This window comes from Nocardioides sp. WG-D5, from assembly GCF_054031175.1.
The window spans coordinates 1,162,501-1,218,092 of record NZ_CM132928.1 but is presented as its reverse complement, the minus strand read 5'-3'; the positions used below and the strand labels follow the sequence as shown (position 1 = coordinate 1,218,092).

The 55,592-nt window shown below is 70.5% G+C and carries 55 protein-coding genes, 1 tRNA gene and 1 riboswitch (2 of these 57 only partly in view); of the genes, 30 read left to right on the top strand and 26 right to left on the bottom strand.

Annotation, left to right across the window (positions count from 1 at the left end; all coding sequences use genetic code 11):
- Positions 1 to 700: the 5' portion of a DeoR/GlpR family DNA-binding transcription regulator gene (locus tag ACWZJV_RS05950; RefSeq protein ID WP_231380209.1), read on the bottom strand. The gene continues 107 nt to the left of window position 1, outside the view; only the first 700 of its 807 coding nucleotides appear in the window; its start codon is at positions 698 to 700; the stop codon falls past the left edge of the window.
- Positions 701 to 782: 82 nt separating this feature from the next.
- Between ACWZJV_RS05950 and galT the strand changes: the two genes are divergently transcribed.
- From galT to ACWZJV_RS05930, 4 genes are all read left to right on the top strand, one after another.
- Positions 783 to 1,889 (top strand): galactose-1-phosphate uridylyltransferase, encoded by a 1,107-nt coding sequence (gene galT / locus ACWZJV_RS05945; protein ID WP_457180577.1) that lies wholly within the window; start codon positions 783 to 785, stop codon positions 1,887 to 1,889.
- A gap of 105 nt (positions 1,890 to 1,994) precedes the next feature.
- Complete coding sequence (locus ACWZJV_RS05940; RefSeq protein WP_196873375.1) at positions 1,995 to 2,180, top strand: hypothetical protein; 186 nt, start codon at positions 1,995 to 1,997, stop codon at positions 2,178 to 2,180.
- Positions 2,181 to 2,258: 78 nt separating this feature from the next.
- Positions 2,259 to 2,657, top strand: a complete 399-nt coding sequence (locus ACWZJV_RS05935) for a DUF5709 domain-containing protein (protein WP_008363872.1) — start codon at positions 2,259 to 2,261, stop codon at positions 2,655 to 2,657.
- Positions 2,658 to 2,724: 67 nt separating this feature from the next.
- Complete coding sequence (locus tag ACWZJV_RS05930; protein WP_008363874.1) at positions 2,725 to 3,279, top strand: hemerythrin domain-containing protein; 555 nt, start codon at positions 2,725 to 2,727, stop codon at positions 3,277 to 3,279.
- Between the two features lie 39 nt (positions 3,280 to 3,318).
- On the opposite strand, the gene ACWZJV_RS05925 is transcribed toward ACWZJV_RS05930, so the two are convergent.
- Both ACWZJV_RS05925 and ACWZJV_RS05920 read right to left on the bottom strand, forming a co-directional pair.
- Positions 3,319 to 4,113 carry a thioesterase family protein gene (locus ACWZJV_RS05925; protein ID WP_457180576.1) on the bottom strand — a complete coding sequence of 265 codons (795 nt, stop codon included), beginning with the start codon at positions 4,111 to 4,113 and terminating at the stop codon, positions 3,319 to 3,321.
- 20 nt (positions 4,114 to 4,133) lie between these two features.
- A complete protein-coding gene (locus ACWZJV_RS05920) occupies positions 4,134 to 4,829 on the bottom strand; it encodes an SDR family oxidoreductase (RefSeq protein ID WP_457180575.1) in 696 nt (231 codons plus the stop codon).
- A gap of 104 nt (positions 4,830 to 4,933) precedes the next feature.
- Between ACWZJV_RS05920 and ACWZJV_RS05915 the strand changes: the two genes are divergently transcribed.
- Positions 4,934 to 5,365 carry a winged helix-turn-helix transcriptional regulator gene (locus ACWZJV_RS05915; protein ID WP_457180574.1) on the top strand — a complete coding sequence of 144 codons (432 nt, stop codon included), beginning with the start codon at positions 4,934 to 4,936 and terminating at the stop codon, positions 5,363 to 5,365.
- Between the two features lie 25 nt (positions 5,366 to 5,390).
- On the opposite strand, the gene ACWZJV_RS05910 is transcribed toward ACWZJV_RS05915, so the two are convergent.
- A complete protein-coding gene (locus ACWZJV_RS05910) occupies positions 5,391 to 5,852 on the bottom strand; it encodes a DUF3817 domain-containing protein (RefSeq protein WP_457180573.1) in 462 nt (153 codons plus the stop codon).
- A gap of 65 nt (positions 5,853 to 5,917) precedes the next feature.
- On the opposite strand from ACWZJV_RS05910, the gene ACWZJV_RS05905 reads away from it, so the two are divergent.
- The 3 genes from ACWZJV_RS05905 (at position 5,918) to ACWZJV_RS05895 (ending at position 7,647) form a co-directional block, all read left to right on the top strand.
- Positions 5,918 to 6,472 (top strand): Dps family protein, encoded by a 555-nt coding sequence (locus tag ACWZJV_RS05905; protein WP_008363880.1) that lies wholly within the window; start codon positions 5,918 to 5,920, stop codon positions 6,470 to 6,472.
- 10 nt (positions 6,473 to 6,482) lie between these two features.
- Positions 6,483 to 6,878, top strand: a complete 396-nt coding sequence (locus ACWZJV_RS05900) for a hypothetical protein (protein WP_457180572.1) — start codon at positions 6,483 to 6,485, stop codon at positions 6,876 to 6,878.
- 94 nt (positions 6,879 to 6,972) lie between these two features.
- On the top strand, positions 6,973 to 7,647 hold the full coding sequence (locus tag ACWZJV_RS05895) for a DUF6766 family protein (protein WP_008363884.1): 675 nt from the start codon (positions 6,973 to 6,975) through the stop codon (positions 7,645 to 7,647).
- A gap of 7 nt (positions 7,648 to 7,654) precedes the next feature.
- Here ACWZJV_RS05895 and ACWZJV_RS05890 read toward each other — a convergent pair whose 3' ends face one another.
- From ACWZJV_RS05890 to ACWZJV_RS05870, 5 genes are read right to left on the bottom strand one after another with little or no spacing between them, the layout of a single operon-like run.
- A complete protein-coding gene (locus ACWZJV_RS05890) occupies positions 7,655 to 8,677 on the bottom strand; it encodes a DNA topoisomerase IB (RefSeq protein WP_457180571.1) in 1,023 nt (340 codons plus the stop codon).
- Between the two features lie 12 nt (positions 8,678 to 8,689).
- Complete coding sequence (locus tag ACWZJV_RS05885; RefSeq protein WP_008363887.1) at positions 8,690 to 8,911, bottom strand: CDGSH iron-sulfur domain-containing protein; 222 nt, start codon at positions 8,909 to 8,911, stop codon at positions 8,690 to 8,692.
- Complete coding sequence (locus ACWZJV_RS05880; RefSeq protein WP_457180570.1) at positions 8,908 to 9,837, bottom strand: iron-containing redox enzyme family protein; 930 nt, start codon at positions 9,835 to 9,837, stop codon at positions 8,908 to 8,910. Before ACWZJV_RS05880 ends, ACWZJV_RS05885 begins: the two co-directional genes overlap by 4 nt.
- A gap of 1 nt (position 9,838) precedes the next feature.
- On the bottom strand, positions 9,839 to 10,504 hold the full coding sequence (locus ACWZJV_RS05875; RefSeq protein ID WP_457180569.1) for a methyltransferase: 666 nt from the start codon (positions 10,502 to 10,504) through the stop codon (positions 9,839 to 9,841).
- Between the two features lie 30 nt (positions 10,505 to 10,534).
- Positions 10,535 to 11,668, bottom strand: coding sequence for a carboxylate-amine ligase (locus ACWZJV_RS05870; RefSeq protein ID WP_008363892.1), 1,134 nt, complete (start codon positions 11,666 to 11,668; stop codon positions 10,535 to 10,537).
- A 35-nt stretch (positions 11,669 to 11,703) separates the two neighbouring features.
- Between ACWZJV_RS05870 and ACWZJV_RS05865 the strand changes: the two genes are divergently transcribed.
- The gene (locus tag ACWZJV_RS05865) at positions 11,704 to 12,528 is read left to right on the top strand and encodes a class II glutamine amidotransferase (protein ID WP_457180568.1); all 825 of its coding nucleotides are present in this window, start codon (positions 11,704 to 11,706) and stop codon (positions 12,526 to 12,528) included.
- Positions 12,529 to 12,656: 128 nt separating this feature from the next.
- On the opposite strand, the gene ACWZJV_RS05860 is transcribed toward ACWZJV_RS05865, so the two are convergent.
- A complete protein-coding gene (locus ACWZJV_RS05860; RefSeq protein WP_457180567.1) occupies positions 12,657 to 13,331 on the bottom strand; it encodes a class E sortase in 675 nt (224 codons plus the stop codon).
- A 124-nt stretch (positions 13,332 to 13,455) separates the two neighbouring features.
- Between ACWZJV_RS05860 and ACWZJV_RS05855 the strand changes: the two genes are divergently transcribed.
- Positions 13,456 to 14,580 (top strand): S1C family serine protease, encoded by a 1,125-nt coding sequence (locus ACWZJV_RS05855; RefSeq protein WP_457180566.1) that lies wholly within the window; start codon positions 13,456 to 13,458, stop codon positions 14,578 to 14,580.
- Here ACWZJV_RS05855 and ACWZJV_RS05850 read toward each other — a convergent pair whose 3' ends face one another.
- Positions 14,581 to 16,104 (bottom strand): amino acid permease, encoded by a 1,524-nt coding sequence (locus tag ACWZJV_RS05850; RefSeq protein WP_457180565.1) that lies wholly within the window; start codon positions 16,102 to 16,104, stop codon positions 14,581 to 14,583.
- The gene (locus tag ACWZJV_RS05845) at positions 16,101 to 16,325 is read right to left on the bottom strand and encodes a hypothetical protein (RefSeq protein ID WP_008363902.1); all 225 of its coding nucleotides are present in this window, start codon (positions 16,323 to 16,325) and stop codon (positions 16,101 to 16,103) included. Before ACWZJV_RS05845 ends, ACWZJV_RS05850 begins: the two co-directional genes overlap by 4 nt.
- Positions 16,326 to 16,483: 158 nt before the next feature.
- On the opposite strand from ACWZJV_RS05845, the gene ACWZJV_RS05840 reads away from it, so the two are divergent.
- Positions 16,484 to 17,347 carry a glycoside hydrolase family 16 protein gene (locus tag ACWZJV_RS05840; protein ID WP_457180564.1) on the top strand — a complete coding sequence of 288 codons (864 nt, stop codon included), beginning with the start codon at positions 16,484 to 16,486 and terminating at the stop codon, positions 17,345 to 17,347.
- Here ACWZJV_RS05840 and ACWZJV_RS05835 read toward each other — a convergent pair.
- From ACWZJV_RS05835 to ACWZJV_RS05820, 4 genes are all read right to left on the bottom strand, one after another.
- Entirely contained in the window at positions 17,344 to 18,111 is a 768-nt protein-coding gene (locus tag ACWZJV_RS05835; RefSeq protein WP_457180563.1) for an ABC transporter ATP-binding protein, read from the bottom strand. The two genes, ACWZJV_RS05840 and ACWZJV_RS05835, sit on opposite strands and share 4 nt — an antisense overlap.
- Positions 18,108 to 19,127 (bottom strand): FecCD family ABC transporter permease, encoded by a 1,020-nt coding sequence (locus tag ACWZJV_RS05830; RefSeq protein ID WP_457180562.1) that lies wholly within the window; start codon positions 19,125 to 19,127, stop codon positions 18,108 to 18,110. The genes ACWZJV_RS05835 and ACWZJV_RS05830 overlap by 4 nt, the downstream gene beginning before the upstream one ends.
- Entirely contained in the window at positions 19,127 to 20,134 is a 1,008-nt protein-coding gene (locus ACWZJV_RS05825; RefSeq protein WP_457180561.1) for an ABC transporter substrate-binding protein, read from the bottom strand. Before ACWZJV_RS05825 ends, ACWZJV_RS05830 begins: the two co-directional genes overlap by 1 nt.
- A gap of 102 nt (positions 20,135 to 20,236) precedes the next feature.
- Positions 20,237 to 20,423, bottom strand: a riboswitch (cobalamin riboswitch).
- 10 nt (positions 20,424 to 20,433) lie between these two features.
- Positions 20,434 to 21,132 carry an NAD(P)H-dependent oxidoreductase gene (locus tag ACWZJV_RS05820; RefSeq protein WP_008363911.1) on the bottom strand — a complete coding sequence of 233 codons (699 nt, stop codon included), beginning with the start codon at positions 21,130 to 21,132 and terminating at the stop codon, positions 20,434 to 20,436.
- A gap of 178 nt (positions 21,133 to 21,310) precedes the next feature.
- Here ACWZJV_RS05820 and ACWZJV_RS05815 point away from each other — a divergent pair, with 178 nt between their 5' ends.
- The 4 genes from ACWZJV_RS05815 to rhaS are packed head-to-tail and all read left to right on the top strand — an operon-like array spanning position 21,311 to position 25,981.
- Positions 21,311 to 22,837 (top strand): sugar ABC transporter ATP-binding protein, encoded by a 1,527-nt coding sequence (locus ACWZJV_RS05815; RefSeq protein WP_457180560.1) that lies wholly within the window; start codon positions 21,311 to 21,313, stop codon positions 22,835 to 22,837.
- Entirely contained in the window at positions 22,834 to 23,877 is a 1,044-nt protein-coding gene (locus tag ACWZJV_RS05810) for an ABC transporter permease (protein ID WP_457180559.1), read from the top strand. Before ACWZJV_RS05815 ends, ACWZJV_RS05810 begins: the two co-directional genes overlap by 4 nt.
- Positions 23,874 to 24,944, top strand: a complete 1,071-nt coding sequence (locus ACWZJV_RS05805; RefSeq protein WP_457180558.1) for an ABC transporter permease — start codon at positions 23,874 to 23,876, stop codon at positions 24,942 to 24,944. Before ACWZJV_RS05810 ends, ACWZJV_RS05805 begins: the two co-directional genes overlap by 4 nt.
- A 5-nt stretch (positions 24,945 to 24,949) precedes the next feature.
- Entirely contained in the window at positions 24,950 to 25,981 is a 1,032-nt protein-coding gene (gene rhaS, locus ACWZJV_RS05800; protein WP_196873392.1) for a rhamnose ABC transporter substrate-binding protein, read from the top strand.
- Between the two features lie 78 nt (positions 25,982 to 26,059).
- Here the strand turns inward: rhaS and ACWZJV_RS05795 are convergent, their stop codons facing one another.
- The 6 genes from ACWZJV_RS05795 to ACWZJV_RS05770 form a co-directional block, all read right to left on the bottom strand.
- The gene (locus ACWZJV_RS05795) at positions 26,060 to 27,196 is read right to left on the bottom strand and encodes a glycerate kinase (protein ID WP_457180557.1); all 1,137 of its coding nucleotides are present in this window, start codon (positions 27,194 to 27,196) and stop codon (positions 26,060 to 26,062) included.
- The gene (locus ACWZJV_RS05790) at positions 27,196 to 28,047 is read right to left on the bottom strand and encodes a sugar phosphate isomerase/epimerase family protein (protein ID WP_457180556.1); all 852 of its coding nucleotides are present in this window, start codon (positions 28,045 to 28,047) and stop codon (positions 27,196 to 27,198) included. The genes ACWZJV_RS05795 and ACWZJV_RS05790 overlap by 1 nt, the downstream gene beginning before the upstream one ends.
- Positions 28,044 to 29,228 carry a dihydrodipicolinate synthase family protein gene (locus ACWZJV_RS05785; protein WP_457180555.1) on the bottom strand — a complete coding sequence of 395 codons (1,185 nt, stop codon included), beginning with the start codon at positions 29,226 to 29,228 and terminating at the stop codon, positions 28,044 to 28,046. The genes ACWZJV_RS05790 and ACWZJV_RS05785 overlap by 4 nt, the downstream gene beginning before the upstream one ends.
- Positions 29,225 to 30,376: a Gfo/Idh/MocA family protein gene (locus ACWZJV_RS05780; protein WP_457180554.1), complete on the bottom strand. Its 1,152-nt coding sequence runs from the start codon at positions 30,374 to 30,376 to the stop codon at positions 29,225 to 29,227. The genes ACWZJV_RS05785 and ACWZJV_RS05780 overlap by 4 nt, the downstream gene beginning before the upstream one ends.
- Before the next feature lie 206 nt (positions 30,377 to 30,582).
- Complete coding sequence (locus tag ACWZJV_RS05775; RefSeq protein ID WP_457180553.1) at positions 30,583 to 31,605, bottom strand: LacI family DNA-binding transcriptional regulator; 1,023 nt, start codon at positions 31,603 to 31,605, stop codon at positions 30,583 to 30,585.
- A 306-nt stretch (positions 31,606 to 31,911) separates the two neighbouring features.
- Positions 31,912 to 32,955 (bottom strand): LacI family DNA-binding transcriptional regulator, encoded by a 1,044-nt coding sequence (locus ACWZJV_RS05770; protein WP_457180552.1) that lies wholly within the window; start codon positions 32,953 to 32,955, stop codon positions 31,912 to 31,914.
- A 140-nt stretch (positions 32,956 to 33,095) separates the two neighbouring features.
- Here ACWZJV_RS05770 and ACWZJV_RS05765 point away from each other — a divergent pair, with 140 nt between their 5' ends.
- Complete coding sequence (locus tag ACWZJV_RS05765) at positions 33,096 to 33,446, top strand: L-rhamnose mutarotase (RefSeq protein WP_457180551.1); 351 nt, start codon at positions 33,096 to 33,098, stop codon at positions 33,444 to 33,446.
- Between the two features lie 16 nt (positions 33,447 to 33,462).
- Here the strand turns inward: ACWZJV_RS05765 and ACWZJV_RS05760 are convergent, their stop codons facing one another.
- On the bottom strand, positions 33,463 to 34,059 hold the full coding sequence (locus tag ACWZJV_RS05760; RefSeq protein WP_457180550.1) for a hypothetical protein: 597 nt from the start codon (positions 34,057 to 34,059) through the stop codon (positions 33,463 to 33,465).
- A 238-nt stretch (positions 34,060 to 34,297) separates the two neighbouring features.
- Here ACWZJV_RS05760 and rhaI point away from each other — a divergent pair, with 238 nt between their 5' ends.
- The 13 genes from rhaI to ACWZJV_RS05695 all read left to right on the top strand — a co-directional run bounded on the left by rhaI (position 34,298) and on the right by ACWZJV_RS05695 (position 53,143).
- Positions 34,298 to 35,467, top strand: a complete 1,170-nt coding sequence (rhaI, locus tag ACWZJV_RS05755; RefSeq protein ID WP_457180549.1) for an L-rhamnose isomerase — start codon at positions 34,298 to 34,300, stop codon at positions 35,465 to 35,467.
- A 20-nt stretch (positions 35,468 to 35,487) separates the two neighbouring features.
- Complete coding sequence (locus ACWZJV_RS05750; RefSeq protein WP_457180548.1) at positions 35,488 to 37,518, top strand: bifunctional aldolase/short-chain dehydrogenase; 2,031 nt, start codon at positions 35,488 to 35,490, stop codon at positions 37,516 to 37,518.
- Positions 37,515 to 38,990 carry a rhamnulokinase gene (locus ACWZJV_RS05745; RefSeq protein ID WP_457180547.1) on the top strand — a complete coding sequence of 492 codons (1,476 nt, stop codon included), beginning with the start codon at positions 37,515 to 37,517 and terminating at the stop codon, positions 38,988 to 38,990. Before ACWZJV_RS05750 ends, ACWZJV_RS05745 begins: the two co-directional genes overlap by 4 nt.
- 24 nt (positions 38,991 to 39,014) lie before the next feature.
- Positions 39,015 to 42,119, top strand: a complete 3,105-nt coding sequence (locus ACWZJV_RS05740) for a glycosyl hydrolase (protein WP_457180546.1) — start codon at positions 39,015 to 39,017, stop codon at positions 42,117 to 42,119.
- 3 nt (positions 42,120 to 42,122) lie between these two features.
- The gene (locus ACWZJV_RS05735; protein ID WP_196873402.1) at positions 42,123 to 42,344 is read left to right on the top strand and encodes a helix-turn-helix domain-containing protein; all 222 of its coding nucleotides are present in this window, start codon (positions 42,123 to 42,125) and stop codon (positions 42,342 to 42,344) included.
- Between the two features lie 9 nt (positions 42,345 to 42,353).
- A complete protein-coding gene (locus ACWZJV_RS05730; RefSeq protein WP_457180545.1) occupies positions 42,354 to 43,139 on the top strand; it encodes a (Fe-S)-binding protein in 786 nt (261 codons plus the stop codon).
- On the top strand, positions 43,136 to 44,569 hold the full coding sequence (locus tag ACWZJV_RS05725; protein ID WP_457180544.1) for a lactate utilization protein B: 1,434 nt from the start codon (positions 43,136 to 43,138) through the stop codon (positions 44,567 to 44,569). The genes ACWZJV_RS05730 and ACWZJV_RS05725 overlap by 4 nt, the downstream gene beginning before the upstream one ends.
- The gene (locus tag ACWZJV_RS05720) at positions 44,566 to 45,180 is read left to right on the top strand and encodes a LutC/YkgG family protein (RefSeq protein ID WP_457180543.1); all 615 of its coding nucleotides are present in this window, start codon (positions 44,566 to 44,568) and stop codon (positions 45,178 to 45,180) included. The genes ACWZJV_RS05725 and ACWZJV_RS05720 overlap by 4 nt, the downstream gene beginning before the upstream one ends.
- Positions 45,181 to 45,301: 121 nt before the next feature.
- Positions 45,302 to 48,178: a glycosyl hydrolase gene (locus ACWZJV_RS05715; RefSeq protein WP_457180542.1), complete on the top strand. Its 2,877-nt coding sequence runs from the start codon at positions 45,302 to 45,304 to the stop codon at positions 48,176 to 48,178.
- A gap of 99 nt (positions 48,179 to 48,277) precedes the next feature.
- A complete protein-coding gene (locus ACWZJV_RS05710) occupies positions 48,278 to 49,117 on the top strand; it encodes a hypothetical protein (RefSeq protein ID WP_457180541.1) in 840 nt (279 codons plus the stop codon).
- A gap of 96 nt (positions 49,118 to 49,213) precedes the next feature.
- Complete coding sequence (locus tag ACWZJV_RS05705) at positions 49,214 to 49,639, top strand: ribonuclease domain-containing protein (protein ID WP_457180540.1); 426 nt, start codon at positions 49,214 to 49,216, stop codon at positions 49,637 to 49,639.
- 240 nt (positions 49,640 to 49,879) lie between these two features.
- A complete protein-coding gene (locus ACWZJV_RS05700; protein WP_457180539.1) occupies positions 49,880 to 52,090 on the top strand; it encodes a transglycosylase domain-containing protein in 2,211 nt (736 codons plus the stop codon).
- Between the two features lie 90 nt (positions 52,091 to 52,180).
- Complete coding sequence (locus ACWZJV_RS05695) at positions 52,181 to 53,143, top strand: GNAT family N-acetyltransferase (protein WP_008364213.1); 963 nt, start codon at positions 52,181 to 52,183, stop codon at positions 53,141 to 53,143.
- Here the strand turns inward: ACWZJV_RS05695 and ACWZJV_RS05690 are convergent.
- From ACWZJV_RS05690 to ACWZJV_RS05680, 3 genes are all read right to left on the bottom strand, one after another.
- Positions 53,138 to 53,214, bottom strand: a tRNA-Ile gene (locus tag ACWZJV_RS05690). The genes ACWZJV_RS05695 and ACWZJV_RS05690 overlap by 6 nt on opposite strands.
- A 114-nt stretch (positions 53,215 to 53,328) precedes the next feature.
- The gene (locus ACWZJV_RS05685; protein ID WP_457180538.1) at positions 53,329 to 53,505 is read right to left on the bottom strand and encodes a YegP family protein; all 177 of its coding nucleotides are present in this window, start codon (positions 53,503 to 53,505) and stop codon (positions 53,329 to 53,331) included.
- A 116-nt stretch (positions 53,506 to 53,621) separates the two neighbouring features.
- Positions 53,622 to 55,085, bottom strand: coding sequence for a serine/threonine-protein kinase (locus ACWZJV_RS05680; RefSeq protein ID WP_457180537.1), 1,464 nt, complete (start codon positions 55,083 to 55,085; stop codon positions 53,622 to 53,624).
- A gap of 133 nt (positions 55,086 to 55,218) precedes the next feature.
- On the opposite strand from ACWZJV_RS05680, the gene tyrS reads away from it, so the two are divergent.
- Positions 55,219 to 55,592, top strand: the 5' portion of a protein-coding gene (gene tyrS / locus ACWZJV_RS05675; RefSeq protein WP_008364243.1) for a tyrosine--tRNA ligase. The gene runs 898 nt beyond the window's last position; the window shows 374 of its 1,272 coding nt (coding positions 1-374); the start codon lies at positions 55,219 to 55,221; its stop codon lies off the right edge, out of view.

Sequence of the window (55,592 nt, the reverse complement as noted above, 5' to 3'; positions counted from 1 at the left end):
CGATCTCGGCGACCCGGCCGAGATGGACGCGACCGAGCTTGCTGCTGTCGGCGGTGACGACGACGCGGGAGGCGGCCGCGATCATCGCCCGCTTCAGCTCCGCCTCGGGGAGGTTGATGTTGGTGATGCCGGCCTCGACGTCGACGCCGTTGCAGCCGATGAAGGCGAGGTCGGCGCGGATGCGGCCGAGGACGGTGTCGGCGAGCGGCGGGACCAGGGAGTGCTGGAGCGGGCGGAGCGTACCGCCGGTCACGATGACCTGCAGGCGGGGCAGCGCCGGCTCCAGGCTGAGTGCGATCGAGAGCCCGTTGGTGATGACCGTGACGTCGACCAGATCCGTCCGGCGGACCAGCTCGGCGGCGATGGCCGCAGTGGTGGTGCCGACGTCGAGCAGGACGCTCATACCGGAGGTGAGCTGGTCGACGGCGAGCCGGGCGATGGCCTTCTTCTGAGGAGCCGCGTCGACCTGGACCTCCTCGAACGGTCGCTCGCGCAGGCCTTCGGCCGGCATCGCGCCGCCTCGGATCCGCCGGACGGCGCCGCCGTGCTCGAGGGCCTCCAGGTCCGTACGCACCGTGACGGTGGAGACGCCGAACGTCTCGCTGAGATCGACGACCCGCATGAAGCTGCGCTCCTCGACGAGCTCGCGGATCCGGTCGCGGCGCTCCTCGGTCGGCAGATGCTCCACGGGCTCGGGCATGCCGACATGCTGCTCACGCCGTCGACATTTGTCAATGCGAAAGAGTTGATTTCGATAACGAAAGAGATCTAGCCTTCGAGCCGTGACAGGGATTCCCAAACAGGTCCATGCGCTGGCCGACGGGCGCGAGCTCATCTACTTCGACGATCCCGGCTCGACCCTGCCGGCCGAGCGCGCGGCCGACGGGCGGGAGCTGCCTCCGCGACCTCCGACCGCGCAGATGCGTCAGGACGTGCTGACCGGCGAGTGGGTCACCGTGGCGACCGCGCGTCAGACCAGGGTGATGCTGCCGCCGGCCCACCTGGACCCGTTGGCGCCGCAGACGTCCGGCAACCCTTCCGAGATCCCCTCGACGTACGACGTCGCGGTCTTCGAGAACCGGTCGCCGTCGTTCGGCCCGGACCCGGGGGAGGGGCCGGCGGACCTCTCCGGCCTCGCGCTCGGCCGCAGCGCCACCGCCGTCGGACGCTGCGAGGTGGTCTGCTTCAGCCCTGAGCACGAGGGGTCGTTCGGCTCGCTGTCGCGCGAGCGCGCCCGGACGGTGATCGAGGCCTGGGCGGATCGCACCGCCGAGCTCTCGGCCCTCCCGGGGGTCGCGCAGGTCTTCCCCTTCGAGAACCGGGGCGAGGCCATCGGGGTCACCCTCCGCCACCCACACGGCCAGATCTACGCCTACCCCTACATCACGCCGAGGACGCAGCGCCTTCTCGCCGCGATCGAGGAGTACGGGCCGAATCTGCAGGCCGACCTCCTCGCCTTCGAGCAGGCGGGGGAGCGGGTCGTCCTCTCCGGCGAGCACTGGACCGCCTTCGTGCCGTACGCCGCCCGCTGGCCCGTCGAGGTCCACCTGATGCCACACGCCCAGGTGCCGGACTTCGCGGCCACCACCGACGCCCAGCGCGAGGAGCTGAGCACGCTCTACCTGCGCCTCCTGCGGGGCGTCGACGCGCTCTACGACGACCCGACCCCCTACATCGCCGCCTGGCACCAGGCTCCGGTGCGGTCCCACCGCGACAGCGTCCGGCTCACCCTCCAGCTCACCAGCCCGCGGCGTGGGGCCGACAAGCTGAAATACCTGGCCGGCAGCGAGGCGGCGATGGGTGCCTGGGTGGCCGACATCCCGCCGGAGCACCAGGCCGAGCGGCTGCGCGACGCGATCGCCCGCGCGGACGAGGACAACCCGGTCTGACCCGCTCGACCGCATGTCCTCGACAGGGCCGGGTACCGCGTGCGGATGACTGAGATGAATCAGGATGATGCCCGCGTACAGGCACTTCGAGGTGTGGTCGAACGAGTGACCGCGTGGCAGGAGACCGCGCCCGAAGGAACCATCCGGGACGAGCTCGGCAAGGCGCTCCAGGAGGCCGGGGTGACCCTCACCGAGGAGCAGCAGGAGCTCGTCACGGAGAAGATCTCTCATCAGGAGATCGTCGACGTCGACCTGCTCGCCGCCGACACCGGCGAGGGCGGGCCTGCGTGAGGCAGGACGTGAAGCAGGACGTGAAGTAGGAACGGCCGCGGAGCATCCTCGGACCGGTCGGGGGATACCGGTCGTGCCATGAGTGGAGAACAGCTTCAGCCAGAAGACACCCTCGACGACCGCGGCGTGGACGACGTCCTGGACGAGGGCTACTCCCCGCCCGAGCGCCCGCGGGGCGTCACCGCCAAGGGGGTCACGCCCCGGGAGGAGATCGAGGGCGAGACCATCGACGAGCGCCGCGCTCAGGAGGAGCCCGAGGTCTGGGAGGAGGCGGAGGCCGAGGCCGACGCCGACATCCTGGACGGGCCGGTGACCGGGGAGGTGGGCGAGGCTCGTTCGGGTCGCCTCACCAGCCCCGACGAGGGTGTGCGCGAGGACGAGGAGGGCACGCTCATCGGGCACGACGAGGGGATCGACGGTGCCGGAGCCTCTGCCGAGGAGGCGGCGGTGCACATCGTCGACGAGCCCCCTGACTGAGGCTGATCCTGCCCCTTCGGGGGTACTGGTGGGTGCCGGATCCCTATCAGCACAGAGGAGGACGACCGTGTCCGAAGATGTGACCGACCTGATCATGCAGGACCACCGTGAGGTGGAGAGCCTGTTCGAGAAGCTGGAGCGAGAACCGGAGGTACGTGCCGGGCTGACCCCCGTTCTGGTGACCCTCCTGTCCGCACACAGCCGTGCCGAGGAGGCCGAGGTCTACCCGGTCGCCCGGGACGAGGCCGGCGAGGCGGACGACGTCGCGCACAGCCAGGAGGAGCACCTCCTGGCCGACCGCCTGCTCGCCGAGCTCAGCGAGTGCGACCCCTACTCCACGGCCTATGACAACAAGCTGGCCGAGGTGGTCGACGCCGTCTCGCACCACATCGAGGAGGAGGAGTCGACCGTGCTGCCCGGCATGCGCAGCCGTCTCGACGACACCCGGCGTACCGAGCTGGGCAAGGCCTTTCTGAAGAGCCGGCAGGAGCACCTCGGCGAGATGCCCCAGGACATCACCCGTGACGAGATGCGCCGTCAGGCGTCCAACGCGGGCATCCCCGCCGGCGACAAGGACAAGCAGGCCCTGCGCCAGGAGCTGGATCAGCACGCCGACAGCTGACCGGCATGGTGGTGCCCCGCGCGAGCGGTTGGTCGATGCTCAGCGCGGGGCAACCATCAGCGGCTGGGTGACGACGGCGAATCTGCCGTGCTCGTCGGACATGCCGCCCTGCGCGAGCCCGATGCCGTCCGGGCCGATGGTGCTGCGGGCGTCGAGCAGCATCCACTCGCTCACCGGCGGTCGCTCGACGGTGACGGTCACGGTCGGCGGGATGAAGTACCACGAGCTCATCGGCAGGGAGCCGGACAGGCCGTTGGTGGAGTCGGCCAGGGTGAGGAGACGCTGCACCGGGGAGGTCTCCTCGCCGGCGACCAGCGGAACCCGCAGGCGCGCCCAGACCGTCGCCGGGCCCGGCTCGTAGCCGCCGCTGACGAACCGCCAGTCGAGGGCGCGGCCGTAGCCCCAGTCCGGGCTGACCCCCTCGAAGAACCGCTCGGAGGAGGCCTGCGGGATGGCGGGAACTTTCCCGCCGGAGCACCAGTGCTCGCGGGTCGACCCCGGCGTGGCCCGGATCAGCCAGGCGCTCGCCTTGACGGCGAGCCGCTCGCCGGCCCACAGCGAGGCCTCGACGAGCTCGACCCGGCGACCCGGCCGAACCACGTGCGCCTCGACGCGCATCGTCCCCTGAGGGATGCCGCCGAGCATGTCGGCGGTGAACCGGGCGATGGACAGGGCCGGGTCGGAGCGTACCGACTCGATCGCCCGGGCCAGCAGGGCGGCGGGAGGGCCGCCATGCTGCAGCGAGTGGTCCCAGGGGCTGGCCGTGGCCGGGGTCGACTCGAAGATGCCGTCCTCGCCGGTCGGCTGGTAGAAGGCGTCGAACTCGAGGGTCATCAGCGTCTCCGGGCTGCCGGTCAGCGGCTCAGCTGCGGGTAGAGCGCCTCGATCGGCTGGGCGAGACCGGCCTTGACGTCGGCGCTCACCTTGTCGGCGATGATCTCGTACGCGTCGCTCTCGAGGCCTTCGTAGGCGGTGCGGATCACGTCGGCCGGATCGTTCTTCGGCTCGGTGATGCGGGCCGTCATGGGGGTGTCGGTGTAGCCCAAGTGCAGCGACGCGACGTGGATACCGTCGCCGGCCAGGGCGAGACGCTGGGTGTTGGTCGCCGACCACAGCGCTGCCTTGGTGGCGCTGTAGGCGTCGCCGATGCCGTACCAGCTCAGGACCGAGAGCACGTTGAGCACGACACCCTTGCTGGCGCGCAGCGACGGCAGGAAGGCGTTGGTGACGTCGAGCGCTCCCCAGAAGTTGGTCTCGAACAGGTCGCGGACGGCGCTGAGGTCGCCGGTCACGCTGGCGCCGTTCGAGCTGCCCGCGTTGTTGATGAGGACCGTGACGTCCCCGGCGAGGGCCGCCGCCTCCACGACCGAGTCGTGGTCGGTCACGTCGAGCTTCAGCGGCACGATGCGGGGGTCGCCCCACTCGCGAGGGCTGCGGGCGGCGGCATAGACCTTGGCGGCGCCGCGCTCCAGGGCCTGGTTGACGAAGTGGGTGCCGAGGCCGCCGTTGGCGCCGGTCACCAGGACGACCGCGTTCGCGAGAGTGGGCATGTGGTTCTCCTGTTTCGAGGGCGCGGACGCCGCTCCCTGTGGGTTGGTTTTTCCAACGTACTCGGGTTGGTTTGGTTTTCCAACTCGATTAGGATCGAACCATGATGTCGGAGGTACGTGAGTGCTCGGTCGCGCGAACGCTGGAGCTCGTCGGCTCCAAGTGGACCCTGCTCGTCGTCCGTGAGCTCTTCCTCGGAAGTCGCCGGTTCGAGGAGATCGTCCGTTTCACGGGAGGCCCGCGCGACATCCTCACCGACCGCCTGCGCCGGCTCGAGGCGCACGGACTGGTGACCCGGGTGCAGTACGAGCAGCGTCCCCCGAGGTTCGAGTACCACTTGACCGACCTCGGCCGCTCGCTCGCGCCGATCATCGCCGCGATGCGCGAGTTCGGCGACCGTCACCTGGCCGGCGACGACGGCCCGCCGCTCAGGTTCGTGCACTCCTGTGGCTCGGAGTTCCACCCCGTGATGGCCTGCAGGGCCTGCGGGGAGGTCGTACGCAGCGGCGAGGTCGAGCTCGCGGACGCCGCGAGCTGATCGAGCCGCGCGGTGCGGCCGGGGTTCAGCCGACCGGCGGCCCGGCGACGAGCGCGACCACGGTCAGCGCGGCGACGCTCGCGACGCCGGTGGCCAGGCCGCGCACGGGGTTGCGGAGCAGCCACGCCAGCGGCCGCTCGAGGGGGCGGGCCGGCGACTCCTCGATGAGCCGCCACGTCGGGGCCAGGAGGCCGCGGCGCTCGGCGTAGCGCTCGAACCAGAGCGTCAGGAACGGCGGGATCGAGGAGGCGAGGCCGGCGACCAGGCGGCCGAGCGACCAGCGCTGGTCGACCGCGATCGCGGTCGTGGTCACGCAGTAGGTGATGAAGACGATCCCGTGCAGCATCCCGAAGATGCTGACTCCCAGCTCGGTGGTCTCGGTGACGTACTTCAGGAACATGCCGCTGAGCAGCCCGGCCCAGGTCACCGCCTCGGCAGTGGCGACGATCCGGTAGATGCGGGACGGCGAGCTGAGAAGGGCGGACACGCGCCAAAGTCTATTCGCACCCGTGTACTGGTATGAATCGAGCGGCCACGGGTACCGATCGCGGCATGACGACCGACACGCTGCACTACACGATCCCGGGCATGGACGAGAGCGATGCTCGGACGACCATCGACCTGCTCCAGTCCCGCCTGCACGCCGCGAACGACCTCCAGCTCACGCTCAAGCACGTGCACTGGAACGTCGTGGGGCCGCACTTCATCGCGGTCCACGAGATGATCGACCCCCAGGTCGACGCCGTACGCGCGATGGCCGATGCGCTCGCCGAGCGCATCGCGACCCTGGGCGGTGCCCCGCGAGGCACCCCGGGCGCACTGGTCGAGGAGCGCGAGTGGAACGACTACAGCATCGGCCGGGCCACCACCCAGGAGCACCTCGCCGCGCTCGACGTCACCTATCGGGGCGTCATCGAGTCCTACCGCAAGGCCATCAAGGCCCTCGAGGAGCTCGACCTGGTGACCCAGGACATCCTGATCGGGCAGACCGAGCAGCTCGAGCTCTTCCACTGGTTCGTACGCGCCCACCTGGAGGACCAGGGCGGCCAGCTGCAGACCAGCGGCGAGGCCACGGAGGCAGGCGCGGCCCGCGCCGCCCGCGGCTGAGGGGGATCCGATGCGGTGGTGGTCGACGACGCTGGCACTGCTCCTCCCGATGATGCTCACCGGGTGCGCCTCCGGGCAGGAGGACGCGGTACGTGAGCGCGCGACCGCCTTCCAGGACTCGGTCGCCGCGCAGGACTGGGCGGGCGCGTGCGCGCTGCTCGCTCCGGAGACGCGGACCGAGCTGGAGGCGGCCGCCAAGAAACCGTGCGCGGAGGCGCTGTCCGAGGAGCAGTTGCCCGAGCCGGGCACCCTCGACCGCATCGACGTCTTCGGGACGATGGCCGAGGTCCGGTACCAGGGCGAGACGCTCTTCCTGACCCGGTTCGCCGACCGCTGGCTGCTGCACGCGGCAGGCTGCACACCGCAGCCGCCGAAGCCCTACGACTGCACGCTGCACGGAGGCTGAGATGCGGATCATGTACGTCGCCTATCTGGCGGTCATCGGCATCGGACTGCTCTACACGTTCGTGCTCGCGCTGAGGCACGGGTGAGGAGCAGCGATGCGACGATTCCTCAAGGAGAACTCGCTCAGCCTCGCCTTCGGGGCGCTCTTCCTGGGCAGCCTCGCCGGCCAGGCCATCGCCGGTTGGCACCAGCTGAACGACGAGCTGTTCGCCGACGGTCTCGACCGGATCACGCTGGGTGGCTACCTCACCTCGGCGAGCTTCGCGGTGGACGTGACGGAGAACTGGCAGAGCGAGTATCTCCAGTTCCTCCTCTACGTCATGCTGACCGTCTGGCTGGTGCAACGCGGTTCCCCGGAGTCCAAACCGCTCAAGGACGCCGGCCAGGAGTCGGACGAGAAGCAGAAGGTCGGGGCGTACGCCCAGGACGACTCGCCCAGGCTCGCCCGGGTGGGCGGCCTGCGGACCGCGCTCTACTCGCGGTCGCTCGGCATCGCCATGGGCGTCATCTTCCTGCTGTCCTGGCTGGTCCAGTCGGTGGCCGGGTGGGCCTCGTACAACGAGGTCAGGCTGCAGCAGTTGCGTGACCCGATCGCGTGGGGCTCCTACCTGGTGCACTCCGACTTCTGGGCGCGGACCCTGCAGAACTGGCAGTCGGAGTTCCTCGCGGTCGGCTCGATGGCGGTCCTGTCGATCTACCTGCGACAGCGGGGATCACCCGAGAGCAAGCCGGTCGGGTCCTCCCACGAGGCCACCGGCGTCGAGGGCTGAGAAGCGGTCAGGCGTCGCCGTCCTGCGCCAACAGGCGCAGGACGGCTCGCTCCGCCGCGGTCTGGCGGGCCTTCGGGTCCGTGCTCGACCCCTTGCGTACGTGGATCGTGCGTCCCTGCTCGTGCAGCTCGAGGACCCGCGGGTCGACGTAGGAGCTGCGGGCGACGGCCGGGGTGTTGCCGAGGTACTCCGCGACCTCCTTGACCGCGGCGACCTGCTGCTTGTGCCGGGACCTGGCGGTCGGCGTCACGCGCTCGGCCGCCTCCGGGTCGTCGGTCAGGGCGAGGGCGGCGAGCACGGTGGCGTGCCAGGTCCGGAAGTCCTTCGCCGACACCTCCAGCCCGCTCACCGCGCGCATGTAGTCGTTGACCATGGCGGGCGTCAGCCGCTGCCATCTCGGGCCCTGCTTGTAGGCGAGGATCTCCTCGAAGCCGCCGCGCCTTCGACGCAGCTGTGCGATCGCCTCGACGGAGACCGGGTCGTCGATGACGATCGTGTGGTGGACGCCGGACTTCCCGGTGAAGTCGAAGACGTACGCGTCGCCCCGCTTGCGGACGTGGCGGCGCTCCAGCGTCGTCAGGCCGAAGCCGCCGTTGTCGTCGGCGTAGGCGTCGCTGCCGATCCGGAAGCACCCGAGGTCCAGGAGTCGCAGGGCGAGGGCCGACGCCCGGGCAGCGCTCATCCCGGTCGTGGCGAGGTCGCGCTCCGTCCGCTCGCGTACGCGGGGAAGGACCCTGCCGAGCTCCAGGACCCGGTCGAACTTCTCCTGGTCGCGCTTCACCCGCCAGTCGGGGTGGTAGAGGTACTGGCGGCGGCCGGCCGCGTCCGTCCCCACCGCCTGGAGATGACCGTTCTCGTGAGGACAGATCCACACGTCCTCCCAGGCCGGCGGGATGGCGAGAGCCCGGACGCGCGCCGCCGTGTCGTCATCGAGCCGGTCGCCGGCGTCGTCGAGGTAGACGAAGCCGCGGCCCGCGCGGCGGCGGGTCCATCCCGGCTCCTCCGGCGAGGACCGGCGAAGTCGAACCACCAGGGGCCCCTCTCACCCGGTGGTCTCGTCGTTGTCGCGCGCTCGCGCGGCGAGCAGCCGGTGCGTACCGTCGCACCACGGCTTGATCGCGGAGCCGCCACACATGCACACCGCGCTGACCGGGCGCACCGTGTGGTGGACCTCGCCCTCGGCGTCCAGGACCTCGTGCTTACCGCGCAGGAGCATCGGCCCGGCCGGGCACAGCACGATCGAGGGGTGCTCGAACTCGCTCATGAGACACCCCATCGGTCGAGCATCGCCTCGGCGTAGCGGGCCTCCAGGTCGAGACAGGTGAAGGCACCGAGGAGCAGCTGGTCGCGATCGCTCGGGTTCTCCTCCAGGAACGCGCCGCACACGTCGCGCAGGGCGACCTGCTCGTGGACGGCATCGGCCTCGACGTGCTCGTCGTAGTAGGCGGCCATCTCGTCCGGGAAGTCGAGCCGCCGCAGGCCTCGGGCGAGCTGTCGCGACGGCACCGAGCTCGTCGCCTCGAACGCGGCGAAGTGACCGAGTGCCGCTCCGCGGAGCCGGCGGTGCATCCCGAACAGCGACAGCGCGTTGTTCATCGCCAGGATCTCGACCGGCGCCTCGTCGACGTAGCAGGCGTGGTCGGTCCGTAGCCCGGACGCCTCCATGCCGCGGCGGAACAGGTGGTGATGCAGGCGGTTCGGATCGCCGTCGCCGTACTCGTCGAACAGGACCTCCATCAGCGCGGCCTTGGGCCGGGTGTCGAGCCGAGGGATGACCCAGCTGGTGGGATCGGCCTCCTTGAGGTGGTAGAGCGAGCGGTGCTGCAGGAGCTCGAGCGCCTGCTCGCGGTCGGCCTTGCGCTGCACGAACCGTGCCAGCGACGGGCCGTCGTGCCCGTCGATCACGTCGGTCAGCTCGCCGGCCTGGTGGAGAGGGCTGGCCTCCCACCGCCTGCGCAGCTCGGCCTCGAACGACCTCTCCAGGTCCCGGCGCAGACGCAGCAGGTCCGCGTCCCACTCGAGCTCGGCATCCACCTCGTCGAAGCCGCGGTAGTGCAGCTCGTAGAGCGCCCACAGGGCGATCTGGGCGTCCTCCTCGGACTCCGGCGACGGCTCCAGACCGGCGGTGGCGCCGCTCTGGAGCGCGTTGAACACAGCGGCACTCAGGGTGCCACGCGACTTAGGCAGCATCTCAGCCCACCTTTCCCTCGAGCTCCTGGTACCCAGCGCCGGTGCTCGACATGCTCGGCACCGCTGCCCGGGCGATGTGCACGAGCACTCCCTCGCCCGGCGAGTCGCGGACCTCCTCGACCGCCAGATCGCTGCCCTCGAGCAGCTGCAGCACGCGGTCGGCCTGGTCGGTCGTGCCGAGCTGGAGCACGGCCGCCCCGCCGGGGGAGGGGTGGCGGGCGGTCGTGGCCAGGCACGTCCTGGCGACCTGCATCCCGTCCGCGCCGCCGTCGATGGCGAGCAGCGGGTCCTCGGGATAGCGCCCGACCTGGGCCGTCGGCACCCAGGGCGGGTCGGCGATCACCAGGTGGAAGCGCTCGTCCGGGTCGAGTGCCTGGTCCATGCTGCTGTGGCGTACCTCCACCAGGTGTGACAGCCCGGCGCGCTCGGCGTTGGCGCGGGCGAACGCGCAGGCGACCGGGTCGGCGTCGACGCACACCAGCCGGCGCCCGACCAGCGCCGCCGCGAGCAGGCCGATCTGGCCGGCGCCCGAGCACAGCTCGAGCATCGGTCCGTCCGGCAGGCCCGCCGACAGCTCGGCCGCCCACTCGGACTGCCGGGCCGTCCACGTACGCGGCGTGAGCACGCGCTCGTCGAAGTCGATGTCGAGATGACCGAATCGGATCATGACAGCACTACCTCCTCGATGTCGGGACACTCAGGTGAGCTCGGCCAGGCGGATCACGGCCCGGTCGAGCCGGCCCACCTCGGAGCGGATCCGGCGCTGGGTCGTGGAGCCGGTGCCGCGCGTGAAGACCCGGTCGATGCCCTGCTCCACGCGGGCAAGGTCTCCGGTGTCCCGCAGCGCCGGCCCGATGTGCTCGAGCAGCTGGTCCACCACGTCGCGAGCCGGCCGCGGGCGGTGCGTCCTCGGGTCCAGCAGGTCGCCGCTGACCCCGTGCCGGCCCGCCTGCCACATGGCCAGCCGGAGGACGGCCACGGACGTGGGGTCCGCGGGCTCGCCCTGGGCCCATTCCCGCGCCCCGGTCTCGACCAGCGCCCGCGCCAGCCCGGCGATCAGCACCGCGTCGCGGGGATCGAGGCAGACGTCGGCGACCCTGACCTCGAGCGTCGGGTAGTTGCGGGACGGCCGGGCGTCGAAGTACGCCATGCCCTCGTCCAGCGGCACCCCGGTGTCGATGAGGAGGCGCAGGTGGTCGGCGTACGCCTGAGCGCTGCCGAAGACCTCGGTCGGCCCGTTGGTCGGCCAACGGGTCATCGCCTGGGACCGGAAGCTCGCGTAGCCGGAGTCGTCGCCGTGCCAGAACGGCGAGTTGGCGCTGATTGCCAACAGCACCGGAAGCCAGGTGCGGATCCGGTCCAGGGCCCCGATCGCCTCGTCGTCGGAGTCGACCGAGACGTGTACGTGGCAGCCGCAGGTGAGCTGCTCGCTGGCGGTCAGCCCGAACTGCTCGGTGATCGCCGCGTAGCGCTCGTCCTCGAAGGTCTGCGGACGCACCGGCAGCGGGGTCGTGCCGCTGGCCAGGATCAGCGCGCCTGCCTCCTTCGCCGCAGCGCGTGCCTTGTCGCGCCACCGCCGAAGATCCAGCTCGAGGAGGCCGAGGTACTCCTCCGGGGGAGTGTCGGTCTCGACCTGCTGCTTCTGCATCTCCGGACCCACCGAGCCCCCCACCTCGTCGGTCTCGGTGTCGCCGTGCCGGCGCGCCACCCGGAGCACCTCGCTGGCCACCGACCGGGGTACGCCGGTCTCGGCGTCGACGAGAAGCAGCTCCTCCTCGACGCCGACTGTCCGGACCCGGTGATGGGTACTGCTCGAAAGGTCTTTGCTCACCACTTGCACCTGCTTCTGGAAGGAGCCGTCAGAGGATGTGTCGTCTGTTCGGATATGTGACCGAGTCCCCGTGCGCCGTCGCCGACCTGCTGGGGGAGGAGGGCCTGGACGCGTTCACCTCGCTCACCACCGTGCACTCGGACGGTTGGGGAATGGCCTGGCACACGGAGGAGGGCACCTCCAAGACGAGCTCGCCGCGTTCGGCGGACGTCGACGAGACCTACCGCAGGCTCGTCGAGACCCCGCTCTCGAATGCCGGCTTCGTGCATCTGCGCTGGGCGACGGGCGGGCTCGACGTACGTCCGGAGAACACCCATCCCTTCCTGACGGACGGCGCCGCGTTCGCGCACAACGGTCACATCTCTCCGATCGCGGATCTCGAGGCGCTGCTGACCCCGGAGTCGCGAGAGCGGCTGCGCGGCGACACCGACAGCGAGCGCTACTTCCACTTCGTGCACCAGAGCGTCGAGAAGTACGGCGACGAGGCGGAGGGGGTCACCCAGGCGCTGGCCACGCTCGTCCAGAAGTTCCCGAGATGCAGCCTGAACGCGCTGATGCTCACCCGGACGCACATGTTCGCGATCCACATCAACTCGCGTGCCGACTCGCCTCTGCGCGCGCTGCGCGAGCTCTTCGACGACGAGGGTGACATCCCGCCGCGTCACACCACGGAGTACTTCGCGATGGACTACCGCCGGACCGACCACGGGCTCGAGATCGTGTCCAGCGGTCTCGACCAGCCGGGGTGGACCCCGGTGCCCGCCGACACGGCGGTGATGGTCGACCTGGCCACGCGGGAGGTCACCCGATTGGATCCGGTCGCGCAGCTCGGCGTCGACTCGATGCGAGCCCGCGACTGAGGGCGGGGCGTCGCCCATCTGCTGAAAGTGGGGGTCGGTGGGTTCGGCCATGCCGAGAGGTACCCCATCCGGAGCGTTTTCATTCCGAGCCGTACGCCGCGCAGCGCCTGCCCGGGCCGACGGCCGTCCTACCTGGTCGGCTCCTCGGAGACCAGCTTTCCGAAGGCGATCATCCGGTTGTCGGTGTGGAAGAGCTCCGAGCAGGTCGTGAGGGTGATCAGGCGCTGCCCCTTCTTCTGGTCGGGCTCGACCCCGCCACGCTCGGGGTTGTCGGGAAGGGGGTCGGTGACCCAGATCGAGGTGAACGGGACGATCAGGTCCTCGCCGCCGCTGGTGAGGGCATAGACGTACGTCTTCTCCCTGGTCAGGACACGGATCTCGTCCCCTGGCCGGAGCTCGGGGAGGTCGTGCAGCGGTTCGCCGTGGGTGACCCGGTGGCCGGCGAGCGCGAAGTTGCCGACCTCGCCGGGGCCGGCGGTGCCGTCGAAGTGGCCGAAGCCGGCGCCCAGGGCCCGGTCGGAGGTGCCTTCGAGGACGGGGACTCGATAGTCCTCACCGAAGCGGGGGATCTCGATCAGGGCCTCGGCCGACCCGAACTCGGTGGTCACCGTGGTCTCGCCCGAGCCCCACGCCCTCTCGATCCTCGAGGCCGCGTCCTGCTGGCGCTGCTTGCTGACGATGGTGGTCCCGTAGAGCTCCCAGGCCACGTAGCCGAGGACCACCAGCCCGGCGACGACCATGACGATGCCGGCCACGAAGACGGACCGGCGACCCCGGTGCGGGGTCTGGGACTCGGTGGACATCGGGTCAAGCATCTCAGCCCGATCGCGAAGTGCCGGCTTTTCCCAGCCGGTCCGTGCCTGGTTCACAGGAAGCCCACAGCGGACGGGCGGAATCTCGAGACATCAACCGCCCGAGGAGGACCAGATGTCCCGTTCACGCCGCATCCGCCAGTCTGTCGTCGCCGCCCTGGCGATCCCGCTCGTCGCGATCCCCGTCGCCACCCCGGCTCTCGCGGTGGCCGCGGTCAGCGCGACCAGCACGTACGCAGCCGAGCCCGGCCCTGGTTATGGCACGTACGGCGGTTTCTACGGGGGCGGGACCGTCGCCCCCTACCCGCAGGGCCCCGGCACCTCGGCCGCGACGGTCGACTCCGAGCCCGCGACCGACTCCGAGTCGACCGGCGTCGTGCTGGTCAACACGACCGTCGACTACGGCACCGCCCGGGGTGCGGGTACGGGGCTCACCATCACGGCGGACGGCATCGTGGTGACCAACCACCATGTCGTCGAGGGCGCCACCTCGATCACGGTGACCGACCCGAGCACGGGCACGACGTACGACGCGACCGTGCTCGGCTACGACGACGTCCACGACGTCGCGGTGCTGCAGATCGAGGACGCCTCGGAGCTCTCGACCGTGGCCACCGACCGGGACGCGGCCACCCGGGGTGAGCAGGTCACCTCGGTCGGCAACGCCGAAGGGCAGGGCTCGCTCTCGGCGGCCGACGGCACCGTCACCGACCCGAGCACCGCGATCACCGTCAACAACGAGGACGGCACCACCGCCGACCTCACCGACCTGATCGAGACGGACGCCGACGTCGTCTCCGGTGACTCCGGCGGCGCGCTGCTGGACGAGGACGGCGAGGTCATCGGCATGAACGTCGCCGCCACCTCCGGTTCCGCCGAGATCTCCGGCTATGCGATCCCGATCGACACCGTCCTCGACATCGCCGCCCAGATCCTCGCCGGAGAGGAGTCGGGCGACGTCGAGATCGGCGGCCCGGCAGCGGCCCTCGGGGTGCAGGTCGACACGACCAGGTCGACATTGGTCGTCGGTGTCGTCGAGGACGGTGCCGCCGAGGCGGGCGGGATCGCCGAGGGCAGCACGATCACCTCCGTCGACGGCACCGCCGTGGCGAGCATCGACGACATCACCTCGGTGCTCGGGAACCACGAACCGGGTGACCGGATCTCGGTCGGCTGGACCGATGCCGCCGGCGAGGCGCACACCGCCACCGTGACCCTCGGCGAGGGCCCGGTCGCCTGATCAGGCCCGGGTGTCAGGCCCCTCGTCGTCGCGCGGCCCGCCGGTCGCCTCGTCGGCGATCGGGCGCTCCGCCCTGATCGGGATCGCGCCGGTGTAGCCCTCGCGCTCGAGGGCGATCTGTCGGACGCGGTCGCGGACGAGCCGCCAGCCGATGATCAGGGCCGGGATGATGATCGCGAGCGTCGCGACGGTCCAGGTGCCGATCGGGTAGTCGAAGCCCATCAGCACCAGCACGACCGCGAGGAACACCAGCGTCGCGTAGCCCGTCCACGGCGACCCCCACAGCCGGAAGTCGGGCCGGTACATCAGGCCCTGCTTCCATCGCCGGTAGAGCTGGATCTGGCAGATCACGATGGTCGCCCAGGACGCGATGATGCCGAGGGCCGACATGTTCAGCACGATCTCGAACGCCTGCCCGGGGACGACCGCGTTGAGGCCGACGCCGAGGAGGGTGATGCTGCCGGTGAGCAGGATCCCGCCGAACGGCACCCCGTTCCTCGACATCCGGGCGGTGAAGGCCGGCGCGCTCCCGCTCATGGCCATCGAGCGCAGGATCCGGCCGGTCGAGTAGAGGCCGGCGTTGAGCGAGGACAGCGCCGCGGTCAGCACCACGAGGTTCATGATCGTGCCGGAGTTCGCGATCCCGAGCTGGTCGAAGAACGTCACGAACGGGCTCTCGTCGGCCCGGTAGGTCGTGTAGGGCAGCAGCAGCGCGAGCAGCACGAGCGAGCCGACGTAGAACACCGCGATCCGGGCGATCACCGAGTTGATCGCCCGGGGCATGACCTTCGCCGGCTCGGCGGTCTCACCGGCGGCCGTGCCGACGAGCTCGACCGCGGCGTACGCGAAGACGACGCCGGACACGACGATGACCAGCGGGAGCGCGCCGACCGGGAACAGTCCGCCGTTGTCGAGGACCATCCCGATCCCCGTCTCCTGGCCGTTCAGCTCGTCGCGGCGGGCGAGCACGATCATCCCGAGCACCAGGAAGCCCAGCAGCGCGACCACCTTGATGAGCGCCGCCCAGAACTCCAGCTCGCCGAAGAGCTTGACCGAGATCAGGTTCATCGAGAGCACGACCGCGAGCGCGACGAGCGCGATCACCCATTGCGGGACGACCTCGAAGGTGCCCCAGAAGTGCACGTACGTCGCGATCGCCGTGACATCGACGATCGAGGTCATCGCCCAGTTCAGGAAGTACATCCAGCCGGCGGCGAACGCGGCCGGCTCACCCAGGAACTCACGCGCGTAGGAGACGAACGACCCCGACGACGGCCGGTGCAGCACCAGCTCGCCGAGCGCGCGCAGGATGAGGAAGACGAACACGCCGCAGAAGGCGTAGACGAGGAACAGGCCAGGACCTGCCTCGTGGAGCCGGCCGCCCGCGCCCAGGAACAGGCCGGTGCCGATGGCGCCGCCGATCGCGATCATCTGCAGCTGCCGCGGGCTGAGGCTCTTGTGGTAGCCCTCGTCCTCGTCCGTCAGGCCGGTCCGGTCGACGGTCTGGTCGTCGGTGTCGGTCATCGGCTCGCTCCAGGTCCGGAGTGGGGTGGCTCGGGCACGTCCTTGAACAGCAGCCAGCCGCCGACCACGGCGATGACCGCCGCGGCCGCGTAGCCGATCAGCGACCACCAGCCGAGGTGCAGGTACGCCGTCACCCCGACGATCGCCAACGCGAGGAACACCATCACCATGCCGATGATCGGCGTCCGTGGCCTGTACGGATCCCGTGCCAATGCGATCACCTCACCTGCAGGGCCCCCGATGGCCCCGCTCCGGTGACCCATTAGAGCGCATCGGGCGCCTACTGGCGGTGACCGGACGTCGCCCGGCGTTTCCGTTCCGGAGAACGCCCGACAACTGTAAGGTCGCTTTACAGTTAACCCCCATGAAGGAGCGTTCGATGCGTAGCTCGAGGATCCGCACCATCCGCACCACACTGACCATCACCGCAGCCCTGGCCCTCGTCCTGGTCGCCCCGCTGGCCGCACCGGCCGCGGTGCCCAGCCCTGAGGCCGACTCGTCCCGAGCCGGAGAGGTGGAGGCCGCCGCCCTGACCTGGTCCGACGAGTTCGACGGGCCCGCCGGTGGCGCGCCCAACCCCGCCAACTGGAACCACGAGACCGGGGGCGGGGGCTGGGGCAACAACGAGCTGCAGACCTACACCAATTCGCGCGACAACTCCGCGCTCGACGGCAACGGCAACCTCGTCATCACCGCCCGGCAGAGCGGGAGCGGCTACACCTCGGCCCGGCTCACCACCAAGGGCAAGGTCCAGCCGAAGTTCGGACGGCTGGAGGCGCGCATCCAGATCCCGCGTGGGCAGGGCATCTGGCCGGCGTTCTGGATGCTCGGCGGCCAGTTCCCGAGCACGCCGTGGCCCAACGCCGGCGAGATCGACATCATGGAGAACGTCGGCTACGAGCCCCATCTCGTGCACGGCACGCTGCACGGCCCGGGCTACTCCGGAGGCAACGGCATCACCGGCCGGTACATGCACCCGCAGGGCTGGTCCTTCGCCGACACGTTCCACACCTTCGCCATCGACTGGCGGCCCGGCTCGATCACCTGGTCCGTCGACGGGGTCGCCTACCAGACCTTCACCACCGCCAACACCGGCGCGAACCCCTGGGTCTTCGACCAGCCGTTCTTCTTCATCCTCAACGTCGCGGTCGGCGGCAACTGGCCCGGCAACCCCGACGGCACGACCCAGTTCCCCCAGCGCATGGTCGTGGACTACGTACGCGTCTACGACTCGCAGCTCTAGGCGCTGACCGGACCGAGGAAGCGGATGACGAGGCCCTCGTCGTCGTGCACCCGGGCGCGGACGCCGTAGACCTCGGCGATCAGGGACTCGGTCAGCACCTCGGCGGGCGGGCCTCCGGCCACGACGCGGCCCTCGGCGAGCACGAAGACCTGATCGCAGTAGGCGGCGGCGAGGTTGAGGTCGTGCAGGGCGACCAGGCAGGTCGTGGGCATCCGGCGGACCAGCGCGAGCAGCGCCAGCTGGTGACGTACGTCGAGGTGGTTCGTCGGCTCGTCCAGGAGCAGGATCTCCGGCTCCTGGACGAGCGCCCGGGCGATCTGCGTACGCTGCCGCTCGCCGCCCGACAGGGTCGAGAAGCGCTGCTCGAGGCGGTCGGCGATGCCGGCATGGGTGGCGGCCTCCTCGATGACGGCGCGGTCCTGGGCGCTGTCGGGCGCCCAGGCCGGGCGGTGCGGGATCCGGCCGAGGGCGACGACGTCGCGTACGCGGAGGTCTTGGCTGGTCGCCGGCTCCTGCTCGACGACCGCGAGCCGGCGTGCGAGATGACGCCGGGACATGCCGGCGAGCGGGCTGCCGTCGAGCAGGACCTCTCCGGACGACGGTGGGCGTAGCCCGGCCAGGATCCGGATCAGCGAGGACTTCCCGGACCCGTTGGGCCCGAGCAGCCCGACGGTGGCGCCGTCCTCGACCTGGAGGGACACGTCATCGACGACGAGTCGGCCACGAGGCGCCCAGCTGACCCGGCCGGCCTCGAGCGCGGTCATCGGCGTGCCCTCATCAGCACCAGTGCGAAGGCAGGCACCCCGACCAGCGCGGTCGCCACCCCGACGGGGAGCTCCTCGGGGTCGATCACGGTCCGGGCCGCGGTGTCGACCCAGATCAGGAAGATCGCTCCGAGCAGCGCGGTGGCGGGGAGCAGCAGCCGGTGTCCGACCCCGACGAGCGCTCTGGCGAGATGGGGAAGGACCAGCCCGACGAAGCCGATCGCTCCCGACGTCGAGACGATGACGGCGGTCATCAGCGCCGTCAGCACCAGCAGCGCCGCCCGGATGCGCGCGACGTCGACGCCGAGCGAGGCCGCCGCGTCGTTGCCGAACGCGAACGCGTCCAGCCATCCCGCCCCGAGAACGCAGCAGAGCAGCCCGCCGAGCACGATCACCCCGCACACGAGCACGTCGGTCCAGCTCGCCGAGGAGAGCGACCCGAGCAGCCAGAACAGCACCCCGCGCGTCTGCTCGGCGTCGGCCGCGGTGAACACGATGAACGAGGTGAGTGCCGAGAAGAGCTGGGTCGCGGCGATGCCGGCCAGGATGAGCCGGTCGGTGGTGCCCCCGGCGAGGGAGGCGAGCAGCAGCACGAGCGCGAACGAGGCCAGCGCGCCCACGAAGGCCCCGGTGGAGAGCCCGACCGCGCCCGACCCGATGCCGAGGACGACGATCGAGACCGCTCCGGTGGAGGCGCCCGAGGAGATGCCGAGCACGAACGGGTCGGCGAGCGGGTTGCGCAGCAGCGACTGCAGGATGACCCCGCAGATGGCCAGGCCCGCCCCGCAGATCCCCGCGAGCAACGTACGCGGCAGCCGCAGGTCCCACACGATGCTCTGCTGGAGCAGGGTCAGGTCGGAGGCCCCGAGACCGGCCCGGTCCGCGACGACACCGTAGACGTCGGCGATGCTCAGGTCGGAGGGTCCGACGGTGATGGCGCCCGCGACCGAGGCGACCACCACCAGGGGAGCCAGGGCCAGCAGGACACCGGCGCGAGGGAGTGCGCGGACCGCCATCAGCGGAGGCCGAGAGCGGCCAGCTGGTCGGCGACGTTCTCGACCGCGTAAACGGTGCGGATCGAGGGGTTGAGCTCGGCGCCGGACAGCGTCACGAAACGGTCGTTCTTCACCGCGTCCATCTGCGCGGTGACCGGGTTGTTCTTCAGATAGTCGATCTTGGCGCGGGCGGTCTCGGCGGTCTGGCTCTTGCGGGTCAGGTCGCCCAAGACGATGACGTCAGGGTTGCGCTCGGCGACGGTCTCCCAGTTGATCTGCGGCCACTCGTCGGTCGTGTCGTCGAAGACGTTCTCGATGCCGAGAGCGCGGCCGATGATGCCTGGGCCGCCGCAGCAACCGGCCAGGTAGGGCGACTCGGAGTTGGCGAACCAGTACATCGCGCTCACCTCACCCGCCGGCGCCTTGCTCTCGGCGGCCTCGAGGCGCCGGGACAGGTCGGCGACCAGTTGCTCGCCGCGCTCGGGGACGCCGAAGATCCGCGCCAGCTCGGTGATCTCCTGGTAGATCGTCTCGATCTCGAGGGGGTCGAGACGGGTGCCGTCGTCGTCGCCCTCGTTGTCCTTGAGGCACTCGGCAGGGGAGAGGTAGGAGCCGACACCCAGCCTCTCCAGGTCCTCCGGCGTGGTCACCCCGCCCTCTCCGAGGGTGCTGATGAAGGAGGCGGTGATGAAGTCGGGCTCGGTCTCCAGCACGCGCTCGTAGGAGGGCCAGTTGTCGGCGAGCCGCGGCACGCGCTCGTTGTCCTCGGCGAGCGAGTCGAGCACCGGGTCGGTCCAGACCGCGGTGCCGGCCATCCGGTCGGCGAGGCCGAGCGAGAGCAGGATCTCGGTGGAGCCCTGGTTGAGCGAGACGACCCGCTCGGGTGGTGCATCGAGCGTGATCTCGCGCCCGCAGTTGGTCATCGTGAGTGGGAAGCCGGCGGTCCCGGCGGCCGCCTTCTGCGCGTCGGCGGGCTGATCGGCTCCGCAGCCGGTCAGGGCGGCGCCGAGCACCAGAGCGGTGCTCACGGCGATCGTTCGGGCCAGGGTCGTTCGGATGGTGCGGGACAGGTGCACGTCGGTCCTCGAGCGGGTCGCGGGCTGGTACGCGTCGCCCGTGCTGACCGGCAGCGGTCTGCTGCAGGGCCAGCAGGTCTTCGGACTCGGGATCGACCGGCGCGAGACGCCTTCCCAGGCCCGAGGGCCCAGTGGCACAGTGTCCCGTCCGTCACCCACACCGCTGCGCGTCAGTCCCGGGCTCTCACCGGGTTCCCGTGCCGGGACTACGTCCCGAGCGGCTGGCCCGAAGACCGTAGCAGGCGGGCCCGTCAGCCCTCACGGTGGGCGCGGAGCCCGTCCTCTCCGGGCGCGACCGAGTCGTGGAGCTTGATGGTGTGGTCGTACTGCTCCTCGACCATCGGCCGGTAGGCGATCCGCGGCTCGGTCATCACGCCCTCGAGACGTACGCTCAGATCGGCCTCGATCCGCGCCATCGCCTCGGTGTCGACGGTGTCGGCGTCGGTGATCAGGTGGGGGCGCAGCGGGTCCATCCCGGTGTACCAGAACGTGCCGTGCAGGAGCGGCCACAGGACGTCCTCGATGTGGCCGCTGATCCCGCGCGGGCCCAGGGTCGCGGCCCGATCGCCGGCGGTGACGATGGTCAGCGCGCGCTTGCCGGCCAGGCCGCCCTTGCCGTACTTGAGGGGCTTGCCGGTCTCCGGATCCGGTACGTCGAAGGCGAATCCCGACTCGAAGACCCGGTCGATCCAGCCCTTCAGGATGGCCGGCACCGAATACCACCACAGCGGGAACTGCACGACCAGCAGATCGGCCTCCCGCAGGCGGTCCTGGTGGCGGCGTACGTCGGCCTCGCCCCGCTCCACCAGAAGTGGATTGAAACCTTCTCGATAGAGGTCGATCTCGTCGACGGTCCAGCCGGCCGCGACGAGAGCGTTCCGGCCCGCCTCCTGCAGCCGTCCGTTGAGCGACGACGCGTGCGGATGTGCCCATACCCAGAGTGCGTGCATGGGTCTCTGAACGCGGTCTGACGCGGCAGGATTCCCGCCTGGATGTGGGTGGGCGTCGTGCCGGTCTGACGACAAAGTCCGAACCTCGCTCAAATTAGCGGCCGAAGAGTGTTGACGTATGTGATTGCCATCACTAGCGTAAACCAGGCTTGAAACCTTTCAATTCGAGGAGCTGCCCATGCCGGACACACCCGCCGCACTGGAGCTGCGGGACGTGGCCAAGTCGTTCGGCCCCGTACGCGCCCTCCGGTCTGGAAGCCTCCGGGTCGAGGCCGGATCCATCCACGCGCTCGTGGGGGAGAACGGAGCCGGGAAGTCGACGCTGGTCAAGATCGTCGCCGGGCTCTACCGCCGCGACGCGGGCGACTACCTGCTCGCCGGGGAGCATGTCGACTTCCGCAACACCGCCGAGGCCAAGCAGGCCGGAGTCGCGGTCATCTACCAGGAGCCGACCCTCTTCCCCGACCTCTCGGTCACCGAGAACATCTTCATGGGGCGCCAGCCGACCAACCGCTGGGGCAGGATCGACCGTGCCGCGATGCGCACCGAGGTCGTCGAGCTCTTCGCCCGGCTCGGCGTGCCGATCGAGCCCGACCGCCCGACCGAGGGCCTCTCGATCGCCGACCAGCAGCTGATCGAGATCGCGAAGGCGCTCTCCCTCGACGCCAAGGTCCTGATCATGGACGAGCCGACTGCGGCCCTGTCGGGCAACGAGGTCGAGCGGCTGATGACCGTGGCGCGCACGCTGCGCGACCAGGGCTGCGCCGTCGTCTTCATCTCGCACCGCTTCGACGAGGTGTTCGCGCTGTGCGACACCATCACGGTGATGCGCGACGGCGCCTACATCTCCACCGACCCGATCGCCGCGGTCACCGAGGACCAGATCGTCCAGCGGCTGGTCGGGCGCGAGGTCTCCGACCTCTACCCGAAGCTCGAGGCCACCGTCGGCAAGCCCCTGCTCGAGGTCAGGGGCCTCACCCGCACCGGACTGTTCCAGGACATCAGCCTCACCGTCCGCGAGGGCGAGATCGTCGGCCTGGCCGGCCTCGTCGGCGCCGGACGAAGCGAGGTCGCCCAGGCGATCTTCGGCGTCGACCCCTACGAGAGCGGCGAGGTCATCCTCGACGGGCGGCCGGTGCCGCCGGGCGACCCGCGACGCGCCATCGAGATGGGGCTGGCGTTCGTGCCCGAGGACCGCCGCCAGCACGGCCTCGTGCTGGACGCGCCGATCTCGCGCAACATCACCCTGCCGACGAGCGGCCGGCTCGCCCGCACCGGGCTGATCAGCACCGGCATCGAGAACCGCTCGGCCGCCGACTGGGCCGCCCGGCTCGAGGTCAAGGCCGCGACCCTCGACACCCTGGCAGGCACGCTCTCGGGCGGCAACCAGCAGAAGGTCGTCCTGGCCAAGTGGCTCTCCACCCAGCCGAAGGTGCTGATCATCGACGAGCCCACCCGGGGCATCGACGTCGGCACCAAGTCCGAGGTCCACCGGCTGCTCTCGACGCTCGCGCAGGAGGGTCTCGGGATCCTGATGATCTCCTCCGAGCTCCCCGAGGTGCTCGGGATGGCCGACCGCGTCATCGTGCTCAGCGAGGGCCACCAGACGGCCGAGCTGAGCCGCGAGGAGGCGACCCCCGAGGCCGTCATGCGGGCGGCGACGGCCCACCACTCCACCACTCTGAACGTCAGCGAGGCATCATGACCACCACGCTCGACGCGCCCGCCCCGGCCGCGCCGCAGCCACGCCACCGAGCAGCCGGCCGGCTGACCTGGCTTCTGAAGCAGCGCGAGACCGGCATCGCTGTGGCCTTCGTCGCCCTGCTCGTGGTGACCACGGCGGTGAACCCCAACTTCCTGTTCAGCACCGACGGCTGGCGCGACCTCACCCTGACCCCGGCGATCCTGGTCTGCCTGGCGATCGGCCAGGCGATGGTGATCGTGACCCGCAACGTCGACCTCAGCGTCGGCTCGACCCTGGGGCTCACGGCGTACCTCGCCGGTCGGCTCTTCCTCGACACCGGGCTCCCGGTGATCCTCGTCGTGCTGATCGCGGTCGCCGCGGGCGCGGTGCTCGGCCTGGTCAACGGGGTGCTGGTCGCCTTCGCCAAGGTGCCGGCGCTGGTCATCACCCTCGGCACCCTCTACGTCTACCGCGGGATCATGCTCGAGTGGGCCGGCAGCGACCGGATCAACGCCTCCGACATCCCGCCCGGGCTGCTCGACTTCGGCACCGGATCGTTCCTGTTCATCCCCAACCTGGCGTGGATCTCGTTCGCGCTGCTGGCCGTGGCCGTCTACCTGATGCGCTCCACCCGCGTCGGCCGCGAGTTCTACGCGATCGGGTCCGACCCCGACGCCGCCACGCTCTACGGGCTGCGCGACAAGCGCCGGGTCCTGCAGGCGTTCGCCACCTCGGGCGCGCTCGCCGGCCTCGCCGGGATCCTGTACGTCTCCCGCTACGGCACCATCAGCTCCGGCGTCGGCCAGGGCATCGAGCTGGAGGCCGTCGGGGCCGCGGTCGTCGGTGGCGTGGCCATCTTCGGCGGCAGCGGCACCGTCCTCGGCGCGGCTCTGGGGGCGTACCTCCTCGCCACCATCAACCGGGCGCTCCCGGTCCTGGGCATCCCCGACTTCTGGCAGCAGGCCGTCGTCGGCGCGCTGATCATCGGCGCGATCGTCCTGGACCGCTACTTCGCCCGCCGTCAGCACGACAAGCTCCTCGCGGAGAGGGAAGAGTCATGAGTCTGCTCACCGAGAAGGCACCTGTCCGGACGTACGCGGCGCACGCCAGGCCGTGGTGGCAGCGCACCCTGATGACCCGGGACTCCGCGATCATCGCCCTGCTCGTGGTGGTGTGGACGTACGCCTCGATCGCGATCCTCAACTTCTCCGACCCGATCACGGTCTACTTCCTGGTGCTCGACATCGCGCCGATCCTGCTGATCGCGCTGCCGATGACGCTGATCATCATCACCGGCGAGATCGACCTGTCGGTGGCGAGCGTCGTCGGGCTCTCCAGCGTCCTGTTCGGGGTGCTGCACCGTGAGGGCATCCCGATCGCGGCCGCGATGGTGCTCGCGCTGCTCGCCTGCGCGGTGGCCGGGGCGCTCAACGGGGTGCTCGTCACCCGCTACGGGCTGCCGTCGCTGGCCGTCACGATCGGCACCATGGCGCTCTTCCGCGGCATCGCGGTCGGCGCGCTCGGCACCACCGCGATCACCGACTGGCCCGACGCCTGGGGCGACCTCGTACAGGCCCGGATCGGCGGCTCCCAGATCCCGCTGATGACGATCCCGCTGGTCGTCCTGATCGTGGTCTTCGCGGTCGTGCTGCACTTCACGCCGTTCGGCCGCGGCATCTTCGCCGCCGGCCTCAGCAAGGACGCGGCCCGCTTCTCGGGCGTCAACGTCGACCGTACGAAGCTGATCCTGTTCACGCTCAGCGGGCTGGTCTCGGGGCTGGCGGGCATCTACTTCACGCTCCGCTACGGCAGCGCGCGCGGCGACAACGCCACCGGCATGGAGCTCCAGGTCATCGCCGCCGTGCTGCTCGGCGGGGTGTCCATCTTCGGCGGCCGCGGCGCGATCCCCGGCGTCATCGCCGGCGTCGTCCTGATCGGGACGATCGGCAGCGCGCTGCGCCTCGACGGGCTCAGCGCCAACCTCATCCAGATCATCACCGGCGTACTCCTCATCGCCGCGGTCATCGCGGCCAGCGTCCTCGGCTGGACCGGTCGCATCGTCGGCACCTACCGCCGGCAACAGAGCTCGGACGAACCATCCTCGAAGAACTCAAAGAAATCGGAGTGAGAGACATGACCAGCAAGTTCCGACGCGCCGGCAGTGCCGTCGCCATCGTTGCGGCCCTCGGCCTCGCCCTGTCCGCCTGCGGTGGCGGGAGCGGCAGCGGCAGCGATGGAGAGGGTGGCGGCGACACCAGCAGCATCACCTTCATCCCGAAGAACCTCGGCAACCCCTACTTCGACGCCTCCGACGCGGGCGGCAAGAAGGCCGCGGACGAGATCGGCACCACGTGGGACCAGGTCGGCCCGACCGAGTCGACCCCCGACTCCCAGGTCAGCTTCATCAACACCGCCACCCAGCAGCGCGCCGGCGCGCTCGTCGTCTCGGCCAACGACCCGACCGCCATCGGCGACGCCCTCGAGGAGGCGCGCAACGCCGGCACCAAGGTCGTCACGATGGACTCCGACACCGAGCCGCAGTTCCGCGACGTCTTCGTCAGCCAGGCCGACGCGGCCGGCATCGCGAAGAGCCAGGTCGACCTGATCGCCGAGCAGATCGGCGACAAGGGCGAGATCGCGATCCTCTCCGCGGCGGCCAACGCGACCAACCAGAACGAGTGGATCAAGCTGATGGAGGAGGAGCTGGCCGCGAACCACCCCGACATCAAGCTCGTCGACACCGTCTACGGCAACGACGACGACCAGACCTCCTTCGACAAGACCGCCGGCCTGCTGCAGTCGCACCCGAACCTCAAGGGCATCATCAGCCCGACCACGGTCGGCATCGCCGCGGCCGCGCGCTACCTGTCCGACTCGGAGTACAAGGGCAAGGTCGCGCTGACCGGCCTCGGCACCCCGAACCAGATGCGCGAGTACATCAAGGACGGCACCGTGAAGTCCTTCGCGCTCTGGGACCCCGAGCAGCTCGGCTACCTGGCCGCGTACGCCGCCGACGCGCTCGCCTCCGGTGACATCGAGGGCAAGGAGGGCGACACCTTCGAGGCCGGTGACCTGGGCGAATACACCGTCGGTGCCGACGGCGTCATCGTGCTCGGTGAGCCGACGGTCTTCGAGGAGTCGAACATCGACGACTTCGACTTCTGAGCCCCAGCCCCGTGTAACACGCTGTTCGTAGCGCTACTCGCCCTATCGGAACGACCGGATAGAACTACGAACGACGTGTTACCCGAGTTCGCCGCCGAGCTGTGAGAGCAGCTCGGCGGCGTTCGTCATGCAGCGCTCGGGGTCGGGCTCGAGGTCGGTGAGCGCGCGCACGTGGGCGGCCCCCGCCTGCTCCGCCTCGATGGGCGAGAGGGTGGTGCGGCCGCAGACGACGACGGCGCGGATGTTCGCCTCGCGGGCGACCTGGAGCACACCCATCGGCGCCTTGCCGGACAGGGTCTGATGGTCGAAGGAGCCTTCGCCGGTGACGACCAGGTCGGCGCCGTCGAGGGCCTCGTGGAAGCCGACGAGGCCGAGCAGCAGCTCGACACCGCGCTCGACCCGCCCGCCGAGCACCGCGAGTGCGGCGAACCCGACGCCGCCGGCCGCTCCGGCGCCGGGCGCCTCGACGATCTCGGCGCGATCGCGTCCGGTGGTCTCGGCGACAGCGGCTGCGTACGTCGCCAGGGCTGCCTCGAGCAGCTCCTGGTCCGCCGGGCCGGCGCCCTTCTGCGCGGAGAACGTGGCGACCGCGCCGCGGGGGCCGAGCAGCGGGTTGTCGACGTCGCAGGCGACCACGATCTCGGTCTCCCGCAGGCGTGGGTCGAGGCCGTCGAGGTCGATGCGCGCCAGACCCTGGAGGGCCGCTCCGCCTTCCGCCAGCTCGGCCCCGGAAGCGTCGAGAAACCGGGCACCGAGGGCGCGGAGCATCCCCGCTCCGCCGTCGTTGCTGGCACTGCCGCCGAGGCCGATGACGACCGTGCGGGCGCCGCCGTCGAGGGCGGCGAGGACGGCCTCGCCCAGCCCGCGGGAGGAGGCGGTGAGCGGGGCGAGCCGGCCCCAGGGCAGCCGCAGCAGGCCGCAGGTGTCGGCGAGCTCGACGACCGCCAGGTCGCCGCGTACGGCGTAGTGCGCCGCCACCGGTTCGAGGGTCGGGCCGGCGACCGTGACTGGGACCAGGGAGAAACCGGCGCCGGCCAACGCCGCCACGGTGCCGTCGCCGCCGTCGGCGATCGGCACGATGCGTACCTCTGTTGCGGGGTCCGCCGCGAGGATCCCGGCGGCCACCGCCTCGTCGACCTCACGTGCGGTCAGGGAGCCCTTGAACTTGTCGCAGGCGACCACGACGACCCGACCGTCATGCTGATGGGCGGCCATCACAGGTGGGGGAGGACGAGGTCGCGGTAGCGCTGCGCCATCGTGGCGAGCACCTCGTCGGGGTCGGCGGCCCAGACGGCCTCGTTGAAGATCTCGACCTCGACGTCACCTGCATAGCCGGTCGCGGCCACCATCCGCGTGATGGACGCGAAGTCGATGACCCCGTCGCCCATCATCCCGCGCGCCAGCAGAGCGTTGGCGGGGATCGGCAGGTTGAAGTCGCAGACCTGGTACGCCGCGATCCGCCCCTCCCGGCCCGCGCGCGCCACCTGGGCGGCGAGGTCGGGGTCCCAGAAGACGTGGAAGGTGTCGACGACGACCGCGACCGCGTCGACCGGGTGCGGCGCCGCCAGGTCGAGGGCCTGGCCGAGGGTGGAGAGGACCGCTCGGTCCGCTACGTACATCGGGTGGAGCGGCTCCAGGACGAGCCTCACGCCGCGGTCGCGGGCGTACGGCGCCAGCTCGGCCAGCCGCTCGGCGACCCGCTCCCGGGCCCCGGCCAGATCCACGTCGCCGTCGGGCAGGCCGCCGACGACCATGACCAGCGCGTCGGTGCCCAGGGTCGCGGCCTCGTCGACCGCTCGCTTGTTGTCCGCGAGGGCCTCCGCGATCCCGGCTGGATCGGAGGCGGTCAGGAAGCCGCCGCGGCAGAGTGAGGAGACGCGCAGCCCGGCGTCGCGTACGACCTTGGCGGCCTTCTCCGCACCCGCCTCCTCGACGCGGTCGCGCCACAGCCCGAGGGCCGGGATGCCGGCGCGCGCGGCTCCGTCGACGGCCTCGGCGAGGGTCCAGGAGTTGGTGGTCTTGGTGTTGAGGGAGAGCCGCTCGAGCCCGGTCGCGTGGTCGGTCACTGGTCGACTCCTTGCACGGTGAGGAAGGCGCGCATGCGTGCGGCCGCGAGGTCGGGGCTGGTCAGCAGGGCGGCCGCGTCGGCCAGCCGGAAGACCTCGGCCAGATGGGGCACCGAGCGGCCGGCGTGCAGGCCGCCGGCCATCGAGAAGGCCGGTTGGTGGCCGTTGAGCCAGGACAGGAAGGCGATCCCGGTCTTGTAGTAGTAGGTCGGCGCCTCGAAGATCTTCCGGCCGAGCGCCTGGGTGCTCTCCAGCAGCTGCCTGGCGGTGTCGGGGTCACCGTCGTCGAGCGCCTGCAGCGCGGCCGAGGCGGCCGGGTAGATCGCCGCGAAGATGCCGAGCAGCGCGTGCGAGAACTCGCCCTCGCCCGTCCCGTCGCCGACGATCAGCTCGGGGTAGTTGAAGTCGTCCCCGGTGTAGAGCCGTACGCCGCCGGGCAGCGCCCGGCGCAGCCCGACCTCGTGCTCGGCGTCGAGGAGCGAGACCTTGACCCCGTCGACCTTGCCGGGGCGGGCCCGGATGACGTCGAGGAACGTCTCGGTCGCCTCCTCGATCGAGGGCGAGCCCCAGTAGCCGGCCAGCGCCGGGTCGAACATGTCGCCGAGCCAGTGCAGGATCACCGGACTGTCGGCCTCGTCGAGCAGGGTGGCGTAGACCTCGGCGTAGTCCTCCGCGCTGCGGGCGACCCGGGCCAGCGCGCGCGAGGCCATCACGATCGTGGTCGCGCCGGTGTCGGCGACGACCTTCATCTGCTCGCGGTAGGCGTCGATGACGGTGTCCAGACCTTGCCGGCCTTCGGGTACGGCGGACAGGACGAGCTGGTCGGTGCCGGCACCGCACGCGATCGCGCCACCCACGGTCGCCGCCTCCGCGGCCGAGCGGCGGATCAGCTCGGCGGCGGCGGTCCAGTCGACGCCCATGCCGCGCTGGGCGGTGTCCATCGCCTCGGCGACGCCGAGACCGTAGGACCACAGCTCGTGCCGGTAGGCGAGGGTGCGGTCCCAGTCGATGTCCGCCGGGGCGCCGGGCACGTTCTCGGCCAGGGTACGGGGGACGACGTGGGCGGCTGCGTACGCGGTCCGGGAGGTGAATGGCGCTTCCGGTTTCGTCCACTGCCTGGGGGTCGCGAGCCGGTGGATCTCGGTGCCGCCGTCGGGCAGCGGGAGACGTACGGAGGTCACAGCTCGATCTCTCCGAGCTCGATGCGGCGGCCCTCCGCCGAGGAGGTGAGCCCGGCCTCGGCGAGGCGGAGGCCGCGGACGCCGGCCATGAAGTCGTAGGGGTGGTCGCCGTCGCCCTCGACGTAGCGGATGAACTGCTCCCACTGCGCCTTGAAGCCGTTGTCGAAGGGCTGGTTGTCGGGGACCTCGTTCCACAGCTCACGGAAGCGGATCGACTCGACGAGGTCCGGGTTCCAGACCGGCTTCGGGGTCAGGTTGCGGTCCTGGGTGACGCAGTGGTGCAGGCCGGCGACCGCGGAGCCGTGGGTGCCGTCGACGTGGAACTCGACCAGCTCGCCGCGATTGACCCGGGTGGCCCAGGAGGAGTTGATCTGGGCGATGATCCCGCCCTCGAGCTCGAAGATGCCGTAGGCGGAGTCGTCGGCGGTGGCTGCGTACGCCTCGCCCTTCTCGTCCCAGCGCTCGGGAACGTGGGTGACGACCTTGGCAGTGACGGCCTCGACCGTGCCGAAGAGGTTCTCCAGGACGTAGTTCCAGTGCGGGAACATGTCGATGGTGATGCCGCCACCGTCCTCCTTGCGGTAGTTCCAGCTCGGCCGCTGGGCGGGCTGGAGGTCGCCCTCGAAGACCCAGTAGCCGAACTCGCCGCGCACGCTGAGGATGCGGCCGAAGAAGCCGGAGTCGACGAGCCGCTTCAGCTTGAGGAGGCCGGGCAGGTAGAGCTTGTCGTGGACGACGCCGCTCTTCACGCCCTTGTCCGCGGCGAGGCGGGCCAGGCGCAGCGATCCCTCGACGTCGTCGGCGATCGGCTTCTCGGTGTATACGTGCTTGCCGGCCGCGATCGCCCGGGTGATGGCGGCCTCGCGGACGTGGGTCAGCTGGGCGTCGAAGTAGACGGTGTCCTCGGTGTTGCCCAGGGCCTCGTCGAGATCGGTCGTCCAACGGTCCAGGCCATGCTCCTTGGCGATGTCCTGGAGCTTCTCGGCATTGCGCCCGACGAGGATCGGATCGGGCTGGATCCGGGTGCCGTCGGAGAGCTCCACACCGCCCTGCTCCTGGATCGCCAGGATGCTGCGCACCAGGTGCTGGCGGTAGCCCATGCGTCCGGTGACGCCGTTCATGATGATGCCGAGCCGTCGTGTGGCCATGTGGGGTCCTCGTCTGCTGGGTGCCGGAAGCGGTAGGGGAAAGCGCTTTCCCGGTACGGTAGGACAGATGTGACGCCGGTCGCAAGAGGGGTGTTCCGTCAGGCCGTCGCCGACCCGGCGCATCTGTCCCGCTGTCGAGCGTCGAGTCGGCGCATCTGTCCCGGTTCGGGGGAGTCGGCACAATCCCGCGGGACGGTTACGCCGGGCTAGATGCGTGGGGGAGTGCTCTCCCGCAGCACGACCTCGCCGTGTACGGACTGCTTGCGAATCTCCGCCGACGGCTCGCCCAGCACGAGCTCGAGAGCCAGCCGGCCGATGTCGGCCAGCGGAAGACGTACGGTGGTGAGCCCCGGCGTCACGTCGCGCAGCGTCGCGATGTCGTCGAAGCCCGCGACGGCCAGGTCGCGCCCGACCTCGACGCCGGTCTGCCGGCAGGCGGCCAGGGCGCCGACGGCCATCAGGTCGTTGACCGCGAAGACGCAGTCGACCTCCGGACCCTCCTCGAGCAGCCGGGACATCGCCCGGTGGCCACCGTCGCGGCTGAACTCGTCGGCGACGTAGGCCGGCTTCGAGCCCGTCGCTGCCAGCCATCCCTCCGCGAAGCCGGCATGACGCTCGGCCGAGACCAGCAGCTCCTCCGGACCGGTGAGCACCGCGGCCCGGCGGTAACCCAGGCCGGCCAGCCGTTCCGCCAGCGCCTTGGCGCCGCCGTGGTTGTCGATCACGACGGTGTCGACCGGCAGCCGCGGCTGGCTGATCGCGGCCGCGCGGCCGCCACCGTCCAGGTAGGACGTCAGCAGGCCCGCGACCTCGCGGGTGTGACGTACGTCGGCCGTGTCGCTACCCGCCAGCACGATCGCCCGGCTGCGCTGGCGCCGCAGCGCCGCGAGGAACTTCTGCTCGCGCTCGGCCTGGCCGCCGGTGTTGCACAGCATCACCAGCAGGCCGTGCTTCTCGGCCTCGTCGGCCAGGCCGCCGGCGATCGTGGAGAAGTAGGGGTCGGAGATGTCCTTGATCAGCAGCCCGACCGTCTCGGTCGAGCCGCGCGCCATCGCCTGGGCGTTGGCGTTGGGGGTGTAGCCGAGCTTGTTCGCCGCCGCCAGGACACGCTCCTGCAGCTCGGGGCGGACCACCCGGTCGCTCCCGTTGAGCGCGCGCGACGCGGTGGCCAGCGAGACCCCTGCCTCACGGGCCACGTCGCTCAGCGTCGCTGCACGTTCTCCGGCCAACTGACTCTCCTTCGGCTTCCGCTCCTGGAGCCTAAGGCATCCGACGATGACGTACGCCGCGCTCCGCGTCTCCCCAGACGTCCCCGCCCTCGCCGACCCGGCGCGTCTGTCCCGCCCCAGCCCGTCGACCCGGCGCGTCTGTCCCGCCTGGACCCGTCGAGTCGGCGCATCTGTCACAGAGCCTGGGACAGACGCGCCGACTCGGCGCTTGGGCCTGGGACAGACGCGCCGACTCGACGCGAGATGCCGGGACAGTTGCGCCGACTCGACGCGCGATGCCGGGACAGTTGCGCCGACTCGGCGGGGTCAGGGGCGGCCGAGGGTGGAGGCGCGGGCGACGAGCTCGGGGGTGAAGACGACCTGCTCGTGCTGGTGGGCCGGATCGCCGACCTCGTCGAGGAGCAGCTCGGCGGCGCGGCGGCCGAGGTCCTGACGAGGCTGGCGTACGGAGGTGAGCGGCACGGCCGCGGCGGCGGCGAACTCGATGTCGTCGTAGCCGACGATCGCCAGGTCGCCGGGTACGGTCCGGCCGCTGGAGATCGTCTGCTGGAGCAGCCCGAGCGCGATCAGGTCGTTGGCGCAGAACGCGGCGGTGGGGCGGCGCCGGGCGGGCAGCCCGACGAGCCGTTCGCCGGCCGCGCGGCCGGCGGCGACGGTCGGCGCCTCGCAGGAGAGTGTGATCAGGTCCTCGGGCGGAAGCCCGGCCTCGGCCCAGGCCTGCCGGGCGCCCTCGCCGCGGTCACGGACCTGGCCGATCGACTCCGGCCCGCCGACGTACGCCACCCGCTTGTGGCCCGCGTCGATGAGGTGCTCCACGGCCAGTCGCCCGCCGAGGACGTCGTCGACGGCGACGGAGCAGAACGACGATCCCGCTCGGGTGCGGTCGACGATGACGACCGGGGTGCCGCGCTCGCTCAGCTGGTCGATCTGCGGATCGTCCGGGTCGACCGGAGTGATCAGGATGCCCTGGACCCGCTGCTGCTGCAGGTGGGCCAGGTGGGCGCCCTCGCGGGCCGAGCGCCCGTCGCTGTTGCACAGGAACAGCGAGAGCCCGGCCGCCTCGGCGGCCAGCTCGATGCCGCGGGCGACGTCGGTGAAGAACGGGTTGCCGGCGTCGAGCATGACGTAGGCCAGCGACTGGGTGCTGCCGGTGCGCAGCGACCGCGCGGACTCGTTGCGTACGAAGCCCAGCTCGGCCATCGCGCGCTCGACCCGCTCGCGTGTCGTGCGGCTGACCCGCTCGGGACGGTTGAGTACGTTGGACACCGTGCCGAGGGAGACGCCGGCGGTGGCCGCGACGTCCTTGACCGAGGCGCTGCGCGGTGAACCGGCAGCCGGAGTGATCGCCACCTGGGCTCCTTCCTGAAACGTTAAATCGCAGCATAGGCCGGTGAGCGGGCGCCTGGCGAGCAGGTCCGCTTCTCCTGGTTGACCGATGACGGTCAGGCTCACTAGCGTCCGGATTCTAAATCGTTTCACCGGAGGTTGCCATGGAGCGCGTCTGCTTCCAGCTGCAGGTCAAGACCGAGCGCATGGATGAGTACAAGCGGCGCCATGCCGCCGTCTGGCCCGAGATGCTCGAGGCGCTGAAGGAGACCGGGTGGCACAACTACTCGCTGTTCCTGCGCGCCGACGGGCTGCTGATCGGCTACGTCGAGACGCCGTCCATCGAGGCGGCTCAAGCGGGGATGGCCGCGACAGAGGTCAACGCTCGCTGGCAGGCCGAGATGGCGGAGTTCTTCGAGGATCTCGACGGCGTGGCGCCGGACGAGGGCTTCCTCCGGCTCGAGGAGGTCTTCCACCTCGAGGACCAGTTGGCCGGCCACTCGACGGCGACGTGAATTCGGAACAGGAGACTCATCCGTACAGCGGGGGGATTGTCTCGCGAGGTATGTCGCTTACTACCGTCAGTTCCGGGTCAAGTCGTAGACGTTCGATTGCCAAGGCGGTTCCCCCGACTCCAGCGAAGTGGGAGTCGACGTCGAAGGTGATGCACCAACTTCGGTCTGCCGGCCAAACGAAGCCCGGAGCGAATCCGCGTTCGGCACCATCATCCATCCAGGTGAGCCAGTCGCGCAGAGTCCCGTGGGCGAGCGCGTATCGGCGGATCTTGGCGATTTCGACCGGGCTTTCGACCGCAAGTTCAGGGCAGTAAGGCCATCCGTCCCACAGCAGGAAGAACAGTTCAGTGCGGTCATCAGAAGCGGTCATCAGGTCGACGATGGCAGTCACGAGATCGACGTCAGACGGGGCGGCGTCGATCTCCTCGTCATCGACGTCTGACTCCGATTGCCCGGGGTAGGTCGGGTCGGGCAGCGTCAGGACTCTGGCGTACGCCTCGAACGCGTCCGGGCCGATGAGCAGTCTCCGGGACACGGCAGCGCCGTGTACGTGTGGAACATCCTCGGTTAGCCACCGCACGTTCGAAGGATCTGCGTCGAAGCTCAGAGTCATGCGTACTCCTCAGTTCCCTGGCCGTGATCATGGCTCTCGGCGACAACCTATGTCGTCCGTCTGGTATCCGGTCTCACTGTTGGCCCACGATCCGACGACGTCGACGAGGTTTGCCGATGCGGAGACGCCGCGTTGAAACGAAGCAAGATCGGTGCCCCTCTTGACGCGAGTGACGTGCGCCACTAACGTCGGATGCGCGCTTTGAAACCTTTCAACTCGCAGATAGAGAGGCTCTCCGATGACGACGTTCGACCAGATCTCGGGCGACCTGGCCGCCCTCGAGATCGAGGTCCCCTCGTGGGCCTACGGAAACTCGGGGACCCGGTTCAAGGTCTTCGGCACCCCGGGCACGCCGCGCACCCCCGAGGAGAAGATCGCCGACGCGGCGACCGTCCACCGCTTCACCGGCCTGGCGCCGAGCGTCGCGCTGCACATCCCGTGGGACAAGGTCGACGACTACGCCGCCCTGCGCAGCCACGCCGAGGACCAGGGGATCGCGCTCGGCACGATCAACTCCAACACCTTCCAGGACGACGACTACAAGCTCGGCGCGCTCACCCATGCCGACGCCAAGATCCGGCAGAAGGCGATCGACCACCACTTCGAGTGCATCGAGGTGATGAACGCGACCGGCTCGCGCGACCTGAAGATCTGGCTCGCCGAGGGCTCCAACTACCCGGGCCAGGCCGACATGCGTGGCCGCCAGGACCGGCTCGCCGAGTCCCTCGCCACGATCTATGAGCGCCTCGGCGACGACCAGCGCCTTGTCCTCGAGTACAAGTTCTTCGAGCCGGCGTTCTACCACACCGACGTCCCGGACTGGGGCACCTCGTTCGCCCAGGTCAGCGCGCTCGGCGACCGGGCCGTCGTCTGTCTCGACACCGGCCACCACGCGCCCGGCACCAACATCGAGTTCATCGTCATGCAGCTGCTACGGCTCGGGAAGCTCGGCTCCTTCGACTTCAACAGCCGCTTCTACGCCGACGACGACCTGATCGTCGGTGCCGCCGACCCGTTCCAGCTCTTCCGGATCATCGCCGAGGTGGTTCGCGGCGGCGGCTTCAAGCCGGTGAATGAGGGCGGCGTCGCGTTCATGCTCGACCAATGCCACAACATCGAGAAGAAGATCCCGGGCCAGATCCGGTCCGTGCTCAACGTCCAGGAGATGTCCGCACGGGCACTCCTCCTCGACACCGATGCTCTCGCCCAGGCGCAGGAGGACGGCGACGTACTCCTGGCCAACGAGATCTTCATGGACGCCTTCTACACCGACGTACGCGCCGACCTCGGCGGGTGGCGTGAGGACCGTGGCCTGCCCGCGGACCCGATGCGCGCCTACCTTGCCAGCGGCTACCAGGAACAGATCGAGGCCGCCCGCGTCGGCGGCACCCAGGCCGGATGGCTGTGAACCACGAGAACGGGAAACCGATGACCACCGCAGAAGACCTGATCGCGCGCTCGAACCGTCTCGGCGCCGATCCGAAGAACACCAACTACGCCGGCGGTAACACCTCCGCCAAGGGCACCGCGACCGACCCGGTGACCGGCCAGGACGTCGAGCTCCTCTGGGTGAAGGGCTCCGGCGGCGACCTCGGCACGCTGACGGAGAGCGGCCTCGCCGTGCTCCGGCTCGACCGGATGCGCGCGCTGGTCGACGTCTACCCGGGCGTCGAGCGTGAGGACGAGATGGTCGCCGCGTTCGACTACTGCCTCCACGGCAAGGGCGGCGCGGCCCCCTCGATCGACACCGCCATGCACGGCCTCGTCGACGCCAAGCACGTCGACCACCTCCACCCCGACTCCGGCATCGCGATCGCGACGGCCGCCGACGGCGAGGCGCTGACCACCACGATCTTCGGCGACCAGGTCGTCTGGGTGCCGTGGCGCCGCCCCGGCTTCCAGCTCGGCCTCGACATCGCCGAGATCAAGGCGAAGAACCCCCACTCCGTCGGCTGCATCCTCGGTGGCCACGGCATCACCGCGTGGGGCGACACGTCCGAGGAGGCCGAGAAGAACTCGCTCTGGATCATCGACACCGCCGCCGCCTACATCGCCGAGCACAGCAAGGCCGAGCCGTTCGGTCCGGCGCTCGAGGGCTACGCGGCCCTCCCGGACCAGGAGCGGCGTACGAAGGCAGCGGCTCTCGCCCCCACGATCCGTGGCATCGCCTCGGCGGACCAACCGATGGTCGGCCACTTCGACGACTCCGAGGTGGTCCTCGACTTCCTGGCCCACGAGGCCCACCCGCGGCTGGCCGAGCTCGGCACCTCCTGCCCCGACCACTTCCTGCGCACCAAGGTCAAGCCGCTGGTCCTCGACCTCCCGGCCACCGCGACCGTCGAGGAGAGCGTCGCCCGGCTGAAGGAGCTCGCGGTGACCTACCGCGAGGACTACCAGGCCTACTACGACCGCCACGCCGACGAGAACAGCCCCGCGATCCGCGGCAAGGACCCGCTCATCGTCCTGGTCCCGGGCGTCGGCATGTTCTCCTTCGGCCGCAACAAGCAGACCGCGCGGGTGGCGGGCGAGTTCTACGTCAACGCGATCAACGTGATGCGCGGCGCCGAGGGGCTCTCGACGTACGCCCCGATCGACGAGTCGGAGAAGTTCCGGATCGAGTACTGGGCGCTCGAGGAGGCCAAGCTCCAGCGGATGCCCGCGCCGAAGCCCCTCGCCACCCGGGTCGCGCTCGTCACCGGCGCGGCCTCCGGCATCGGCAAGGCGACCGCGAAGCGGCTGGCCGCCGAGGGTGCCTGCGTCGTGATCGCCGACCTCGACCTCGCCAAGGCCGAGGCGGCGGCCGCCGAGATCGGCGGGCCGGACGTCGCCGTCGGCCTCGCCGCCGACGTCTCCGACGAGTCGGCCGTCCAGGCGATGTTCGACGCCGCGGTGCTCGCCTTCGGCGGCGTGGATCTGGTGGTCAACAACGCCGGCCTGTCGCTGTCCAAGTCGCTGCTGGAGACCACCGAGCGCGACTGGGACCTCCAGCACGACGTGATGGCCAAGGGCTCGTTCCTGGTCTCGAAGGCGGCGGCCAAGGTGCTGATCGAGCAGGAGATGGGCGGCGACATCGTCTACATCTCCTCGAAGAACTCGCTCTTCGCCGGCCCGAACAACGTCGCGTACGGCGCCGCGAAGGCCGACCAGGCCCACCAGGTCCGGCTGCTGGCGGCCGAGCTCGGCGAGCACGGCATCAAGGTCAACGGGATCAACCCCGACGGCGTCGTCCAGGGCTCCGGCATCTTCGCCGGCGGCTGGGGCGCCAAGCGCGCCGAGGTCTACGGCGTCAAGGAGGAGGAGCTCGGCAAGTTCTACGCCCAGCGCACCCTGCTCAAGCGCGAGGTGCTCCCGGAGAACATCGCCAACGCCGTCTTCGTGCTCTGCGGACCGGACCTGACGCACACGACCGGGCTGCACGTCCCCGTCGACGCCGGCGTCGCGGCCGCGTTCTTGCGATGAGCAGAAACCTCAGGGTCGCCGCGGTCGACCTGGGTGCCACCTCCGGCCGGGTGATGTCCGGCCGGATCGGTGGCGACAGGGTCGAGCTCGACGAGCTGCACCGCTTCCCCAACGCGGCGGTACGCGTCCGTGGCTCGCTCTTCTGGGACGTGCTCGGCATCCACCGTGAGGTGCTCGCCGGCATCCGCGAGGTCGCCCGGACCGGACCGCTGCACGGCATCGGGATCGACTCCTGGGCGATCGACCACGGGCTGCTCGACCAGGACGGCCAGCTCCTCGGCCAGGTCTTCAGCCACCGCGACGCCCGCGTCGAGGGGATCGCCGAGAAGGTCGTCGCCCAGCTCGGCGCGACCAGGCTCTACGCCACGACCGGCATCCAGCAGCTCCCGTTCAACACGCTCTACCAGCTCGTCGCGGCGCGGGGGACGACCGTCCTCGACTCCGCCGAGACGATGCTGCTGCTGCCGGACCTGCTCGGCTACTGGCTGACCGGCGCCATCGGCGCGGAGCGCACCAACGCCTCGACCACCCAGCTCTACGACGTCCGCCACGGCACCTGGGCGGTCGACCTGTGCCAGGAGCTCGGGCTTCCCGAAGGGATCCTCCCGCCCCTCCGGGACCCGGGCTCCCTCCTTGGCCCGCTGCTGCCCGACGTCGCCGAGGAACTGGGCGCGTCCGCGGATGTGCCCGTGGTCGCGGTGGGCTCCCACGACACCGCCTCCGCCGTCGCCGCGGTCCCTGCGGAGGCCCGCGACTTCGCCTACGTCTCCTCCGGCACTTGGTCGCTGGTCGGCCTCGAGCTCGACCGTCCGGTGCTGACCGAGCAGGCCCGGCTCGCCGACTTCACCAACGAGGTCGGCGTCGACGGCACCATCCGATTCCTCAAGAACGTGATGGGCCTGTGGGTCCTGTCCGAGTCGCTGCGCTCGTGGAGCGAGCGGGGCCACCAGGGTGCCGAGCTTCGCTCGCTGCTCGCGGCCGCGGCGGGGCTCGAGCCGCTGCGTACGGTGGTCGACATCAACGATCCGCGGCTGCTCTTCCCGAGCACCTCGGCCGACCCCATGCCGGAGCGGATCGCCGCGCTGGCCGCCGAGTCCGGCGAGGCGGTCCCGCACTCGCCGGCCGCGATCACCCGCTGCATCCTCGACAGCCTCGCCGTCGCGTACCGCCGCCACGTCCGCACCGCGGCCACCCTCGCCGGCACCTCGCCCGAGGTCGTCCACGTCGTCGGCGGCGGCTCTCAGAACGAGCTGCTCTGCCAGCTCACCGCCGACGCCTGCGGCCTGCCGGTCCTCGCCGGCCCGGTTGAGGCGGCCGCGCTCGGCAACGTCCTGATCCAGGGCAGGTCCCTCGGGGCCGACCTGCCCGACCTGCCCGCGATGCGCGACCTCGTCCGCCGCTCCTACGACGTACGCCGCTTCGAGCCGCGCGACGGCCTCGACTGGGCCGCCGCCGAGGCCCGCATCTCCTGACCTGATCGACAAGAAGGCCCCCACATGACCGACTCCCTCTCCACCGCCCGGCTCAGCCGCCGCGCGCTCTTCGGCGCCGCGGCCGCCACCCTCGGCACCGCTGCCGTCACCGGCGCGACCGGCACCATCCCCGCGCAGGCCGCCGAAGCCGCCGAGGCCGCGGCCTCCACCGGCCTCCCCGACGCCTTCACGAAGGCCTTCCGCAAGCCCGGCACCGCCACCGCCGCCGGCTTCCGCTGGTGGTGGCCGCACGGCCTCGTCGACCCCGTCGAGATCGCCCGCGAGATCGACCAGGTCGCCGACGCCGGCTTCGGCGTGCTGGAGGTCGCCGACGTCACCCACAGCCTGCGCGCCCGCAACATCGACATCGACGTCGCGACCTACGGCTGGGGGAGCGCCCCGTGGGTGGCCGGGGTGAAGGCTGCGCTCGCCCAGGCCGCGAAGCGGGGCGTACGTGTCGACGTCACGGTCGGTCCGTCCTGGCCCGCCGCGGTCCCGACGATCACGCCCGACGACGACGCGGCCTGCACCGAGCTGGTGCACGGCCAGGCGACGGTGACCGCCGGCTCGACCTACGACGCCGCCCTGCCCGAGCCCGTCGTGGAGCCGGCATCGTCGGTGACCCGCTCGGAGCTGGTCACGGTGCAGGCCCACCGCATCACCGGCTACGTACGCGACCGCAACAACAACATCACCAGCACGATCCTCGACCCGGCCTCCTACCTCGACTTGAGCGAAGAGGTCGACGGCGAGCACCTCACCTGGACCGCCCCGGCCGATCCCGCCGGCGCCACCTGGGTCCTGCTCGCCATCTGGCAGCGCGGCTCCGGCCAGGAGCCCGAGGCCGGTCCGCACACCTCGCCGCGCTCCTACGTCGTCGACCACTTCAGCCGCCGCGGCGCGCAGAAGGTGATCGACCTGTGGCAGGACCGGGTCCTCGACGGCGAGCTGCGAACCCTGCTCCGGAAGGCCGGCGGCTACCTCTTCGAGGACTCGCTGGAGATCGAGACCGAGGCGACGATCTGGACCCGAGACTTCCTCGACGAGTTCGAGGCCAGGCACGGCTACGACCTGCGGCCGTGGCTGCCGTTCGTGCTGGAGAAGGACGAGAAGTACCAGTTCTCCCTGGCCGCCGCCGACTCGTCGACCGCGGACAACCTGCGCACCAACGAGATCCGCGACGACTACAACATCGTCCTCTCCGACCTCTACCGCGACCAGCACCTGCGCCCGATGCAGGAGTTCGCGAGGTCGCTGGGCATGGGCATCCGGATCCAGCCCTACGGCCTCGAGACCGACACCATGCAGCATGCGGCGGTGGTCGACGTCCCCGAGACCGAGTCGCTCGGCTTCAAGAACCTCGACGACTACCGCGTCATGGCGGCCGGTCGCGACCTCGCCGGCCACACGGTCCTCTCCTGCGAGGCGATCTGCTACAACGGCGCCGCCTACAACACGACCTGGGGCGCCAACGGCACCAGCCCGACCGCCCAGAACCAGGCGCTGTTCACCATCAACAGCATCTTCGTCGCGGGCGTGAACCAGCTGATGATCCACGGCTTCCCCTACGCCAAGGCGCCGGAGGTGACCTGGCCCGGCTTCGCCGCCTTCTCGCCCTACTACAACAACGCGATCGGCTTCGGCGAGGCCTGGGGGCCGCGCACCCCGCAGTGGGAGCACGTCCCCGGCATCGCGGCCTACCTCGCCCGCACCCAGCTGGTGCTCCAGACCGGGACGCCGAGGTACGACGTCGCCTTCTGGCGCCACAAGGGCTGGGCGTCCACCGGCATCGGCCCGCAGTGGATCACCAACAACGGCACGAAGCTCGGCTGGTCGCACTCCTTCGTCAGCGCCTCGCTGCTCGCGCTCGACGGTGTCGACTTCGCCGACGGTCGGCTGGCGCCGGACGGCCCGGCCTACAAGGCCGTCGTCGTCGGCCCCGACAACCTGCGCGGCAACGCGTTCACGATGGACGTCGACGGCGCGAAGCGGCTGCTCGCGCTCGGCCGCAAGGGCCTGCCGATCGTGCTCATCGGCGACTGGTCGCAGGTGACACCGGCCGGCCGCGACGACGCCGCGGCGACCGCCGAGGTCCGATCGCTGATGGCCCGGATCGGCGCGCTGCCGACCACCCGCAGCGTCCCCGAGGCCGAGGTCGGCAACGCGCTGGCCGCCCTCGGTGTCGTACGCGACGTCGAGCACGCCGACTCCACGGTCATGCAGGTCCGCCGGGTCACCGGCGACATCGACCTCTACTACCTCGCCAACGCGAGGCATGCCGAGAATCGCCGGCTCAACCCGGTGCAGCAGGACGTCTGGCTGACCGCCACCGACCGCGCCGCGGTGCCGTGGCTGCTGGACGCCTGGACCGGTCGGGTCACCCGGATCGCCGGCTACGAGCGCGCCGGCGACCGGGTCCGCGTGCGGGTCGATCTCGTCCCGGGCCAGTCCACCGTGGTCGCCCTCGCGGCCCCGGGCGCGGGCGTGGCACGCTCCGTTCTCCCCGTCGCCACCGCTGGTCAGACCGTGGTGGCGCGGGGCGCCAACGTCGCGTTGCGCACCACGACCGCCGGCAGCTTCGACCTGACCGAGGCCGACGGTCGGACCGTGACCGTCACCGTCGACCGCGTCCGCGAGCCCGTCGTGCCGGCGTCGTGGCACCTCGAGGTCGAGGACTGGAGGCCGGCCAACCCGGCCGACCCGAAGGACCTGGCCACCACGAAGGAGGTCATCGCCCGCGACCTCGTGGGCCTTCAGTCCTGGTCGAAGGTCGCCGGCCTCGAGGACGTCTCCGGCGTCGGTCGCTACCGCACCACCGTCGACCTCGGCACCGACTGGACCGAGGACGACGGCGCCTTCCTGGAGCTCGGCGAGGTCAACGACACCTTCCGGATCCGCGTCAACGGCGAGCTGCTGCCGCCGTGCGACCCGATGGACCCGGTCGTCGACCTCGGCCACACGCTGGTCCCCGGCTCCAACACGATCGAGGTCGAGGTCGCCTCGACCCTGCTCAACCGGCTGCGCACCGTCACCCCGTCGGTATACGGCGTGGCGGCCAGGCAGACCTACGGGCTCGCCGGACCGGTCCGCCTCGTGCCCTATGTCAGCAGCACGCTGAGACAGGAGTGAACCGTGGCAGCCTCGGGCGGCGTACGACCTTCCACCGACCTTCCGGAGGACGAGGTGGAGGTGCTGGCGCTGTTCGCCCGGGGCTACACGATCGAGCGGATCGCGCGGGCGCTGGGCGTCTCCGAGCGCACCGTGCGGAGGCGCCTGCGGGCGGCTGCCGATGCGCTCGGCGCAGGGACGAGTGTGGAGGCGGTCGTGCGGGCCGTACGCACCGGACTCATCTGAACTGATTTGATGGCACGACAACACGAAGGAGGCTGCCGGATGCGAGTCGCGCTGATGGTCACCTGCATCAACGACGCCCTCTACCCGAGCACCGGGCAGGCCGTCGTCCGCCTCCTGCGCCGTCTCGGCGTCGAGGTGGACTTCCCGCTGGCGCAGACCTGCTGCGGGCAGCCGATGGTCAACACCGGCTATCTGGACGAGGCGGTCCCGGTGGTGCGTACGTTCGTGGACGCCTTCGCCGGCTACGACGCCGTCGTGACCCCGTCCGGGTCGTGCGCCGGCTCGGCCCGGCACCAGCACTCGATCGTCGCCCGCCGCTCCGGCGACCCGGCCCTCCAGGAGGCCGTCGCGGAGGTCGGGCCGAAGGTCTACGAGCTCTCCGAATTCCTGGTCGACGTCCTGAAAGTGACCGACGTCGGCGCCTACTACCCGCACCGGGTGACCTACCACCCGACCTGCCACTCGCTGCGGATGCTGGGCGTGGGGGACCGGCCGAGACAGCTGCTCGAGGCGGTGCGCGGGATCCGCCTCGTCGACCTGCCCGGCGCCGACCAGTGCTGCGGCTTCGGCGGCACCTTCGCGGTCAAGAACGCCGATACCTCGGTCGCGATGGGTGCCGACAAGGCTCGCCACATCCGTGAGACCGGCGCCGAGATCGTGGTCGCCGGCGACAACTCCTGCCTGACCCACATCGGCGGTGTGCTCTCCCGGCAGCGTTCGGGCGTCCGCACCGTCCACCTCGCCGAGATCCTCGCCTCGACCGAGGCGCGCTCGATCGAAGGGACTCTCCGATGAGCGGGACCTTCGTCGGCATGCCGGCCTTCCCGACGGCCGCCCGCGAGGCCCTCGCCGACTCCCAGCTGCGCCACAACCTGGCCCACGCCACCGGCACCATCCGCGCCAAGCGGGCCAAGGTCGTCGCCGAGGTGGAGGATTGGGAGGAGCTGCGCCTGACCGGTGCCGCGGTCAAGGAGCGGGCGCTGCTCGACCTCGCCACCCAGCTCGTACGTCTCGAGGAGACCCTCACCGCCAACGGCGCGACCGTCCACTGGGCCCGTGACGCCGCCGAGGCCAACGCGATCGTCGCCTCGATCGCCAAGGCGCATGCCGCCGAGGAGGTCGTGAAGGTCAAGTCGATGGTGACCCAGGAGATCGGGCTCAACGAGGCGCTCGCCGCCGACGGCATCGCGGCCTGGGAGACCGACCTGGCCGAGCTGATCGTGCAGCTCGGCGACGACCTGCCGTCGCACATCCTCGTGCCGGCCATCCACCGCAACCGGGCGGAGATCCGCGAGATCTTCCGGTCGAGGATGGCGGCCGCGGGCCGCCCTGCGCCGGAGGACCTGACCGACGAGCCGGCCGTGCTCGCGGCGGCGGCACGGGAGCACCTGCGCGAGAAGTTCCTGCGCGCCAAGGTCGGCGTCTCCGGCGCCAACTTCGCGGTGGCCGAGACCGGCACGCTCGTGGTCGTCGAGTCGGAGGGCAATGGCCGGATGTGCCTGACCCTGCCTGAGGTGCTCGTCTCGGTGGTCGGCATCGAGAAGGTCGTCTCCCGCTGGGAGGACCTCGGCCCGATGCTCCGGCTGCTGCCGCGGTCCTCGACCGGCGAGCGGATGAACCCCTACACCTCCACCTGGAGCGGCATCACCCCCGGCGACGGCCCGCAGGAGGTGCACGTCGTGCTGCTCGACAACGGTCGCACCCGGGCGCTCGCCGACGAGGTCGGCCGGCAGGCGCTGCGCTGCATCCGCTGCTCGGCCTGCCTCAACGTCTGCCCGGTCTACGAGCGCACCGGCGGCCATGCGTACGGCTCGGTCTACCCGGGCCCGATCGGCGCCATCCTCAACCCGCTGCTCAAGGGCGTCGGCCACGACGACCAGACCGACTCCCTGCCGTATGCCTCGAGCCTGTGCGGCGCCTGCTTCGAGGTCTGCCCGGTACGCATCGACATCCCCTCCGTCCTGGTCGACCTGCGCGCCCAGGTGGTCGACGCCCACCGAGGTGGCGTGCCGAAGCCGGAGGCCGCGGCGATGAAGGGCGCGGCGTACGTCCTGGGGCGCTCGCGCCGCCTCTCCGCCCTCGAGCGGCTCACCGGTCTCGGGATGCGGTTCGCGCGCCGCTTCGGCCCCACGGCCTGGACCGGCGCGCGCGACCTTCCCGAGGCGCCGGGGGAGAGCTTCCGGGCCTGGTGGCAACGTACGAACGGCGGAAAGGACGACGCATGACCGACGCACGCACCGAGATCCTCGCCCGGGTCCGCGAGGCGCTCACCGGCTCGGCGGTCGAGCCCGCCGAGACCCCGGCACCGAGTGACCTCGCGCCCGCGGCAACCCCCGAGGTCATCGACCTCTTCGCCGAGCGCGTGGCCGACTACCGTGCCGTGGTCGAGCGCTGCCGAGCCGACGAGCTCCAGGACCGCATCGCCGCCGCGCTCCCGGCCGGTCAGGTCGTCGTCCCGCCCGGCCTGTCGGTCGATGTCCCCGGCGCCGTCGTCGACGACGGCACCCTGACCGCCGCGGAGCTGGACCGGATCGCGGCCGTCGTCACCGAGGCCCGCGTCGGCATCGCCGAGACCGGCACGATCGTCCTCGACCACGCCCCTGGCCAGGGCCGCCGAGCCATCTCGCTCGTCCCCGACACCCACATCTGCCTCGTCCGCGAGGACCAGGTGGTTCCCGACGTCCCGGACGCCGTCGCACTCCTCGACCCCGCCCGCCCGCTGACCTGGATCAGCGGCCCCTCGGCCACCAGCGACATCGAGCTGGACCGTGTCGAGGGCGTCCACGGCCCCCGCACCCTCCATGTTCTGATCATCGCGTCCGATGAGCAGCTCTGACCCCGAGTCGTCGGGAACTGGCCGCTCGGCGGGTGGGATGGCCGGATGCGGCCACGAGGGTTGTGACCACCATCACGAATGCCTACGGTAGCCGTGAATCGTTTCACTGCAGGAGGTCGCTATGGCTCGTCCCGTCAAGCTCCGACCGCTGCTGGTAGCAACCAGCCTCTCCTTGGCGGCCTTCGCCACCATCCTCGTTCCGCTTGGTGCGCCTGCCGCCGCTCAGCCTGAGCGGCCAGGCAGTGCGTTCACGCAGCAGTTCGCCGCGGGTGACGCCCGTCATGGAGCGATGTTCCGCTGGTGGTGGACGTCGGCGGTCGACGCCGACGTCGCGGCGGAACAGCTGCGCGAAGTCGCCGGGGCCGGCTACAAGGGTGTCGAGATCGCCTTCGTGATGGACGGCCTCGACTACGTCGTCGACACCGATCACCACGAGTATGGCGACGATGGCTGGCGCGCGGCTGTCCGTGTGGTGCTGGCTGAGGCCAACCGCCTCGGCCTCCAGGTCGACCTGACGTTGGGCGGCCGGTGGCCCGCGGCCGTTCCTGGCCTCGATGTGTCCAGCGATGCCGCGAGCCAGGAGCTCACGACGGGTACGGCGGTCGTCGAGGCGGGTGTCCGGTTCAACCAGGCGCTGCCGCAGCCCGTGCCGCTGACCTACGAGGACCGCACCATGGAGGACGGAGAGGTGGTCACGACCACCCGCACCTCGCCGGCGTCCTACGTCGCTGCGACCGCGACACGATGCATGACCGAGTGTGGGGACGAGACGCCCGTTCTCGACCTCGAGACCGTGGTCGACCTCAGGGCGGACGTCTCCGACGGTCGTCTCGACTGGACCGCGCCGACGGAGGGCACGTGGGTCGTGACGTCGTACTGGCGCCGCGGTACGGCGCAACGGAACGATGCCCCCTTCGGCTCCTCGGTCTCACCATGGTCGGAGCCGGAATCGAGGGTGGTCGACCACTTCGGCGAGGCCGGCACACGGGCCATTCTGGCGTTCTACGGCGAGATGCTCGACGGACCGACCCGACGTCTCCTGCGTCAGAATGGTGGTTCGCTCTTCGAGGACTCCCTCGAGCTGAAGCACGCCCAGGCGTGGACACCGGGCTTCCTCGACTCCTTCGAGGAGTCGCAGGGCTATCGGCTCGAGCCCTACCTGCCCGTGCTGGCGAAGCTGGACGCCTCTGGCCCGTTCGCCGAGCCCGCCGCGCGCTATGACTGGGTATCCGGTCAGGACGACATCGCCACTCGGGTCACCCACGATGTCGAGGACACTCTCGACGACCTCTACATCACCGAGCACGTGCGCCCGATCCGGGCGTGGGCGAACCGGCTGGGACTGGACTTCCGGGCCCAGCCCTACGGTGAGGCGATCGACCTAGGCGGTGCTGCGCAGGAACTCGACGTCAGCGAGTGCGAGTCGCTCGGCTGCTCCGAGGAACAGTTCCGTGCGCTCGCCGGCGGGGTCACCGCCGCGCGGAAGACCCTGCTCAGCAGCGAGATGCTGCCCGGCGGCTTCGGCAACCTCTATGGACTCACGCCCGCGGAGATCGCTGCGCTCGCCAACAAGGAGTACTCCTTCGGCGCCAACCAGATGGTCTTTCACGGCCTGCCCTACCGCGAGCTCCCTCCGGCCGCGGATGGCTCCGACGTCGACACTTCTGCGGCCTGGCCAGGGTTCCACGCCTTCAGCGCGAGGATCGGCGAGGCCTTCGGGCCGCGCCAGCCCGCCTGGACGATGGAACCCGCGATGGGCGACTACTACGCGCGCATCCAGCAGGTGCTGCAGGCGGGCACGGCGCGCTTTGACGTCGCGGTGCTGGACGGGGACGGCGCCTTCCTCGGTGACACCGACCTGACGTACTCCTACCTGACGGCCGACAGCCTGGCGGGGCTGCCGGTCGGTCGAGGGCGGCTCGCCCCTGACGGCGCGTCCTACGGCGCGCTCGTGGTCGGCGACGAACCGATCGACCTGACGAGCGCGCGAGACATCGAGAGGATGGCCGCTGCCGGCCTGCCGGTCGTTCTCATGGCCGGCGGACCTCAGCGCGCCGCCGGGTACGCCGCCAGCGCCGAGGACGCCGCCGCAGACGACGCCGAGGTCGTCGCGGTCTTCGATCGCATCGCCGCCCTCCCCTCGGGGCTCGAGGCCGCCGACAAGAGGGCCGCCGTGGCCCTCCTGGAGCAGCATGTCGCGCCGTCGGCGGACGGACTCGCAGCCGGTGTCGAGGCGGTACGCCGAGAGTCGGGCGCCACGACCTTCACGGCACTCTTCAACCGCGGGACCTCTGACGTGTCGACGAAGGCATCGCTCCGAGCTCCGAGAGCCGCGGTTCCCTACCTGCTGGACCCGTGGTCGGGGGAGATCACCGCGATCGGCGACTACACGCGGGTCGGAGGCAGAATCGAGATCGACGTCGATCTCGCCGCTGGCGACTCGGCGCTGGTGGCGCTGGCAGGTCCGTCGTTCGCTGGGGGTGCACAGCCTGTGGCCGGTCCGGCGACGCCCATCGCAGGCGAGATCGCCCTGCCCGAGTGGTCCCTCAGCCTCGACGAGTACCTCCCCGGTGGAGCCACGGATCCGGCGCACGTCACCCGACACGTCACTCGGACCATCGACGGCGTCGAGCTCGCGCCGTGGAGTGAGATCGAGGGGATCGAGGACGCGGTGGGCGTCGTGACCTATCGCACCACCGTGACGGTGTCGAGGAAGGTCGCCGCCGTGAAGACGCTGCTCGATCTCGGCGAGGTGGCAGGCGCGTATCGGGTGAGGTTGAACGGCACGCTGCTCCCCACGCCGGACCAGCTCGACCACGAGGTCGACCTGGAGGGCGGGCTCGTCCCAGGCGTGAACACGATCGAGATCGAGGTCGCGAGCCCGCTCCTCAACCGGCTGCGGATCACACGCCCCGCCGAGTTCGGAAGCCGAACACCGACGGTCAACGGTCTGCTCGGACCGGTGGTCCTGAAGCCGTACGTGGAGCGCGACCGCTGAGCCTCGACACCGCCGCGACCCTGCGGGTGCCCCGTCCTCGGGCTCGGGGACGTACGAGATCGGGAGCAGGGAGTGCCGTGACTCCGCTAACCTGCCGCAATGCGCCGAATCGCCGCGCCGGCCGCGGTTCTCCTGCTCGGGCCGATCCTGGCCGCCTGTGGCACGAGCGAGCCGCACGAGACGGCCTGGCCCGACGGGCTGACCGCCTACGTCGACCAGACTCGGCTGCAGCGCAACACCGGTGAGGCGTTCGTACGCCTCGTCAACGACACCGGCTCCTCGATCGAGGTCTCGCGCCTCGAGGTGAGCAGCGACCGGTTCCGGGCCGGATGGAAGGGCTCGGAACCGGTCGACCCCGAGATGGACTTCGACTTCGACATGCCCCGCGGGAAGTGCGGCGAGGGCGGCGACGCCGACCTGACGATCACCTGGCGCGAGACAGGCAAGGAGGAGTGGCGCACCAGCACCGGCACCGCCGAGGACAGGTACGCCAACATCGACCGCCTCCTCGACCGCGACTGCGCCGAGCGCACCCTGACCGAGGCGGCCGAGATCACCGTGGGCGAGCCCCGGGTCGAGGGCGAGGGCAAGCAGAGCGTCTTCGTCCTCCCGGTCACGTTCGCCCCGACCGAGAAGGCCCCGGAGGTCACCTTCGACGGCTGGGAGGGCACCGTGCTCTTCCAGCTCGCCTCCGAGACGCCCACCTGGCCGCGCGCGGCGCCGCACCCGATGACCGGTGAGCCGACCACGTTGGAGCTGCGGGTCCTGCCTGCCCGGTGCGACCCGCACGCCCTGGCCGACGACAAGGTCGGCAGCCTCTTCCGGGTCCACGTCGGCGGTCCCGGCATGCCCGAGGAGGCGGCCTACTTCCTGCCGCTCAGCAAGCCGCAGAAGGCCGCGCTCTACGACTTCCTGCCCGGCCACTGCGGCTGGGAGTGAGGCAAGAGTTCACCGGTTCGTGACCTCGGGAGCCCCTATCGGGGTAGGCCAGGTAGCAGAATTACCTGCGTCCGTAACGCACACACTGGAGGATTCATGTCCGGGAAGAACCACTCCGTGCTCACCATCGTCAAGCTGCTCCTCGCAGCCCTCGTCGCCACCACCGGCCTCGTCGGTGCCGGTCTCGCCACCGCTCCGTCCGCGAGCGCCTACTACAACCCGAGCTGCACCCACAGCGGCTGTGCGGAGGCGCGCAGCTCCAACAGCACCTGGAAGTCGATGGGCTACCCCTCCACCCGCGGCTGGTACGACTGGGCCCCCACCGGAACCTGCAACTTCGCCGGCGGCACCTACAACAACTACGAGGGCGAGCTGCCTACCGGCCGCTCCTACCTCGAGTTCGACGTCACCCCGCGCGCCTGTGGCGCCGCTCGCCAGTCCTACCGGATCGTCGTCGACCGCAGCTCCGGTGCGGTGTACTTCACCCCGGACCACTACAGCACCTTCTACAAGCTGGTCTGACTCCTCGAAGGGGCCTCTGGCCTGGGCCGACACCGACGCGCTCGCCCAGGTCAGAGGCCCTTTCGTACGCCAGGTGCAACCTGAGACCCCGCTGAGACGTTCTGGACACGACGCCGAGGATCGCGTCGGGCGTGGGAGCCCGCCGTACCCTTAGTGGCGTTTGTGACCGCGGGAGGGGACAACTTGAGCTGGCAGGGCAATCCGCCTTACACACCCACGCCGAAGCCGAAGAAGAAGCGGGTGAAGAAGGTTCTGAAGGCCTTCTCCGTGCTGATTCTGGTGGGCGCGCTGATCGGCACCCTGGGTGTGATCGTGGCCTACAACGCCATCCCGATCCCCAACGCCAACGCCGCCTACGAGAAGGAGACCTCCTTCGTCTACTACCGCGGCGGCAAGGAGGAGATCGGCCGTTACATCGCCGACTCCCAGGACCGTGACTCGCTCCCCTTCGACGAGATTCCGCAGCTGATGAAGGACGCGGCGGTCGCCGCCGAGGACCGCACGTTCTGGAAGAACAGCGGCATCGACGTCAAGGGCATCGTGCGCGCGCTGGTCAACAACAACACCGGCGGCACCCAGTCCGGTGCCTCGACGATCACGCAGCAGTACGTCAAGAACCTCTACCTCACCCAGGAGCGCACCTACACCCGGAAGGTGAAGGAAGCGGTCATCTCGCTGAAGATCAGCCGGCAGAAGTCCAAGGAGGAGATCCTCGCCGGCTACCTCAACACCATCTACTTCGGCCGCGGCGCCTACGGCATCGAGGCCGCCTCGAACGCCTACTTCGGCAAGCCGGCCGCCGAGATCAACCTCCGCGAGGCCGCCGCGCTGGCCGCGATCCTCAACGACCCCAACGACCTCGACCCGAGCAACGGCGAGGAGGCGGTCACCGAGCTCGACGGCCGCTACCGCTACGTCATCAACTCGATGGTCAAGATGGGCATGGTCGACGCCGCCGAGGGGGAGAAGGCCAAGGCCGCGCTGCCGAAGTTCAAGAAGCCGCGCTCCGACAGCCGCTACGGCGGTCAGAAGGGCCACGCGCTCAAGCTGGTCCGTGACGAGCTCCTCAAGCTCAAGGACGAGCAGGGCAACCCGCTGGTCACCGAGGACGAGATCAATGGTGGCGGCCTGCGGATCACCACCACGCTGACCAAGAAGACGATGAAGACCGTGGAGGAGGCGGTCAACGACGTACGTCCGGAGGACAAGAAGGCGTACGTCGAGGGCGACGTCTCCGACGAGCTCCACGTCGGCGCGGCCACCGTCGACGTCAAGACCGGCGCCCTGCGCGGCTTCTACGGCGGCCAGGACTACCTCGACTCGCAGATCAACTGGGCCGCGAGCAGCGCCACCATGGCCGGGTCGACGATGAAGCCGTTCACCCTCGCCGCCGCGCTGAAGGCGGGTTACTCGCTCAAGGACAGCTGGAACGGCAACTCGCCGATGGAGTTCCCCGGCGGCGTGAGCATCCGGAACTCCGGCCAGAGCGCCGCCGACCCCTACGGCCACAGCTACGGCGCCAACGTCAGCAGCCTCCAGGCGATGGAGGACTCGATCAACACCGCCTTCGTGGAGATGTCCGACTCCCTGCCCAACGGCAGCAAGGACGTCTACGACATGGCCGTACGAGCCGGCATCCCGCGTGGCGACCGCAGCGACGCCAACTACCCGGGCATCCCGATGAAGTCCGGCGGCGACATGCGCCCCGACAACTTCCTGCTCACGCTGGGCAACTCGACGGTCAGCCCGATCAACATGGCCAACTCCTACGCCACGATCGCCAACGGGGGAGTGCACAACGACGTCTTCGTCGTCTCCAAGGTGGTCGACGCCGACGGCACCGTGCTCTACGAGCACGACGACTCCACCGGCCGCAGAAAGGCTATGGACGAGGACGTCGCCGCCGACACCTCCTACGCCCTCCAGCAGGTCGTCTCCAGCGGCACCGGCCAGGCCGCCAGCGCGGTGGTCCAGCCGGCCGCCGGCAAGACCGGCACCGCGACCAACGACAAGGACGAGGTCTCCTCGGCCTGGTTCGTCGGCTACACCCCACAGCTCTCCACCGCCGTCGCCTACAGCCGCGGACAGGGCAGCGGCGCCCTCGACGGCTGGCTCGACACCTTCTTCGGCGCCGACTATCCGGCCGACACCTGGGTCGAGATCATGGGCCCGCTGACCGACGGGCTCGACTACGAGGAGTTCCCCGAGCCGGCCTGGCTCGACGGCGATGCCCCCGAGGAGGGTCACGCGCCCTACGTGCCGCCGAGCCCCGACCCGACGCCGACCGAGAAGCCGTCGCCGTCGAACACGCCGTCCCCGACCCCGACGCCGACGCCCACGCCGACGCCGACCCCCACTCCGACTCCGACGCCGACCCCGACGCCGACCAAGTCGCCCGGTCCGCCGGACCCTGATCCCGACGACCCGTCGACCGAGCCCGGTCCGGTCTGACGTGGCCCCGGTCCGCATCAGATGACGTGTCAACGCTTGCTGGGGGACCTCACTTCCCGCCACCTTGCTCGACACGGTTAGATAGAGCCCGTGTCTGTGATCGCCCCCGTTGACGTCCACGATGACACCGCTCTGAAGGCCTGGTACGCCGTGGAGGCGGCATCGATGGCCTTCGACCGACCCTACGCGTCACATCGCACCTACGAGGCGCTGGCCAACTCGGTGCGGATGCCGCACGACCACGGCCGCCGGGTGCTGCTCGCCGCGAAGGAGCAGGGCGAGACGATCGGCATCGCCGAGCTCGATCTCCCCGAGGAGGAGCGCAGCCACGTCGTCGAGCTCGGGATCCACGTCCTCCCCGTGCACCGCTGGCGCGGGGTCGGCACCGAGCTGTGGCGAGCCGCCGACGACGTACGCCGCACCAACGGCCGCACCCTGACGACTGCCGAGGTGACCATCCCCCCGAAGTCCTCCCTGGCCTTCGCACGGGCGCTCGGCTTCAAGTCCGTACGCCGCGAGGACCATCTCGCCGCCGACCTCCCGCTGCCGCACAAGCCCTTCAACGTGCTCGGCTACGAGATCCTGATGTGGGAGGACCGCACCCCCGAGGACCTGCTCGCCCAGTTTGTCGGCCTGCGCAACCAGATGGGCAAGGAGATGCCCGGCAAGTCGCAGGAGGACATGGTCGCCCACACCGCCGACCGCATCCGCTCGGCGGAGAAGAGCACCGCCCGCTCCTACGACCGCATCACCGCCGCCGCCCGCGAGATCCTCACCGGCGAGCTGGTCGGCTACTCGGTCATCTTCCTCGCCCACGGCAGCGACGAGGCCATCCAGGACGACACCTTCGTCAAGTCCGCCCACCGCGGCCACAAGCTCGGCCTGGCCCTCAAGGTCGCCACCCTCGCCGCCGTCCAGCGCGACCACCCCGAACGCACCAGCATCCACACCTGGACCGACCCGTCCAACGACGTGATGCAGCGCATCAACCGGCAGTTCGGCTTCCGCAAGATCGAGCTGATGCACGAGGTCCAGCGCACCGATCGTTGGTAGGCCGTGCGGGGCTCGAACCCGCGACCCAAGGATTATGAGTCCTCTGCTCTAACCGACTGAGCTAACGGCCCGCGCAGATCCTAGCGGGCGCTGTTCGGCTCCATCGGCCGCAGCCCGTTCGACAGCACGACAGCTCCCGACCCGGCGGCCTCGAGCCCGCCGGGTTACGGCACAAGAAGCTCGCGCTAGCTGTGGACGATCTCCGCTCCGTCCGCCGCGCGCTGGACGGCCTGGCAGCCTCTCTCCGCGCCCGATCGGGACTCGTAGGCCTCTCCGGCGGCAACGACTTCGCCGTTGCCGGCCTTGAGACGAAAGCGGAACTTCCCGGCCTGGTCCTCGTACACCTCGAACTTGCCCGCCATCGGCTTGCCTCCTGTGTCGTGGTTGCCTTCAACGGTATCGACAGGAACTCAGCCGCGTCAGCCGTTCGCCTAACCTTCAACTGAACGTCAGCGGAAGTTGCCGGAGGCTTCCGGGCTCAACCCTCGGTGTCGATGAGGTATCGGCCGTCGGTGTAGACGAGCCCCAGCGTCACCGTGCCGCCGTCCTGGCGGCCGTCCTTCATCGTGTACCGATAGGTGTACGTCACCTTGAGCGGGTCGACGCTGGGGGAGACCGAGACGACGCTGGTGCTCGCGACCGAGCCCCACCAGTTGCGATAGCCGTCGATCCCGCCGCTCTTGGCCTGGAACGCCGGGGTCAGCATCGAGAACGCGCTGTCGGGGTTCGCGGGCGCGGTGGCGAGATAGTTGCGGATGAACGCGTCGACGCCCTCGGCGCTCGCGCCGGCCGTCTCGCTCGCCGAGGGGCTCTCGCTCGGGGACTGGCTCGCGGTCTCGCTGGGGCTCGGCTCCTCCGAGGGTTCCTCCGACTCCTCGTCGGCGGTGTCCTCGGTCTTCTCGCCGGTGGTCTCCTCCAGCGGCGAGGCGGAGGCGACCGGCTTCGGTTTCGCGTTCGGCTCGTCTCCGCGGTTGGCCCACAACGCCCCGCCCACCAGCAGCACCAGGGCGGCGGCCACGACGAGCGCCACCGGCCACCATCTGCGCCGGCGGGCCGCGGCCGGCTGCGACGCCACCGCGGGCAACGCGGCCTCCGTCGGCGCCGGAGCCGGCGCCGCGATCGCGCCGAGCAGCTGCGTACGCATCGCCACCGGCTCCAGCTTCTCGGCCGCGAGCCGACCCGCGAGGAAGTCGAGGACGTCCTGCGCCGACCACCGCTCGGCGGGGTCGTAGGCCATGGTGTGCTCCAGCAGCGGCGCGAGCCGGCCGGCCAGCGGCGTACGCGGCGGGTCCTCGTGCACCACTCGATACAGCGTCGCCAGCGCGTTGTCGCCGATCCCGTAGGGCGGCTCGCCCGTCAGTGCCTGGAAGAGCGTGGCGCCCAGCGACCACATGTCACTGGCCGGGGTGGCCCGCCCACCGGTGGCGATCTCAGGGGCCAGGTACGCCGGCGAGCCGGTGACCTGCCCGGTCTGGGTGGTCTGGGAGTCGACGCCACGGGCGATCCCGAAGTCGGTGAGCTTGGCACGGTCGGCACGGCCGACCACGATGTTGGCCGGCTTCACGTCCCGGTGGACGATGCCGGCGGCATGGGCGGCGCGCAGGGCGGAGGCGATCTGACCGATCAGCCTCGCGGCGTCCTCGACCGAGAGGGCTCCGTCGTCACGCACCATGTGCGCGAGGGTCTTCCCCTCGACGTACTCCATCACCAGCCAGGGATTGTCGTCGTCGCGCACCAGGTCGAAGACGGCGACCACGTTCGGGTGGACCAGTCGTGCGGCGAGCCGTGCCTCGCGTTCGACCGCGGCATCGGACACGCCGTCGAGCGCGACCAGCTGTTTGAGCGCGACCGAACGTCCCAGCACGTCGTCGGTGGCGAGCCAGACGGCCCCCATCGCTCCCCGGCCGAGCTCCCTCTCGAGCCGGTACCTCCCTGCGATCACCCAGGTCCCCTCAAATCTCAACGCGTTGGCCAGTGGTCAACTCTAGGGGGTATCGCCCACTACCCTTGCTTCCGGGACAACCCGTTCCGGGCCCCGGAAACACCATCTGAGAACGATCTGAGAAAGGCACCACGTGTCCATCGATCCCACCCTCCTCGACGACCTCGAGTGGCGAGGCCTCATCGCCGACTCGACGGACCGCGACGCGCTCCGAGAAGCGCTGGCCGGCGGGAGCGTGCGGTTCTATATCGGGTTCGACCCCACGGCGCCGAGCCTCCACATGGGCAACCTTCTCCAGATCACCATGGCGATGCGTCTGCAGCAGGCCGGCCACACTCCCTACGTCCTCGTCGGCGGCGCCACCGGCATGATCGGCGACCCGCGTGACTCGGGGGAGCGCACCCTCAACTCGCCCGAGACCGTCAAGGAATGGGTCGGCAAGGTGCGCAGCCAGATCGAGCGCTTCGTCTCCTTCGAGGGCGAGACCGCCGCGACGATGGTCAACAA

Excerpts from the sequence above, each read along its gene's own strand:
- ACWZJV_RS05720 (WP_457180543.1), top strand. The coding sequence starts at position 44,566 with ATGACCGACGCACGCACCGAGATCCTCGCCCGGGTCCGCGAGGCGCTC.
- ACWZJV_RS05810 (WP_457180559.1), top strand. The coding sequence starts at position 22,834 with ATGACCACCACGCTCGACGCGCCCGCCCCGGCCGCGCCGCAGCCACGC.
- ACWZJV_RS05920 (WP_457180575.1), bottom strand. The coding sequence starts at position 4,829 with ATGCCCACTCTCGCGAACGCGGTCGTCCTGGTGACCGGCGCCAACGGC.
- ACWZJV_RS05885 (WP_008363887.1), bottom strand. The coding sequence starts at position 8,911 with ATGAGCGAGTTCGAGCACCCCTCGATCGTGCTGTGCCCGGCCGGGCCG.
- ACWZJV_RS05830 (WP_457180562.1), bottom strand. The coding sequence starts at position 19,127 with ATGGCGGTCCGCGCACTCCCTCGCGCCGGTGTCCTGCTGGCCCTGGCT.
- ACWZJV_RS05815 (WP_457180560.1), top strand. The coding sequence starts at position 21,311 with ATGCCGGACACACCCGCCGCACTGGAGCTGCGGGACGTGGCCAAGTCG.
- ACWZJV_RS05925 (WP_457180576.1), bottom strand. The coding sequence starts at position 4,113 with ATGACCCTCGAGTTCGACGCCTTCTACCAGCCGACCGGCGAGGACGGC.
- ACWZJV_RS05895 (WP_008363884.1), top strand. The coding sequence starts at position 6,973 with ATGCGACGATTCCTCAAGGAGAACTCGCTCAGCCTCGCCTTCGGGGCG.
- ACWZJV_RS05900 (WP_457180572.1), top strand. The coding sequence starts at position 6,483 with ATGCGGTGGTGGTCGACGACGCTGGCACTGCTCCTCCCGATGATGCTC.
- ACWZJV_RS05750 (WP_457180548.1), top strand. The coding sequence starts at position 35,488 with ATGACCACCGCAGAAGACCTGATCGCGCGCTCGAACCGTCTCGGCGCC.
- ACWZJV_RS05710 (WP_457180541.1), top strand. The coding sequence starts at position 48,278 with ATGCGCCGAATCGCCGCGCCGGCCGCGGTTCTCCTGCTCGGGCCGATC.
- ACWZJV_RS05850 (WP_457180565.1), bottom strand. The coding sequence starts at position 16,104 with ATGACCGACACCGACGACCAGACCGTCGACCGGACCGGCCTGACGGAC.
- ACWZJV_RS05840 (WP_457180564.1), top strand. The coding sequence starts at position 16,484 with ATGCGTAGCTCGAGGATCCGCACCATCCGCACCACACTGACCATCACC.
- ACWZJV_RS05855 (WP_457180566.1), top strand. The coding sequence starts at position 13,456 with ATGTCCCGTTCACGCCGCATCCGCCAGTCTGTCGTCGCCGCCCTGGCG.
- ACWZJV_RS05740 (WP_457180546.1), top strand. The coding sequence starts at position 39,015 with ATGACCGACTCCCTCTCCACCGCCCGGCTCAGCCGCCGCGCGCTCTTC.
- ACWZJV_RS05730 (WP_457180545.1), top strand. The coding sequence starts at position 42,354 with ATGGCACGACAACACGAAGGAGGCTGCCGGATGCGAGTCGCGCTGATG.
- ACWZJV_RS05795 (WP_457180557.1), bottom strand. The coding sequence starts at position 27,196 with ATGGCCGCCCATCAGCATGACGGTCGGGTCGTCGTGGTCGCCTGCGAC.
- ACWZJV_RS05745 (WP_457180547.1), top strand. The coding sequence starts at position 37,515 with ATGAGCAGAAACCTCAGGGTCGCCGCGGTCGACCTGGGTGCCACCTCC.
- rhaI (WP_457180549.1), top strand. The coding sequence starts at position 34,298 with ATGACGACGTTCGACCAGATCTCGGGCGACCTGGCCGCCCTCGAGATC.
- ACWZJV_RS05875 (WP_457180569.1), bottom strand. The coding sequence starts at position 10,504 with ATGATCCGATTCGGTCATCTCGACATCGACTTCGACGAGCGCGTGCTC.
- ACWZJV_RS05760 (WP_457180550.1), bottom strand. The coding sequence starts at position 34,059 with ATGACTCTGAGCTTCGACGCAGATCCTTCGAACGTGCGGTGGCTAACC.
- ACWZJV_RS05715 (WP_457180542.1), top strand. The coding sequence starts at position 45,302 with ATGGCTCGTCCCGTCAAGCTCCGACCGCTGCTGGTAGCAACCAGCCTC.
- ACWZJV_RS05865 (WP_457180568.1), top strand. The coding sequence starts at position 11,704 with ATGTGTCGTCTGTTCGGATATGTGACCGAGTCCCCGTGCGCCGTCGCC.
- ACWZJV_RS05705 (WP_457180540.1), top strand. The coding sequence starts at position 49,214 with ATGTCCGGGAAGAACCACTCCGTGCTCACCATCGTCAAGCTGCTCCTC.
- ACWZJV_RS05915 (WP_457180574.1), top strand. The coding sequence starts at position 4,934 with ATGTCGGAGGTACGTGAGTGCTCGGTCGCGCGAACGCTGGAGCTCGTC.
- ACWZJV_RS05935 (WP_008363872.1), top strand. The coding sequence starts at position 2,259 with ATGAGTGGAGAACAGCTTCAGCCAGAAGACACCCTCGACGACCGCGGC.
- ACWZJV_RS05820 (WP_008363911.1), bottom strand. The coding sequence starts at position 21,132 with ATGCACGCACTCTGGGTATGGGCACATCCGCACGCGTCGTCGCTCAAC.
- ACWZJV_RS05765 (WP_457180551.1), top strand. The coding sequence starts at position 33,096 with ATGGAGCGCGTCTGCTTCCAGCTGCAGGTCAAGACCGAGCGCATGGAT.
- ACWZJV_RS05905 (WP_008363880.1), top strand. The coding sequence starts at position 5,918 with ATGACGACCGACACGCTGCACTACACGATCCCGGGCATGGACGAGAGC.
- ACWZJV_RS05880 (WP_457180570.1), bottom strand. The coding sequence starts at position 9,837 with ATGCTGCCTAAGTCGCGTGGCACCCTGAGTGCCGCTGTGTTCAACGCG.
- ACWZJV_RS05805 (WP_457180558.1), top strand. The coding sequence starts at position 23,874 with ATGAGTCTGCTCACCGAGAAGGCACCTGTCCGGACGTACGCGGCGCAC.
- ACWZJV_RS05685 (WP_457180538.1), bottom strand. The coding sequence starts at position 53,505 with ATGGCGGGCAAGTTCGAGGTGTACGAGGACCAGGCCGGGAAGTTCCGC.
- rhaS (WP_196873392.1), top strand. The coding sequence starts at position 24,950 with ATGACCAGCAAGTTCCGACGCGCCGGCAGTGCCGTCGCCATCGTTGCG.
- ACWZJV_RS05835 (WP_457180563.1), bottom strand. The coding sequence starts at position 18,111 with ATGACCGCGCTCGAGGCCGGCCGGGTCAGCTGGGCGCCTCGTGGCCGA.
- ACWZJV_RS05725 (WP_457180544.1), top strand. The coding sequence starts at position 43,136 with ATGAGCGGGACCTTCGTCGGCATGCCGGCCTTCCCGACGGCCGCCCGC.
- ACWZJV_RS05780 (WP_457180554.1), bottom strand. The coding sequence starts at position 30,376 with ATGGCCACACGACGGCTCGGCATCATCATGAACGGCGTCACCGGACGC.
- ACWZJV_RS05860 (WP_457180567.1), bottom strand. The coding sequence starts at position 13,331 with ATGTCCACCGAGTCCCAGACCCCGCACCGGGGTCGCCGGTCCGTCTTC.